The organism is Cohnella silvisoli (genome assembly GCF_021190915.1).
Taxonomy (GTDB): Bacteria; Bacillota; Bacilli; order Paenibacillales; family Paenibacillaceae; genus Cohnella; species Cohnella silvisoli.
This window is the reverse complement of sequence record NZ_JAIOAP010000007.1, coordinates 57,672-115,342: the sequence shown is the minus strand read 5'-3', so window position 1 is coordinate 115,342 and position 57,671 is coordinate 57,672. Positions and strand designations below refer to the sequence as shown.

At 50.8% G+C, this 57,671-nt stretch carries 58 protein-coding genes, 1 pseudogene and 1 other annotated feature (2 of these 60 cut by a window edge); of the genes and pseudogenes, 51 read left to right on the top strand and 8 right to left on the bottom strand.

What is annotated here, in order from left to right; translation table 11 throughout:
• The 4 genes in view from ureC to K7P76_RS14770 are tightly spaced (at most 35 nt apart) and all read left to right on the top strand, a layout consistent with a single transcriptional unit that may run on beyond the window.
• Positions 1-926 carry the 3' portion of an urease subunit alpha gene (ureC, locus tag K7P76_RS14785; RefSeq protein ID WP_304518405.1) on the top strand. 781 nt of this gene lie to the left of the window's left edge, so 926 of the gene's 1,707 nt are visible here — the last part of the coding sequence; its start codon lies off the left edge, out of view; the stop codon is at positions 924-926.
• A gap of 35 nt (positions 927-961) precedes the next feature.
• A complete protein-coding gene (locus tag K7P76_RS14780; RefSeq protein WP_232186076.1) occupies positions 962-1,693 on the top strand; it encodes an urease accessory protein UreF in 732 nt (243 codons plus the stop codon).
• A 31-nt stretch (positions 1,694-1,724) separates the two neighbouring features.
• Positions 1,725-2,402: an urease accessory protein UreG gene (gene ureG, locus K7P76_RS14775; RefSeq protein WP_232186075.1), complete on the top strand. Its 678-nt coding sequence runs from the start codon at positions 1,725-1,727 to the stop codon at positions 2,400-2,402.
• Positions 2,347-3,327 (top strand): urease accessory protein UreD, encoded by a 981-nt coding sequence (locus tag K7P76_RS14770; RefSeq protein ID WP_232186074.1) that lies wholly within the window; start codon positions 2,347-2,349, stop codon positions 3,325-3,327. Before ureG ends, K7P76_RS14770 begins: the two co-directional genes overlap by 56 nt.
• A gap of 29 nt (positions 3,328-3,356) precedes the next feature.
• On the opposite strand, the gene K7P76_RS14765 is transcribed toward K7P76_RS14770, so the two are convergent.
• Both K7P76_RS14765 and K7P76_RS14760 read right to left on the bottom strand, forming a co-directional pair.
• Positions 3,357-4,028: a 3'-5' exonuclease gene (locus K7P76_RS14765; RefSeq protein WP_373692402.1), complete on the bottom strand. Its 672-nt coding sequence runs from the start codon at positions 4,026-4,028 to the stop codon at positions 3,357-3,359.
• A gap of 421 nt (positions 4,029-4,449) precedes the next feature.
• A complete protein-coding gene (locus tag K7P76_RS14760; protein WP_232186072.1) occupies positions 4,450-5,403 on the bottom strand; it encodes a phytanoyl-CoA dioxygenase family protein in 954 nt (317 codons plus the stop codon).
• A gap of 118 nt (positions 5,404-5,521) precedes the next feature.
• Here K7P76_RS14760 and K7P76_RS14755 point away from each other — a divergent pair, with 118 nt between their 5' ends.
• The 9 genes from K7P76_RS14755 to K7P76_RS14715 all read left to right on the top strand — a co-directional run bounded on the left by K7P76_RS14755 (position 5,522) and on the right by K7P76_RS14715 (position 16,517).
• Entirely contained in the window at positions 5,522-6,391 is an 870-nt protein-coding gene (locus K7P76_RS14755) for a helix-turn-helix domain-containing protein (protein ID WP_232186071.1), read from the top strand.
• Between the two features lie 169 nt (positions 6,392-6,560).
• Entirely contained in the window at positions 6,561-7,670 is a 1,110-nt protein-coding gene (locus tag K7P76_RS14750; RefSeq protein ID WP_232186070.1) for a GntR family transcriptional regulator, read from the top strand.
• A 156-nt stretch (positions 7,671-7,826) separates the two neighbouring features.
• A complete protein-coding gene (locus tag K7P76_RS14745) occupies positions 7,827-8,591 on the top strand; it encodes an SDR family NAD(P)-dependent oxidoreductase (RefSeq protein WP_232186069.1) in 765 nt (254 codons plus the stop codon).
• A gap of 35 nt (positions 8,592-8,626) precedes the next feature.
• Positions 8,627-9,598, top strand: coding sequence for a C-terminal binding protein (locus K7P76_RS14740; protein WP_232186068.1), 972 nt, complete (start codon positions 8,627-8,629; stop codon positions 9,596-9,598).
• A 31-nt stretch (positions 9,599-9,629) separates the two neighbouring features.
• The gene (locus K7P76_RS14735; protein ID WP_232186067.1) at positions 9,630-10,631 is read left to right on the top strand and encodes a zinc-dependent alcohol dehydrogenase; all 1,002 of its coding nucleotides are present in this window, start codon (positions 9,630-9,632) and stop codon (positions 10,629-10,631) included.
• Between the two features lie 17 nt (positions 10,632-10,648).
• Positions 10,649-11,293: a cyclase family protein gene (locus K7P76_RS14730; RefSeq protein ID WP_232186066.1), complete on the top strand. Its 645-nt coding sequence runs from the start codon at positions 10,649-10,651 to the stop codon at positions 11,291-11,293.
• 226 nt (positions 11,294-11,519) lie between these two features.
• Complete coding sequence (locus K7P76_RS14725; RefSeq protein ID WP_232186065.1) at positions 11,520-12,704, top strand: trans-sulfuration enzyme family protein; 1,185 nt, start codon at positions 11,520-11,522, stop codon at positions 12,702-12,704.
• Positions 12,694-15,534: a glycosyl hydrolase gene (locus K7P76_RS14720; protein WP_232186064.1), complete on the top strand. Its 2,841-nt coding sequence runs from the start codon at positions 12,694-12,696 to the stop codon at positions 15,532-15,534. Before K7P76_RS14725 ends, K7P76_RS14720 begins: the two co-directional genes overlap by 11 nt.
• 251 nt (positions 15,535-15,785) lie before the next feature.
• Positions 15,786-16,517 carry a hypothetical protein gene (locus K7P76_RS14715; RefSeq protein ID WP_232186063.1) on the top strand — a complete coding sequence of 244 codons (732 nt, stop codon included), beginning with the start codon at positions 15,786-15,788 and terminating at the stop codon, positions 16,515-16,517.
• A gap of 171 nt (positions 16,518-16,688) precedes the next feature.
• Here K7P76_RS14715 and K7P76_RS14710 read toward each other — a convergent pair whose 3' ends face one another.
• Entirely contained in the window at positions 16,689-16,913 is a 225-nt protein-coding gene (locus K7P76_RS14710; protein ID WP_232186062.1) for a hypothetical protein, read from the bottom strand.
• Positions 16,914-17,031: 118 nt separating this feature from the next.
• Positions 17,032-17,733 carry an RNA polymerase sporulation sigma factor SigK gene (gene sigK, locus K7P76_RS14705; protein WP_232186061.1) on the bottom strand — a complete coding sequence of 234 codons (702 nt, stop codon included), beginning with the start codon at positions 17,731-17,733 and terminating at the stop codon, positions 17,032-17,034.
• Positions 17,734-17,917: 184 nt separating this feature from the next.
• On the opposite strand from sigK, the gene spoVAC reads away from it, so the two are divergent.
• The 24 genes and pseudogenes from spoVAC to K7P76_RS14585 all read left to right on the top strand — a co-directional run bounded on the left by spoVAC (position 17,918) and on the right by K7P76_RS14585 (position 40,195).
• Positions 17,918-18,430, top strand: a complete 513-nt coding sequence (spoVAC, locus tag K7P76_RS14700) for a stage V sporulation protein AC (RefSeq protein WP_232186060.1) — start codon at positions 17,918-17,920, stop codon at positions 18,428-18,430.
• Positions 18,417-19,454: a stage V sporulation protein AD gene (spoVAD, locus tag K7P76_RS14695; protein ID WP_232186250.1), complete on the top strand. Its 1,038-nt coding sequence runs from the start codon at positions 18,417-18,419 to the stop codon at positions 19,452-19,454. The genes spoVAC and spoVAD overlap by 14 nt, the downstream gene beginning before the upstream one ends.
• Positions 19,454-19,804, top strand: coding sequence for a stage V sporulation protein AE (spoVAE, locus tag K7P76_RS14690; RefSeq protein ID WP_232186249.1), 351 nt, complete (start codon positions 19,454-19,456; stop codon positions 19,802-19,804). The genes spoVAD and spoVAE overlap by 1 nt, the downstream gene beginning before the upstream one ends.
• A 163-nt stretch (positions 19,805-19,967) precedes the next feature.
• The gene (locus tag K7P76_RS14685) at positions 19,968-20,921 is read left to right on the top strand and encodes an AAA family ATPase (RefSeq protein WP_232186059.1); all 954 of its coding nucleotides are present in this window, start codon (positions 19,968-19,970) and stop codon (positions 20,919-20,921) included.
• A 2-nt stretch (positions 20,922-20,923) separates the two neighbouring features.
• Positions 20,924-22,165 (top strand): DUF58 domain-containing protein, encoded by a 1,242-nt coding sequence (locus K7P76_RS14680; protein ID WP_232186058.1) that lies wholly within the window; start codon positions 20,924-20,926, stop codon positions 22,163-22,165.
• Positions 22,162-24,390 carry a transglutaminase TgpA family protein gene (locus tag K7P76_RS14675; RefSeq protein ID WP_232186057.1) on the top strand — a complete coding sequence of 743 codons (2,229 nt, stop codon included), beginning with the start codon at positions 22,162-22,164 and terminating at the stop codon, positions 24,388-24,390. The genes K7P76_RS14680 and K7P76_RS14675 overlap by 4 nt, the downstream gene beginning before the upstream one ends.
• 188 nt (positions 24,391-24,578) lie before the next feature.
• Positions 24,579-25,103 carry a YqeG family HAD IIIA-type phosphatase gene (locus tag K7P76_RS14670; RefSeq protein WP_232186056.1) on the top strand — a complete coding sequence of 175 codons (525 nt, stop codon included), beginning with the start codon at positions 24,579-24,581 and terminating at the stop codon, positions 25,101-25,103.
• A 1-nt stretch (position 25,104) separates the two neighbouring features.
• Positions 25,105-26,226: a ribosome biogenesis GTPase YqeH gene (gene yqeH / locus K7P76_RS14665; protein WP_232186055.1), complete on the top strand. Its 1,122-nt coding sequence runs from the start codon at positions 25,105-25,107 to the stop codon at positions 26,224-26,226.
• Between the two features lie 34 nt (positions 26,227-26,260).
• Positions 26,261-27,103, top strand: coding sequence for a shikimate dehydrogenase (gene aroE, locus K7P76_RS14660; RefSeq protein WP_232186248.1), 843 nt, complete (start codon positions 26,261-26,263; stop codon positions 27,101-27,103).
• A gap of 47 nt (positions 27,104-27,150) precedes the next feature.
• On the top strand, positions 27,151-27,450 hold the full coding sequence (gene yhbY, locus K7P76_RS14655; RefSeq protein ID WP_232186054.1) for a ribosome assembly RNA-binding protein YhbY: 300 nt from the start codon (positions 27,151-27,153) through the stop codon (positions 27,448-27,450).
• 21 nt (positions 27,451-27,471) lie between these two features.
• The gene (locus K7P76_RS14650) at positions 27,472-28,059 is read left to right on the top strand and encodes a nicotinate-nucleotide adenylyltransferase (protein ID WP_232186053.1); all 588 of its coding nucleotides are present in this window, start codon (positions 27,472-27,474) and stop codon (positions 28,057-28,059) included.
• A complete protein-coding gene (gene yqeK, locus K7P76_RS14645; protein ID WP_232186052.1) occupies positions 28,049-28,642 on the top strand; it encodes a bis(5'-nucleosyl)-tetraphosphatase (symmetrical) YqeK in 594 nt (197 codons plus the stop codon). The genes K7P76_RS14650 and yqeK overlap by 11 nt, the downstream gene beginning before the upstream one ends.
• A 3-nt stretch (positions 28,643-28,645) precedes the next feature.
• Positions 28,646-28,990 carry a ribosome silencing factor gene (gene rsfS / locus K7P76_RS14640; protein WP_232186051.1) on the top strand — a complete coding sequence of 115 codons (345 nt, stop codon included), beginning with the start codon at positions 28,646-28,648 and terminating at the stop codon, positions 28,988-28,990.
• A complete protein-coding gene (locus K7P76_RS14635) occupies positions 28,987-29,931 on the top strand; it encodes a CvfB family protein (protein ID WP_232186050.1) in 945 nt (314 codons plus the stop codon). The genes rsfS and K7P76_RS14635 overlap by 4 nt, the downstream gene beginning before the upstream one ends.
• A 38-nt stretch (positions 29,932-29,969) precedes the next feature.
• Complete coding sequence (locus K7P76_RS14630; protein ID WP_232186049.1) at positions 29,970-30,773, top strand: class I SAM-dependent DNA methyltransferase; 804 nt, start codon at positions 29,970-29,972, stop codon at positions 30,771-30,773.
• Between the two features lie 400 nt (positions 30,774-31,173).
• Positions 31,174-31,323 (top strand): annotated as a pseudogene (locus K7P76_RS14625) (TetR/AcrR family transcriptional regulator); the annotation flags it as partial.
• 129 nt (positions 31,324-31,452) lie between these two features.
• Positions 31,453-32,436 (top strand): SDR family NAD(P)-dependent oxidoreductase, encoded by a 984-nt coding sequence (locus K7P76_RS14620; protein WP_232186048.1) that lies wholly within the window; start codon positions 31,453-31,455, stop codon positions 32,434-32,436.
• A gap of 32 nt (positions 32,437-32,468) precedes the next feature.
• On the top strand, positions 32,469-33,086 hold the full coding sequence (locus K7P76_RS14615) for an NAD(P)H-dependent oxidoreductase (protein WP_232186047.1): 618 nt from the start codon (positions 32,469-32,471) through the stop codon (positions 33,084-33,086).
• A 37-nt stretch (positions 33,087-33,123) separates the two neighbouring features.
• A complete protein-coding gene (locus K7P76_RS14610) occupies positions 33,124-34,593 on the top strand; it encodes an MFS transporter (RefSeq protein ID WP_232186046.1) in 1,470 nt (489 codons plus the stop codon).
• Between the two features lie 6 nt (positions 34,594-34,599).
• Positions 34,600-34,833, top strand: a complete 234-nt coding sequence (locus K7P76_RS14605) for a hypothetical protein (RefSeq protein WP_232186045.1) — start codon at positions 34,600-34,602, stop codon at positions 34,831-34,833.
• Positions 34,834-34,854: 21 nt separating this feature from the next.
• Positions 34,855-36,075, top strand: coding sequence for a multicopper oxidase family protein (locus K7P76_RS14600; RefSeq protein WP_309244770.1), 1,221 nt, complete (start codon positions 34,855-34,857; stop codon positions 36,073-36,075).
• 36 nt (positions 36,076-36,111) lie between these two features.
• Positions 36,112-37,014: a Rossmann-fold NAD(P)-binding domain-containing protein gene (locus K7P76_RS14595; protein WP_232186044.1), complete on the top strand. Its 903-nt coding sequence runs from the start codon at positions 36,112-36,114 to the stop codon at positions 37,012-37,014.
• Positions 37,015-37,124: 110 nt separating this feature from the next.
• Positions 37,125-37,368 (top strand) — a binding site (T-box leader).
• Positions 37,369-37,434: 66 nt separating this feature from the next.
• Positions 37,435-39,870, top strand: coding sequence for a leucine--tRNA ligase (gene leuS / locus K7P76_RS14590; RefSeq protein ID WP_232186043.1), 2,436 nt, complete (start codon positions 37,435-37,437; stop codon positions 39,868-39,870).
• 169 nt (positions 39,871-40,039) lie between these two features.
• Positions 40,040-40,195 carry a hypothetical protein gene (locus tag K7P76_RS14585; RefSeq protein ID WP_232186042.1) on the top strand — a complete coding sequence of 52 codons (156 nt, stop codon included), beginning with the start codon at positions 40,040-40,042 and terminating at the stop codon, positions 40,193-40,195.
• Positions 40,196-40,260: 65 nt separating this feature from the next.
• On the opposite strand, the gene comER is transcribed toward K7P76_RS14585, so the two are convergent.
• Positions 40,261-41,094: a late competence protein ComER gene (gene comER / locus K7P76_RS14580; RefSeq protein ID WP_232186041.1), complete on the bottom strand. Its 834-nt coding sequence runs from the start codon at positions 41,092-41,094 to the stop codon at positions 40,261-40,263.
• A gap of 105 nt (positions 41,095-41,199) precedes the next feature.
• Between comER and K7P76_RS14575 the strand changes: the two genes are divergently transcribed.
• From K7P76_RS14575 to K7P76_RS14560, 4 genes are all read left to right on the top strand, one after another.
• A complete protein-coding gene (locus tag K7P76_RS14575) occupies positions 41,200-41,856 on the top strand; it encodes a ComEA family DNA-binding protein (RefSeq protein WP_232186040.1) in 657 nt (218 codons plus the stop codon).
• Positions 41,857-41,946: 90 nt separating this feature from the next.
• Positions 41,947-43,239 carry a homocysteine synthase gene (locus K7P76_RS14570; RefSeq protein ID WP_232186039.1) on the top strand — a complete coding sequence of 431 codons (1,293 nt, stop codon included), beginning with the start codon at positions 41,947-41,949 and terminating at the stop codon, positions 43,237-43,239.
• 33 nt (positions 43,240-43,272) lie between these two features.
• Positions 43,273-43,791 (top strand): deoxycytidylate deaminase, encoded by a 519-nt coding sequence (locus K7P76_RS14565; RefSeq protein ID WP_232186038.1) that lies wholly within the window; start codon positions 43,273-43,275, stop codon positions 43,789-43,791.
• Positions 43,792-43,868: 77 nt separating this feature from the next.
• A complete protein-coding gene (locus K7P76_RS14560; protein ID WP_232186037.1) occupies positions 43,869-46,451 on the top strand; it encodes a DNA internalization-related competence protein ComEC/Rec2 in 2,583 nt (860 codons plus the stop codon).
• Between the two features lie 45 nt (positions 46,452-46,496).
• On the opposite strand, the gene K7P76_RS14555 is transcribed toward K7P76_RS14560, so the two are convergent.
• Both K7P76_RS14555 and K7P76_RS14550 read right to left on the bottom strand, forming a co-directional pair.
• Positions 46,497-47,228 (bottom strand): hypothetical protein, encoded by a 732-nt coding sequence (locus K7P76_RS14555; protein ID WP_232186036.1) that lies wholly within the window; start codon positions 47,226-47,228, stop codon positions 46,497-46,499.
• Positions 47,215-47,757, bottom strand: coding sequence for an RNA polymerase sigma factor (locus K7P76_RS14550; protein WP_232186035.1), 543 nt, complete (start codon positions 47,755-47,757; stop codon positions 47,215-47,217). The genes K7P76_RS14555 and K7P76_RS14550 overlap by 14 nt, the downstream gene beginning before the upstream one ends.
• A 196-nt stretch (positions 47,758-47,953) precedes the next feature.
• Between K7P76_RS14550 and K7P76_RS14545 the strand changes: the two genes are divergently transcribed.
• The 3 genes from K7P76_RS14545 to holA all read left to right on the top strand — a co-directional run bounded on the left by K7P76_RS14545 (position 47,954) and on the right by holA (position 50,772).
• On the top strand, positions 47,954-48,502 hold the full coding sequence (locus tag K7P76_RS14545) for an RNA polymerase sigma factor (RefSeq protein ID WP_232186034.1): 549 nt from the start codon (positions 47,954-47,956) through the stop codon (positions 48,500-48,502).
• Positions 48,499-49,527 (top strand): anti-sigma factor family protein, encoded by a 1,029-nt coding sequence (locus K7P76_RS14540; RefSeq protein ID WP_232186033.1) that lies wholly within the window; start codon positions 48,499-48,501, stop codon positions 49,525-49,527. The genes K7P76_RS14545 and K7P76_RS14540 overlap by 4 nt, the downstream gene beginning before the upstream one ends.
• 213 nt (positions 49,528-49,740) lie before the next feature.
• On the top strand, positions 49,741-50,772 hold the full coding sequence (gene holA, locus K7P76_RS14535; RefSeq protein WP_232186032.1) for a DNA polymerase III subunit delta: 1,032 nt from the start codon (positions 49,741-49,743) through the stop codon (positions 50,770-50,772).
• Between the two features lie 374 nt (positions 50,773-51,146).
• Here holA and rpsT read toward each other — a convergent pair whose 3' ends face one another.
• Positions 51,147-51,419 (bottom strand): 30S ribosomal protein S20, encoded by a 273-nt coding sequence (gene rpsT, locus K7P76_RS14530; protein ID WP_232186031.1) that lies wholly within the window; start codon positions 51,417-51,419, stop codon positions 51,147-51,149.
• Positions 51,420-51,547: 128 nt separating this feature from the next.
• Here rpsT and gpr point away from each other — a divergent pair, with 128 nt between their 5' ends.
• From gpr to lepA, 7 genes are all read left to right on the top strand, one after another.
• On the top strand, positions 51,548-52,552 hold the full coding sequence (gene gpr / locus K7P76_RS14525; RefSeq protein WP_232186030.1) for a GPR endopeptidase: 1,005 nt from the start codon (positions 51,548-51,550) through the stop codon (positions 52,550-52,552).
• Between the two features lie 177 nt (positions 52,553-52,729).
• Positions 52,730-53,992, top strand: a complete 1,263-nt coding sequence (spoIIP, locus tag K7P76_RS14520; protein WP_232186029.1) for a stage II sporulation protein P — start codon at positions 52,730-52,732, stop codon at positions 53,990-53,992.
• Between the two features lie 21 nt (positions 53,993-54,013).
• Positions 54,014-54,412: a hypothetical protein gene (locus tag K7P76_RS14515; protein ID WP_232186028.1), complete on the top strand. Its 399-nt coding sequence runs from the start codon at positions 54,014-54,016 to the stop codon at positions 54,410-54,412.
• Positions 54,413-54,745: 333 nt separating this feature from the next.
• A complete protein-coding gene (locus K7P76_RS14510; RefSeq protein WP_232186027.1) occupies positions 54,746-56,689 on the top strand; it encodes an endonuclease MutS2 in 1,944 nt (647 codons plus the stop codon).
• Between the two features lie 91 nt (positions 56,690-56,780).
• A complete protein-coding gene (locus tag K7P76_RS14505) occupies positions 56,781-57,032 on the top strand; it encodes a hypothetical protein (protein ID WP_232186026.1) in 252 nt (83 codons plus the stop codon).
• Positions 57,029-57,448, top strand: a complete 420-nt coding sequence (locus tag K7P76_RS14500; RefSeq protein ID WP_232186025.1) for a type II toxin-antitoxin system VapC family toxin — start codon at positions 57,029-57,031, stop codon at positions 57,446-57,448. The genes K7P76_RS14505 and K7P76_RS14500 overlap by 4 nt, the downstream gene beginning before the upstream one ends.
• Before the next feature lie 112 nt (positions 57,449-57,560).
• On the top strand, positions 57,561-57,671 hold the 5' portion of the coding sequence (lepA, locus tag K7P76_RS14495) for a translation elongation factor 4 (protein ID WP_232186024.1). The gene runs 1,707 nt beyond the window's last position; the window shows 111 of its 1,818 coding nt (coding positions 1-111); its start codon is at positions 57,561-57,563; its stop codon lies beyond the right edge, outside the window.

Genomic DNA, 57,671 nt, shown 5'->3' with positions numbered 1-57,671 from the left:
TGCGGGCGATAGGCGGTCGAACGATTCATACTTATCATACGGAAGGCGCCGGCGGCGGTCATGCGCCCGATATTATTAAAGCGGCCGGCGAACCGAATATTATCCCGTCTTCCACTAACCCGACTAGACCTTTTACGATAAATACGATTGAAGAGCACTTGGATATGCTTATGGTTTGCCATCACTTGGATAGCCGGATTCCGGAGGACGTCGCTTTCGCGGATTCCCGTATTCGTCCCGAGACGATCGCGGCGGAAGATATTTTGCATGACCTTGGCGCGTTCAGCATCATTAGCTCGGATTCCCAGGCGATGGGGCGTGTCGGGGAAGTCATTATGCGGACTTGGCAAATGGCGGATAAAATGAAAGCGCAAAGAGGCGCGCTTAACGGCGAGACGGATCAAGGGGACAATGATCGGATTAAACGTTACGTAGCGAAATACACGATTAATCCGGCTATCGCACATGGTATCTCGCATTTGGTGGGATCGCTGGAAGTTGGGAAATGGGCGGATGCGGTCGTGTGGAGCCCGGCTTTTTTCGGGGTTAAACCGGATATGATCCTCAAAGGGGGGAGCATCGCTTACGCGCAGATGGGCGATCCGAACGCTTCGATACCGACGCCTCAGCCTGTGTTCGGCAGACCGATGTTCGCTTCTTACGGCAAATCTCTGCTCCATAGTTCTATTACTTTTGTCTCCCAAGCGGCTTACGATCGGGGAATTGCCCAAAAGCTTGGCCTGCAGAAACGGATCGAACCCGTTATCAACTGCCGGAACATCGGCAAAAAGGACATGATTCATAATAACGCGACACCGACAATCGAAGTGGATCCGGACACCTATAAGGTAACCGTCGACGGCGAGCTCGCGATTTGCGAACCCGTCTCCGTCGTTCCGATGGCGCAGCGGTATTTCTTGTTCTAGATGGACGCCTGTAAACGAGAGGAGGCGGATCGGAAGTGGCGGAAGAGAGCGATGGAAGAGCGAATTCCGGCACATGGTTATCGTTGCAACTGCTGCTCGATTCGGCGCTGCCCATAGGCAGCTTCGCTCATTCTTTCGGACTGGAATCGCTTGTTCAAGACGGCAGAGTGAAAGACGGCGCGGATTTGCGAGCCTACATTGAAAGCATGCTCCGGCATAGCTGGGCAACAAGCGACTTAATGATTATCAAAGCGGTATACAAACGTTTGAATATCGATGGCGGTAGCATTGCCAACAATGGCCAATATGCTTACGACATCGAAAAGCTGGTTCATTATCAGAGATTAGCCCCCGAATCGCGTGACGGAATAGAAAAAATCGGACGAAGATTGTTAAAGCTGGCGCCGGAGCTGTTTCCATCCATGTCGTTTCGTTCGCTGCAGGAAGATGTTCGCGATGGCAAATGCTTCGGCAGCTATCCACTTGTGTACGGTATCATTTGCCAAGGTCTTCATATTCCTTTGGATCGGGCTGCGGAAGGTTATTTGTACGCGACGGTTGCTACTTGCGTCAATGCTGCCCTCAGGCTAATCTCCATAGGGCAGACGGAAGCCCAGCGATTGACGGCATCGTTATTCCCGGCAGTGGAGCAGAGCTGGGAGGCGGTTCGCGAAATGGATCCGGAGGATGCTTACAGCGCCATGCCGCTCGCGGAGCTGGCGATGATCCGTCATGAAACATTGTACTCCAGGTTGTTTATGTCTTGAGAATACATTCAAATATGCGGAGGGATTGCTTATGTGCCAAGGCAAAGAAGGACATCATCATCACCACGAATGGGAAACGCCCGAGGCGGTTAGCGGCAGGCCTATGCGAATTGGTATAGGGGGGCCGGTCGGCTCCGGGAAAACAAAGCTAGTCGAGCAGCTCGCATTTCAATTGAAGGACAAAATTAACTTAGCGGTCATCACCAACGATATTTATACGAAAGAAGATGCGCGTATTCTGTCCGATACCGGATGTTTGCCAGTGGATCGGATAATCGGCGTCGAGACGGGGGGATGCCCGCATACGGCCATTCGCGAGGATGCCTCGATGAATTTCGAAGCCGTCGAAGAGTTGGAGCAACGTTTTCCCGACCTGGATTTGATCTTGATCGAAAGCGGCGGAGATAACTTGGCGGCGGCCTTCAGTCCGGAGCTTGTCGACCGGTTCATTTACATTATCGACGTTGCCCAAGGGGAGAAAATCCCGCGCAAAGGCGGCCCGGGAATTATGAGGTCCGATTTGCTCATCATTAACAAAATAGATCTTGCTCCTTACGTAGGCGCCAGTTTGGAAGTGATGGAGCACGATTCGCGTCATATGCGCGGCGAGAGGCCGTTCGTATTCACTAACTTATTCGGCGGTCAAGGGCTGGATGTCGTCGCCGGTTGGGTTGAGCGGGAAACGGGCCGTCATGCGGCCGTCGTCTAGTTTGGCGGAAGCTTCAACGATTGAGCAATCCGTCGGACTTGGGGCCGGAGTTGCCGCCGTGACCGAGAGGCTGTCCGAATTGCGTGCCGTGATAGGTTTAGTTAACGGAAGGTCCGAGCTCGTGACAAGATACCATTCCTCCCCGCTCAAGATCGCTAAGACATTCCGTCTGGATAATCAAAGCTGGCGGCAATTGGCCGTCGTGCAAATGGACGGCTCGCCGGGGCTTCTGGAGGGAGATCGTTACGTTCTCGATTGGCATCTGCAGGAAGGAACCCGGCTCTATGCGACCAATCAGGCGTATACCCGCGTTCACCCATGCGATTCGGGCGATTCCCGGCTGCGCCAAAGGTTTCGTTTGGAGCCGGGAGCGGTACTGGAATGGATTCCCGAGCCTGTCATGCTGTTTCGCGACGCCAAGTTTGTCGCGGAGACGGAAGTCGACTTGGCCGAGGGAGCGATCTGTATGCTAAGCGATATATTTTGCCCGGGGAGAATGTCGCGGGGGGAAGCTTTCGCATTTCGTTCTTATGACGCGAAAGTTACGGTACGGTATAAGGGAGAACTCATGCATTATCAACGGCTAAAGTGGGAACCCGCGGCTTTGCCGCTCGACAATGCCGGATGCTTCGGAAGTTTTACACATATCGGGGCTTTTTCCATTTTTTCTGATCGCGTGAACGCGGAAGCCGCGATAAAAGTCCGCGAAATGCTGGAGAGCAAGATTGGCGAACCGGAAGGACTTAGTTGGGGGATCGCACGCACGGCAAAGCATGGACTTGTCGTTCAAGTCGCGGGCAATGCCGCGTGGAAGCTGCAACGGTTGTTGCTTGCGGCGTGGGATGTCGTGCGATTAATATTGCTGGATCAACCGCCTATTAGGCTGCTTAAGGAAGCTTGGATGTCTGGAATTAACGAGCAATAGACATAACGAAAGCAGCCTCGATATCGAGGCTACTTTTGTTGTTCGGGGAATAAATTGGCGAGTCTGGCGAAGGGGAGGTTCTCGTAATGGTCGGTCTTGTACACGATCTCGCTCTCGATCTTCGTTTCCTCGCTTAGCTTGTTGCGGCGGAATTGAAATTGGTCGAACAGCTTCACGAGTATTTGCGCCGTATTAAACGCATCGTCCAACGCCCTGTGGTGAGATCCCGAGAAAGGAATTTCCAACATTTCCAGAGCCGGCTTTAATCCCATCTGCTGATGTTTCTCTAGCTTATACACTTTGGATAACATCTTCTGCAAGTTATTATGATTAACGATCCAGTCCGTCGGTATGTGATGCTGACGGCATTCCTGCACGAGCTGGCGTTGATCGTCCGGCCCCCACGCGCACAGAAAATACTCTTCCGTACCCATCCATTCCGTGTAATCGCGAATGACTTGAGCCAGCGTGCCGGCCCCGTTGACATCCTCTTGCGTGATTCCGGTAAAAGAAGTCGTATCCGCGGTTAAATGCGGGACGATGACGGGTTTAACGAACGATTGGAACGTGCCGATAATTTGCGGAACATCCTCGACCAACCCGACTTTCGCTGCTCCGATTTCAATGATTTCGGCGATCTGGCCTTTTTTGCGCCTTACGGTCATTTCTAAGTCATATACGATAATGGTCAATTCAAGCACCTCAAGGACAATCCGCAGATATAATTCGTACCCTTGTTATTATAGTCTTCCGAGAGGCATTTGTCAGGGTGAAAAATAAACCGGCACATCAGGGGGACTCAGTTGGCGGTTTCGCAAGACGAATGGTACTGACGTTAAACCACCCGACGATTAGAATCAAGGCAGAAAATCGAGAAGTTTCATTAGATAGGGCGACAAAGCACACAAAAGAGTTCCTCAATAGACGAGGAACTCTTTTGTGTGCTTTGGCTGGACGCCATCTAATCGTGATCGATGATAGCTTTTGCGATTGGATAACTTATATTAGTCACAAAAAATTGGCTGATCTCGTCATTCAAAAAAATCCTGCCTGCGTAGACGAGATTATTTTTCATATTTCAAATTCCAAAGATATCCTAGTAAGCAGGATGGAAAAAATTTATCAACAAATTTTTTCTTTCTGCCAACGGATCGATTCGTCAAAGGCGGTAAACCGGAAATCGATCCCTTTCCAATAATACTTCAAATCCTCTTGCGTCCAGCCTTCGTAAAGTTCCTCCCACTCGTAAGGACCGTGAGGCTTTAACGACGCAGCTTCGATCACTTCGCTTGCAGGCTGATACCGATAGTCGCAGGAGAGGCGGATTTTACCGGGAATATGGTTAGGTATCGATTTATGCACGGTATGGCTGTGGAAGGCGAGTACGTCTCCGGCCTCGTAATCGGTTGTCTCCCACTCATAGTTAAGCCCGCACAATATGGTCTCCAAGCCGCCCGCGCCGGGAGCGCTCGTTACGCCCAGCAGACCGGATTTGTAGCTGCCCTTGAGGACGGCCAGGCCGCCGAGGTTGCGAGAAACGTCGCCGAGCGGAATCCAGCAGGTCCAAGTGTTGGCGGCGCCTTGAATATGCAGGAAATCCTGGTGAGAAGGCGTCACCGTGGCATTGCGGTGGGGCAGCATAATCCGGCCGATATGCCGGGGATGCGGGAAAGGGGTCTCGTTGAATAGAGCAGAGAACATCGCCTTGATCTCAGGGGAATGCGGCAAGGCATGAAACGATTCGAGCTTCTGGATGTCCCGGTACATGTCAAAGGTGACGCCAACGCCATTCCACTGCAGGTCTTCCGCGCTATAAAGGTTGACGGCTTCTTCATTAGCCATTCCTTCGATCAGTTCAGAGTGTGGGTCCATGACGCCGTAGCGTTCCAGGATGCTCAGAATTTCCTTTCTTACATTAAGCACACGTTCTCGGGGGATGAGCCCCCGAAAGAAGAGCAAACCGTCTTCCTCCGCTCTGGCTCGGAGTTTGTCCGGGTGGCTGAGCAACGCGGCCGAGTCGGTGAACGATCCGGTAACGGGTATCTTGTCATTGTCTTGTACGGGTATTAAACTCATGAGCATCCTCCTCACTGATATAGTATAATCATAGCATCTGCAACGAATGAAAGATTTGAACGAATAGGTTATGGATTGTCATTTATCGGAATAATAACGCGGAGAGGTTAACTTGACGATGGAACAGTTTCAATGGGAAACGAATCAATTGCAGCCGCTTGTTCATTATGCGAACCGGCTTGCATGCGGTCCAGGCGAGTCGTTCGGTCCGCGAATCATAGGAGATTACCAGTGGATTTTCGTCAGATCGGGAAAAGGAAAGGCTTGCATAGGCGGCGAGTTCTTCCGTGCTTATGCCGGCTGCCTGTTCGCATATGGACCCGGAGAGCCGCATTGGTTCGAAGCGAGCGAGGATGATCCTTTCGTCCTTTTCGGGCTGCATTTCGCATTTGCGGGAGATCTGGAGCAAGAGGGAAAAGAGATTCTCGACCACATCAAGAACGTGGAATGGGAGAAGATGGATACTTACGATCGAAACCGGGAGGGCTCGTTTCCTAGACGGTTAGAAACGGGAACGTGGCCGGTGCCTCTCTTCGAACAGATCATTGATGAATTCAGGGGTGGACGGCCGATGAACGAACTTCTCCTAAGGGGATTGTTGACCCAACTCATCGTTAAAGTGTTTCGCTGGGCAAGGGAAGAGCGCTTGTCCGGCTCCCCTCTCGACAAGCTAATCGCGAAAGTCAAAGAGAAGCTCGAAGAGCAAGCGGGGAAAAGTTACGATCCCATATGGTTGACGGAATGGATGTCATACAGCCACGATTACGTTTCGCGTTTGTTCAAGGGGCGGTTCGGCATGGCGCCGCATGCGTTTCATGACCAAGCAAGATTGGCCGTAGCCCAGCGTCTGCTGGAAGAGACGGAGCTCACTTCCACCTCGATCGCGGAGGCGATGCAATTCGGCAGCGTTCATTATTTTTGCAAATGGTTTAAATTGAGGACGGGAATTCAACCGCAGGAATATAGAAACAGAAAAAGATTCTTATAGAAAAAGCTTGTTTAGCTTTAAAACTTTTCCGGACGCGTCCAACTCGAGGGCATTGTCCTTTCTGGGGAAGATCCTCAGAACAACTATTGAATATCCGAAGGGCATATAATATACTCTTTATATCCATTGGCAGCTTTTGCGAGATGTTTGTAGGGAGAGATATGAATCCATGATTCGAAAGATACCGTTGTACAATCAAATTCAAAAATTTATATTAGACCAGATTCAATCCGGAATATGGAAGCCCCATGATCAGCTGCCGCCCGAACGAATGTTAGCGGATCAATTCAAAGTAAGCCGCATTACTGCGAAAAACGCGTTAGTCGGATTAGTTGCGGAAGGCTATTTATACCGTCATCGCGGGAGAGGGACATTCGTTACGGATAAAAAAATAGCGTTGTCCCCCCAAATCGCAGAAAGTCCGATGCTAATCCAATCTGCCAAAAAAATCGGCTTGATTATGCCATGGATGGAGTTTCGATATCAATCTCTGCTCATTTCAGGGATTGAATACGAGCTAAGCCGCAAAGGCTACCATCTGATCTTCAAACGAATCGACGATTCGGACAACTTAGAGGCTGCTACCATTAAGGAATTATTAAATATACCCGTAGATGGATTAATTATCGTAGCAAGCCGAGGGGAATATTTCCACGATGATATGCTCCGGCTCGTATTGGAAAAATTCCCGCTCGTTTTTGTCGAGAAGTATTTTCGGGATTATAAAGTGAACGGCGTACATTGCGATACGGAAAAAGTCGGCTATTTAATGGGACAATTTCTTGTCGGCCGGAGCAAGCGGCATATTGGATATATTAGTTATCCAGCACATTATACGGTCGGCGTTAAAGAAAGAATGTTCGGTTTCCAATCCGCCTTGATGGAAAATGGAGTTTCTCCGCTCCCGTTAAGTCTCAGTTTAACGGTGACTCCGGAAGTGCTGAAGGGATTAAATCAAATAGGCCCGCATCCCGTGCCCGCAGAGATTATTAACTTCATCAATGACCATCCTCAATTGGAAGCTATTGCCACGGTCGATGCCCACATTGCCCAATTCATAGGGAGGGCATGTTATGAGCTCGGGCGCCATGATATTACGATTATAAGTTGCGATGAGCCAAGCATTGCGCCTGATTGTATGATGCCGGCAGCTTATGTAGACCAATCTCCCGCAGAAATTGGCATTATCGCCGCCCAATTAATGACGAATACGATCGAACAGGATTCCGACACAACGCTGAAGCGCGTTGAGCCCCGGTTAGTTGAATTAAAAGGCTAGAATAAAATTATTTTGCGCACATTATGCCGATTCGTTTAAGCGAATCGGCATTTTTATTTGAATTGGATATATAAAAAGTTGATTGGACTTATAGACATATCTAATTTTACGAAATATACTTTAAGCATAAAAACAACTTAAGAATGGAGCTGGAACGTGAGGGGACTAAAAGGAAAAGTGGCTGTCGTTACGGGCGGCGCTCAAGGATTGGGTCACGCGGTTGCCCAACGTTTAAGCGAGGAAGGCTGCAACGTTTGGATTCTCGATCTTAAACAAGATGGAGAGAAAGCGGCAATCGCCATTCAAAGCGAAAGCGGAAATCCCGTTTACTTCGCGAGGATCGATATTAGCAACGAATCCCAAGTCGAGAAAGTATTCCTGAAAATCGGCGAGCTGTCGGGCCGCGTAGATATTCTGGTTAATAACGCCGCTCATTTTATTTTCAAAGGGATCGAAGCAACGCCTCAAGATTGGAAAAGCATTTTGGATGTAAACATCATAGGGACATCGCTCGTGACTCAACATTGTGTACCTCTTATGAAAAAGGCGGGTGCGGGAGCCATCATAAATTTGTCTTCTGTAAGCGGATTCATTGGACAATCGAGTTTTGCCACGTATAATGCGACCAAATTCGCCATTCGCGGTTTAACGAAATGTTGGGCTATCGATTTAAGCCCTTATCGGATTCGCGTGAACAGCGTTTGTCCAGGCTACATTAGAACCGAAGCTTTTGATAATAGCTGCATTCAACTCGGATTGGATATCGAGGAGGAAAATACGCGTATATCCAAGCTTCATATTCTAGGCCGGCAAGGACATCCCGAGGAAGTAGCGGGCACGGTAGCCTTTATGGCGTCGGACGACGCATCCTTCATTACGGGGGAGGATTTAATGGTCGATGGAGGTTATTTAGCGAAATAGGGATAACCCGATTTCGAAGAAGGCAGGGAGAGCGGATGGGGCAATTAACGGTAGCCGTTACCGATTATGGGTTTCCGAATCTTGATCCGGAAGAAGGAGTATTGCGACCGATAGGTTTTGAGTTCGTTACGGGGCAATGCAAATCTGCCGAAGAAGTGGCCGTGTTGTGCAAAGATGCGGATGCGATTTTAACGCAGTGGGCGCCCATTACGTCAGATGTCATTCATCGATTAACCCGCTGCAAAATTATTGTGCGTTACGGTATCGGCGTGGATAATGTCGATTTGGAAGCCGCACGGGCGTGCAATATCCCCGTGGTCAATGTCCCGGATTACGCCATACAAGAGGTGTCGGACCATACCTTATCGTTGATGTTAAGCATTGTTCGCAAAATTCCGCAGGTGGTCAATCAGGTTCGAGATGGACAATGGCAAATTGCTCCGTGTCGACCGATCATTGGACTAAGAGACCGGGTAATCGGGACGGCGGGTTTCGGAAACATTGCCCGAGCGGTCATCCATAGGGCTAAAGCTTTTGGTTTGAGGGCGATTGCATACGATCCATACGTCCCGGACGAACTGTTCGAAGAGCTCGGCGTGGAGAAGGTAGATTGGGATTCATTGCTTGGCATGTCCGATATTTTATCCTTGCATCTTCCGCTAACGGAAGGTACAAGACATATTATCAATCAAGATAGTTTGAAGAAAATGAAACCAACCGCTTATATCGTTAATACGTCTCGTGGAGGAATCATCCAGACGGATGCCCTAATTGACGCGCTGCATAACGGAGTAATCGCGGGAGCAGCTCTCGATGTATTGGAAACAGAACCCATCGCCAAGGACAGTCCTTTGCTCCGGATGGAACAATGCCTGATAACTAGTCATTGCGCTTGGTACTCCGAGGATTCTCTCCTGTTACTTCAGAGATATGCGGCACTGGAAATCAGGCGATTGTTTAGCGGCGAAAAGCCCTTGCACATCGTCAACAAAGTTATAGCAGGATGACGCCGGTCATCGTTAGGAGTTGTGAGTGTGTATGCAAGCGTTGATCTATTACGGACCGGAGAAGTTAACGATCGAAGAGATGGATGTTCCGGCCTGCGGACACAATGAAGTGCTGATTGAAGTTGAAAGCGTTGGGATCTGCGGCAGCGAGTTGGAAGGTTATCTAGGTCATAGCAGCATTCGCAAACCGCCTTTGGTTATGGGGCATGAATTTTGCGGGCGGGTCGCGGCGACAGGGGAGCTTGTGCGGGGACTTTCAACCGAAGATAAAGTCGTTGTTAACCCTTTGATTTCTTGCCGTGCTTGCGCGAGCTGTCTAGCTGGAAAAATCAATGTTTGCCGCAACCGCAACATTGTCGGAATTCATCGCCCGGGCGCGTTTGCGCAATTCGTTGCCGTACCTGCCAGCAACGTATACCGCATCCCAGAGGAAATGGATGCTTCGTTAGCTTCGCTTGCCGAACCTTTAGCCGTGTCTATACATGGGGTAAAACGAGGTCTTCGGCCTCTCGATGATCTGCTGATTTTCGGAGCGGGTCCGATTGGGCTGCTAAGTTTGATGGCCGCTCGGCACATGGGGGCTGGAAACATAACAGTCGTCGATCTTCAACCTGCAAGACTAGAGCACGCCCAAAGGCTAGGCGCCATAGTCATGACTCCGGACCAACTCGAAGAACGGCGGAATGAAGGTTTTCCGCAAGGTATTCCTACGATTATCGATTGCGTGGGAGTACAGGCAACGAGAGAGCAAGCGATGACGCTAATCAATCCGGACGGAACGATCGTTATGGTGGGATTGGGCCATGACAGGTCCGCTCTTCCGGTGAATCATTTAGTACGACAAGAGATTTCGCTTATCGGTTCTTATACGTATTCCCATGAAGACATCCAGCAAGCGATTGCACTATTGGAGCAAGGGAAAATAGACGTCCAAGGTTGGACGGAAATTCGCGATTTGACGGAGGGGCCGGCTGCATTTCAAGAGTTGGCCCAGGGTAAGAGCAGCTTCAGTAAAATCTTCTTGAAACCTTAGATGAAAGGGTGAAACGGATGACCGTAAGAATCGTCGATCTGTCCGTTGATATTTATCACGGAGCGCCAAATTTTGCATGGGACCCGAAATGCGCCGTCATTGTCCACAATACGACGGATACCATTGGCTACAATATGACGCAGATTTCCATGAGCACGCATCAAGGAACGCATTTGGACGCGCCTTTTCATTTCTTGGACGATGGCAAAACCGTAGATCAACTGGATTTGCATAAATGCGTGGGTAAAGCTATTCTCGTGGATTTAACTTACAAAAAACCAAAGGAAGCGATCGAAGTAGAAGACTTTGCGCCCTATGAAGACAAGATTACGGAAGGCTCGAAGGTGATTTACCGCACGGACTGGTTCAAACAACTTCCTGCAAGACATTACTTTACCGACTTTCCATACATGACGATTGAATTGGCGGAATGGTTGGCGGATCGCAAAGTGGGTTTAATCGGAATGGATGTACCCACCCCGAACCCAACGGATTATGATCCCGTCCATAAAATCTTGTTAGGAGCCGAGATCGTTATCGTTGAAGGATTGGCAAATCTAGGCGATATCGCATCCGATGATTTTTACTTTGCCGCAGCCCCGTTGAAAATAATAGGCAGGGATGGGGCTCCGATTAGAGCCTTTGCCATGGTAGGCATCTAAAAGACGGTTATTGAGAACGTTTACATGATAGAATTTAGGAAGGGCGGCGATGCCATGGCGTAGGAGGTTCAATTCGGGATACGCGGGTTGACGAAATGTTTGGCGATTGATTTAAGTCCATAACGGATGATAATTGGTCAGACAACATACAACAAACTGCATGCTATCGGACGAATTTTAGCGCAGGGACCGAAGGGAATCCCTTAAGACGATAGGAGAGAATTGAATGAATGGCGAAATGAATGGAAAACCGACACAGGGTATGCGCATGCAGACGATGCTTGCGCATTACGGCGAAGAAACATTCCATGGCGCGGTAGTGCCCCCTGTTTTTATGAATTCACTGTTCACCGCCCGATCTTACGATGAAATGAAAGGACCGGGGAACCCGTTCAGGTATTCCAGGATCAGCAATCCGACGACGGACGCGTTGGAGAAGAAGCTGGCTGCGCTCGATAACGGGGAAGCGGCCAAAGTGTTCGCATCCGGCATGGCCGCGATTTCAACCGCGTTGTTTCATTATTTAAGGCAGGGAGACCATGTCGTATGTAGTTATCCAATCTATGGCGGCACGTACGCGATTTTGTCGCAATGGATGGATCGATATGGGATCTCTTGCGATTTCGTCGACTTCCGAAATCCGGATAACATTCGCAAGGCGGTCAAGCCAAACACTAAGCTGCTGCTCACGGAAGGTTATTCCACGATGTTCATGGACGTATTCGATATACGAGCTGTTATTGCCGTAGCCAGGGAGTTTGGGCTGAAATCGATCATCGATAACACCTGCGCGACGCCGTCAACGTTGAAGCCGCTCGATTGGGGATTCGATACGGTCATGCATTCGTTATCCAAGTATTTATCAGGTCATAGCGACGTGATCGGAGGAGCGATCATTTCGGACAGCGAGACGATCTGTAAGCTGACCGAAATCGAGGTGTCGTTAATCGGCGCATCGCTTGCTCCTTTCGAATCTTGGCTCGTGAACCGGGGGCTCCGAACGTTCGGCATACGCATGAAGCAGCATGGGCAATCGGCATTGCAGGTTGCGCAGCTATTGGCCAATCATCCCAAAGTAACGAGAGTCAATTTCCCTTTTCTGCCGGATCATGAACAGCATGCCCTTGCCGTCTCACAAATGTCCGCACCGACCGGATTGCTCAGCTTCGAATTGCATGGAGGAGAGCTGTCGGTTCAGCGGTTTGTCGATGCGTTGCGTATTTTCAAAATCGGCGTCAGTTGGGGCGGCTTCGAAAGCTTGGTTTACGCGACGGCGATCGGGTGGCAGCACGAACAAGTTCGCGGGACGGAATACGAGGCCAGAGTCGAGGGACTAGTCAGGCTGTCCGTCGGGTTGGAGGATACGGAGGATTTGCTCGAGGACTTGGAGCATGCGTTGAATGAAGCATAAAATTCCGAATGAAGGATGCGTGCGGGAAATGGGAGCAAATCATATGTCGCCATATATCGAAAGAATGCACAACCCTCCGAACGAAGCGAAAGGTTTCACGCGTTGGTGGTGGTACGGCGCGGCGGTTACGAAAGAGGAAGTTCGCCGCGAGTTGGCCTATATGAAAGAAGCGGGTTTAGGCGGCGTTGAGCTGCAAATTACGTATCCGTTGCAAGCGGATTCGGAGGAGCAAGGCATCCGTAATCGTTTCTATTATTCGCCTGAATTTTTTGAGATGCTGGATTACACGCTGCTTACGGCAGAGGAAATGGGACTTTTCGTCGACTTGACGCTCTGCTCTGGCTGGCCTTTCGGGGGACCGTTCGTTCCGTACGATATGGCACCCGAGATTCTCATTCCGTATCAAATCGATGTCATGGGACCTAGTGAATATAGTCAAGATTTTACGACGATACTGCCGGGGACGCCGTGCAAAATCGTGATGGGTCAATTCGAGAATGGCGTTCTGCTTGCAGATACGCTCAAGGATATTACGCATCTGCTGGAAGAAACATCGCTGCATGGCTGGCCATGGGGCCATGGACTTAATCGGGTAAGTATCCCGGAAGGCCACTGGAAAATATATGTGTTTATTACGAATCTATATAAGCAGCAGGTCGGGATCCCGGCGCCAGGCATGGAAGGGTACGCCATCGACCATTGCCGGAAGGACGTTTCCGACTTTTATTTCGCCAATTTTGGCGATCCCTTAGTCGAGCGGATTGGCGAAGGGCGCATTCGTTCGTTTTTCTGCGATTCGATCGAGCTTGGCGGCAACAACTGGACTTCGATTTTGCCGGAACAATTCCTGCTGCGCAGAGGTTATGATTTAACGCCGTATATGCCGGCTTTGTGGGGGGATATCGGCGAGCTGACGGCGGATATTCGCTATGACTATTACAAAACGTTCTCGGAATTAACGGTGGAAAACTTCTTCCGCAACTTTACCGATTGGTGCCACTCAAGAGGGGCGAAGTCCAGAATCCAGGCGCATGGTACTTGGGGCGATATTTTGCAGGCTTATGCGGCCGCGGACTTCCCGGAAGGGGAAACGTTCGGCCCGAATGACAAATATGAAGTGAATACCGTCCATCGTAGATTAGCTTCATCCGCAGGTCATGTGTACGGACGCAACGTTATTACGAACGAAACGTTCACCTGGCTGCGCGTGCCGCGGTTTATCGAGACGCTGGAGATGATGAAAGCGGCGGTCGACGCCGTATTTCTCGACGGCATGAACCAAATCGTGAACCATGGCTATTCGTATTCGCCGGAATCGGCAGGTAAGCCGGGATGGGCGTTCTATGCGTCTTCGTTTATCTCCCATAACAATACGTGGTGGGAATATTATGCGCTGCTCTCTTCCTACATTCATACCGTTTCGGCTTTTCTGCAAGTCGGCGATAGCTATTCGGAAGTCGCGATTTACTTGCCGCAGGCCGATGTTTGGTCGTCTATGCCGATGGCAGAACTGCACATGGCGATGAAGCTGGAAGAGCATATCGGCAAAAGTTTGGTGAACCGCGTGCATAAATCGGGTTACGGTTTTGATTTCCTCAATGATGAAGCCATTACTTCGTTGTCCCGCATGACGGGGGAAGGATTGGAGATCGGCGCGAACCGGTACAAGGTGATGATTTTGCCGCATGTCAACCGCCTGCCGCTGGAAACGGCGTTAAAGCTGCTTGACTATGTGCAAGCCGGAGGTATCCTCATTGCCGTTACGGATCGGCCTCGCCATGTGCCGGGTTATCTCGGGAGAGAGGCGAATAATCGAAGCCTGGGGTTAATCATGGATGACTTGTTCGCGGGGGAAACCGGCAGTTGGAAAAACGTCGGCGACGGGAAGACGATCACTGTCGGGGACGAGGTCGAATTGGTTACTCGTTTGCGGGAAGCAGAGGCGCCGGATGTGCAGATCGAATCGCTCGAATCGAAAGCTGAAGATTCGGCCGCGCAGTCGATCGGGTATGTGCATCGGATTCAGGAAGACGTACACATCTACTTCCTGTCGAACGTAAGCAACCAAGCGCACAATGCACGCATCCGGTTCAAATACGGAACGAAGGCCGCGGCCGTTCTGGATCCGATGACACGCGAGACGATTCGCCGCATCCGGCTAGCGAACGACAGTGCGAGCATGGAACTGGCGTTCGAGCCGTATCAGTCGGTCATCGTCGTATTTGACGAAGCGCTTGAAGAAGATGCAGGCGTGCTGGATACCGGCGCGTTACCGGTCCTTGGGCAAGCTACTCGACATATCGATATTACGGAAAGCTGGAAACTGCGAATTCCTGAGGTGAAATTCGAGCAGCACCTGACGTCCTTGCAGACGTGGGAACAGTTCGAGGAAACGAAATATTACTGCGGCAGCGCATACTATGAGAAGAACGTAGACATTCCCGCGCTTCAGCCCGGGGAACGAATTTGGCTGAACCTCGAAGGCGTCCATGAAGTGGCGGAAGTGTTCGTCAATGGCCGCAGCGCGGGTGCGCTGTGGAAAGCACCGAGGCGTCTGGATCTAACCGATTGGCTGAACGAAGGGGATAATGCGCTAAGCATTAAAGTCGTGAACGTGTGGATCAATCATTTTCTCTCTCCGGAATTGCAGAAGCCGCAGCCGGAAGGGCCGTTAACGGAGCAGTGGCCGTATTTTACGGAAAAAATCAAACAAATTCGCGACAGACGGCTGCATACCCAGAAGGAAAGAGAGCAGGTTAAGGCGCCGCTGCCTGCCGGTCTATCCGGGAAAGCGATGCTTAGTATTCATAATTTGCTTCGGTTAATATAAAAAAAGAAGAACCCTCGAAACAGAAACAATCGGGGGTTCTTTGTGTTATTTTGTCGTTTCTAACCATTAGGCATAGGTTTAAGAGGGGGGCTAATGACATTAGCGGAATGAAATAGGGAATATCCCGTTATTTCATATAAATGAACATGGATGACGTTCTTCGCGTGTTAAAAGCAAAATTATGTTATAATTTAAGAAGATTATCGTTAACGATGGAATTATTATAAATGAACTGTAAAGAGTTGATTCGATTGGATATTTTGCTTCGAAAAAAGCGTAAAGCAGCCGAATTGGTTTCACTAATGAAAGAGCAGAGGGCTGTATGGAAAACCGATTCCGATATATACCACCTAAACAAAAGAAAGATTAGGGGACATTTCCCATCTGATTTTAGCCTGGAAGATATGAACATGCTGGTTCTAGAAGTTTGTACTTCACCTAGTAATGAGACGTATGTTTATTTCAAGGAAGATTTCGAGCAGGATTACTACGTTTTTGGCGACGGCGTTTATTGGATTGTCATTATTGGCGAGAATGGAATTATTGAGACTGTATTTCCCCCTAATTCTTATAGAGGATATCTGGATTCAATGAATGGATACCAATATCTCGGAACAATAAGGAGGTGCTGTACCTTGGTTAAGCAATCCGATATTTTAATTTACGGAATGGATGTGAAGGACCTCGATACGAGTGCCTTTGAGATGATGGAAATGCTTCATATAAGAAGCAAAATTCATCAATATTTTCATGAGTTATCGGATGATGAGAAGAACGAAGTCACGCGCTACGACCTGATCCTCATTTCAAACGCTCAACAGTTTTATGACAAAATGAAATCGATTTATGATTTTCAAAATCAAAACAGAGTCGATGAAGAGTGGTGGTGGCATCTCCATAAAATCGTGCAGGCTTTTCAAGAAAGAAGATTTACGATCAGTTTCGCGAAGGTCGGCGGTGACTTGTTGGTAAATACGGTTTGAAACAGTCTGAAAAAGCCTCATTTGCGAGGCTTTTTTCAGTTATTTTAGATAATGATGTTTTGTTAGTTATGCATAAATGGCAGATGTTGATAATGTCGAAAAAGTCGATTCTCCACTGTAGAGATCGACTTTTTTCCATTTTTGCTTTTAAGGTATTAAGATTTTATACTTCTATACTAATGTTTCTTGCTCAATGGATCGGAGAGCCAATTTTTCAAGCAATCGCTCATGTCTTTCCTGACTTTCTTGAATAACTGTAACTCGCCCAACTATATTGTGAAGATCCAATGATAAAGCGTCTATTTTAGCATCTGATTCATCGATACGATTGATTACTGCTGAAGTTATTAATTTGAGTTCTTTTAATTGTTCAAGGATTAAGTCCAATTTATCCAATGTAAACCCACCATTCTACGAGGAAGGAATATAATGTTCCCATTATATCAAAAGAAATAATAGATGGATAGGAACAAGAAATCCCCATATCGAATGAAGATTTCTTGTTCACTACGAATCAACGCTTCGCCTTGTAAAACTCATGGTAAAGCTTCATCAACGCCCGCTTCTCAATTCTAGACACGTAAGAACGGGAAATCCCCAGTTCCCGCGCGATTTCGCGCTGCGTCCGCTCGTCCCCGCCGCCATCAAGGCCGAACCTCCCCCGAATAACCTCTTGCTCACGATCATCCAGAATATCAAGATTACGGTATATTTTGCTTTTCTCGATTTTTAGCTGCACTTGTTCGACGACTTCGTCGGGCTCCGTGCCGAGTATATCCTGCAAAGTGATTTCGTTCCCCTCTTTGTCCGTTCCGATGGGGTCGTGAAGTGACACGTCCTTACGTGTTTTTTTCAAGGAACGCAAATGCATAAGTATCTCATTCTCAATACAACGAGCGGCGAAAGTGGCGAGCTTCGTTCCCTTGTTCGGCTGAAAGCTTTCGATAGCTTTAATGAGCCCGATCGTCCCAATGGAGATGAGATCCTCCAGGTCCTCTCCGGTATTATCGAACTTCTTGACGATATGGGCCACTAAACGCAGGTTATGCTCAATGAGCAGGTTGCGGGAAACGGGGTTACCCTCCGCCAGCCGCTGCAAATGCAACGCTTCTTCATCATCGGTTAAAGGTTGCGGGAATGCGTTGTTTTTCACGTAAGAGACCAGCAAAGATAATTGTTTCAGGAACAGGGCTATCGATGTGATAAAACCGGGCACGGGAAGGCCACCTCCGTATGTGAGTTCGACTTGCGGGAAAGAAGCATTACCATTGTATGTGGATAGTCGCCCATCCGTGCCTGTTCCAAATCTTTAAAAACTAAAATTGTCGAATGGCAATGACCATCAATGGGAAATAATGAACGCAACAGTTTGAAAATGTTATTTTCCAGGAGGTGTTGCTATGGCTGTGAAAAATGCCGGGCGCGGAACGCAGGCATACAAGCCGGTATCCATGTCATCGAAAGAGTACCAGGCATTCGCGAAGGCACGGGAACCATCCCGGTCCATATTAACGAATTGCCTTAAGGCGTTCCTGGTAGGAGGATTTATTTGCTTCATTGGCCAGGGAGTACAACAGTTTTTCATGAAGGCTTTCCATATGACTTCAAAGGATGCGGGGAATCCGACCGTTGCGGTCATGATTTTATTGTCGGTCATCTTGACCAGCTTGGGCGTCTACGACAAAATCGCTCAGTGGGCAGGCGCGGGAAGCGCAGTTCCGGTTACCGGATTCGCCAACTCCATGTGCTCAGCGGCTATTGAACATCGCAGCGAAGGATTGGTGCTTGGCGTCGGTTCGAACATGTTCAAGCTGGCGGGATCCGTTATCGTATTCGGTGTAGTGGCGGCTTTCATTGTCGGCATTATCTACTGGGTGTTCGGGATTGGGGCATGGCATGATACTACAGGGTAAACGCACATGGGTTTTCCCGAAGCCGCCTGTTATTATAGCCACCGGAACGGTCGTCGGTCCGGATGAAGGTCAAGGTCCGCTCGCTTCCGATTTCGATTTGGTTCATCCCGATCTTGAGATGGGGCAGCCGACTTGGGAAAAGTCGGAAAGATTGCTGCTGGAGCAAGCAACGGATATTGCGCTCCAGCACGCGAACATCACCAAAGATCAGCTGCATTTTTTCGTGGGCGGAGATTTGATGAATCAGATTATTAGCAACTCATTTGCCGCCCGGACTTTAGGGGCTCCTTACCTTGGGGTTTTCGGCGCATGTTCAACGTCAATGGAATCACTCGCTGTCGCTTCCCTCATCGTGGGTTCCGGGGCTGGCGAATACGTGATGGCGGGAACTTGCAGCCATAATTCCACGGCAGAGAAACAATTCCGGTACCCGACGGAATACGGATCGCAGAAGCCTCCAACCGCACAATACACGGTAACGGGAGCCGGTGCTGCGGTTGTGGGCCGCGAAGGGAAAGGGCCGATCATCACCGCCGCGACAATTGGCAAGATCATGGATCTGGGAATTAAAGATCCGTTTAATATGGGGGCGGCAATGGCCCCGGCGGCGGTCGATTCCATTCAAGGCCATCTTCAGGATACGGGAAGAGAACCCGGTTATTACGACATGATCGTTACAGGGGACTTGGCCAGCGTCGGACATCCTATCGCCAGCGAAATGCTGCAAAGAAACGGCGTGCCGATGGGACAAACGAAATTTCAAGACTGCGCTCTGATGATTTACGACGTAGAAAACCAGAAGGTACAAGCCGGAGGCAGCGGATGCGCCTGTTCGGCAGTCGTGACCTACGGCCACCTGCTCAAACGAATCCAAAGCGGAGAGCTTCGCAGAGTACTCATCGTCGCAACAGGATCACTGCATAGCCCGCTTTCCTATCAACAAGGCGAAAGCATTCCTTGCGTGGCGCATGCCGTAGCCATTGAAGCGCAGAACACTGACAATCAAGGAGGTGCTGCCAAATGATGCCTTATTTATGGGCATTCTTGGTCGGCGGCGGAATTTGCGTAATAGGCCAATTGTTATTCGATGTGGTGAAGTTGACTCCCGCACATACGATGGCATCGCTGGTCGTTGCGGGCGCGGTGTTGGATGCGATTGGCTGGTACGATCCGCTGATCGATTTCGCCGGTGCGGGGGCAACGGTACCCATTACCAGTTTCGGCAATGCGTTGGTGCATGGCGCAATAACGGAGCTGAAGAAGGATGGGTGGATCGGCGTTATTACGGGCATATTCACGGTGACAAGCGCAGGGGTATCGGCGGCGATCGTCTTTTCATTTTTAGCCTCGCTAGCCGCACGTCCGAAAGGCTGAACGGATGGCCTGAAGTGGCAACAGCCAGACCTGATTCCGGGTTTGGCTGTTTCTCTATTGTTTTTTGGAAGAAACTAAAATTTACGACGGCATCCAAATTCCGGTATAATAAGGTGGGGAATATAAAAATAACATCAAAGTAGATTCCATAGGAGGAACGGGAATGGATCATCATGCCGCGATGCAACTATTAGATCAGATCAGACGCAATATGGAATCTTGTATTTATGGTAAAAAAGATGAAATTGCTTTAATGCTCACCGCAATGCTCGCGGGAGGACATGTTCTAATCGAAGACGTACCCGGCACCGGCAAAACGCAGATGGTAAAGGCGTTAGCCCTATCCGTTGGCGGCGTATTCCATCGTATACAATGCAACCCCGATTTATTGCCTACCGATATAACCGGTGTTTCCATTTATCATCCAAAGCTGGAAGAGTTCGTATTCAGACCCGGTCCGGTTATGGCTAATTTATTGCTTGCCGATGAAATTAACCGCGCTACGACGAAGACGCAATCCGCTTTGTTGGAAGCGATGGAAGAAAGAAGAGTATCCGTAGACGGCGAAACGCACGTACTGCCTCATCCTTTCATGTTATTCGCTACCCAAAACCCTATAGAATTCGAAGGCACGTACAGCCTGCCGGAAGCGCAATTGGATCGTTTCTTGATGAAAATCAAGCTGGGTTATCCGGACGAGGCTTCCGAGAAACGTCTCGTTGTTGAGCCAGGCGCAAGCCGGGCGGCCGAATCGTTGTCCGCGGTTGCGACCGTAGATAACGTTGCCCAAATGCAGCGTCTGGCGGAAAGCATCCACTTGGAATCAACGGTGGCCGATTATTTAATCGCTTTAATTCGCGGAACCCGCCAGCATTCAAGCGTATTGCTTGGCGCAAGCCCGCGTGCGGGCGTCGCGCTCTCCTCCGCGGCTAAAGCTTATGCTTTCTTGAACCACCGCTCCTTCGTATTGCCGGACGACGTGAAAGCGATGGCTCCGTTAGTACTGGGTCATAGGCTGCACTTGCGCTCCGAAGCCCGGATGCAGGGCATTACGACCGTGCAGGTTCTCCAAGATGTTCTCCGTCTATTGCCTGTTCCCGTCGGGATGGAGCGATAATCATGTCGCGGCTCTACTTTCCACGTGCATGGTGGCTAAGCTTAATTTTATATTTGTTCGCTTTTTGCTACTTGTTATTCCAAGGCGGCAAAACCTCGCTCATGCTTTTCGTTATCCTTAACGCGCTCGGCATCTATTTGATGCTTGGACGCTGGAGCGGCATTGGCGGCGTTCAGGGCATTAGATTGACGGATATGGGAGAAGGCAGCTCAGCGCTCCTGACCGCGGGGATGAGGCTTCGGGTTAAGCTGCGCATGCAAATTCCCGGTTTATGGCCGCTTCCTTATATTATCGTAAGGGAAAAGCTAGTTCGGTCTACCGGCGGAGAATCGCAATTGTACGAAATGTCCTTCGTGCCGGATTACAAGCGCAGAGGCGAGGTTCAATTCGAGACGGCCCCACTTAGAAGGGGCAGGTATCAATTTCAAAGGACGGACTGCTCGACGAGAGATATCTTCGGATTGTTCGAGCATCGCGGATCGTTTGCCGAGCCGCTTCATATTCAGGTTTTACCCCGGACGGTGGCGCTTAAAGACTGGCGGTTGTTCCGTCGCTCGCAAAGGGGTGTTTTTCAACACACCTTCACCTCCCTCTGGGCACGGGAAACGACTCAGATCGACGGAGTCAGGGAATATATTCACGGGGACCGGTTATCGCGGATCCATTGGAATGCCACGGCCAAGACCGGTCAGTGGAAATCCAAAGAATTCGAAAGAGAAGCGCTCCCGCGCGTCGTGTTCGTACTGGATCGGAACGCGGCTTCCTACGCAGTCGCGGATCAGTTTGAGCTTGCCGTCTCTGTAGCCGCATCTTTGCTTGAATTGACGATAGCCAAAGGGATGCCGGTCGGATTTGTTTCCTCGGGTCAAACCTCTTATTGGTTCGGCGAAGGGAGAACGCCCGTCTCTCGCGATGAAGTTCTTCAGCATTTGGTGGATGTTGAAGCGGATGGCAAAGATACCTTGGGAGATTTGCTATGCCAGGTGGCGGAACGTTATGAGCCTGGCATCCATATCGTGATCATCGGCTCTTCTACGGATGAACAAACCGTAGTGGTTATGAATGCCCTCGAAAGCAAAAGAATGGTTCCAAGCGTAATACACATTGCGGACAAGCATTCTCAGGCTGACGAAGCTGCTAAACTCCGCCAGTGGCGGCTATTATGCCAGGCGAAGCAATGGGAATTTTGCTCGGTGTCCCAGTTGGATAAGCTGCCCCAAGTATTGGGGGTGGTGTCCGCATGATGAAACTGCGAATGCCCCGCGAATTTTGGCGGCGGCTTGTGCTTGAACGCTTTCATAGACTTCTTGCGCTCATTATCGTGCTTCAACTGATCCAATGTTTTACCGATTATTGGTGGGAAGAAACCTATTCCATTGTATATGGTGCGTTGGCTGTAACGGCAGTTACCGAATTGTTGTTCACTAGAAAGTTCTGGCTTCGTTTTTTAATAGAATTTCTCGCTGCGATAGCTTTGATTTTGTGGAAGATTCCGATCGTGTGGGGAGAGTGGCCGGAGAGCTGGCGCGTATGGCAAGACGTGAGACGGTTTATTTCCTTTCACGCTGAGCAGATGCATCCCTTTATCGAAATGACCGTTGGCGTTGTGCTGGCCGTTCATATATTGGCCTGGTTGGGCGCAAGGCGCGCGGGTGCGATATTCGTAGTCGTACTGTCGATTATCGTAATGGCGTCAGTCGATTCTTTCTTTCCATTGGAGTTATGGCACAATATCGCATGGATCGTAGCTGCGGGGCTTATCTGGCTGGTCATCCTCCATTTAAGGCAGCTGCAGGCAAGGCATCCGGATAGCTGGGAAGCTTTAGCGGAAAGACCGCTGGACATCGCTTTCCCCGCTGTCATTATTATTGCTCTTGTTCTGCTGGCTGGTATTTTCATGCCTCGAGCTCCTGTGTTGCTTGAAGATCCCTACACGATATGGACAGAAGCGCAAGGGCGCGAAGTACCCGCATTTGCCGGAGAGGGCGGCGTGGAGAAGAACAACCCGGTGGTTAAGCCGTCCGGCTCTTCGCTTTCGGGTTACAGCAGGGACGATCGGAAAATCGGCGGCGGATTTCAATTCGACTATTCTCCCGTTATGACGATTACAACTTCTCAGCGAAGTTACTGGCGAGGAGAGACGAAATCGATCTACACGGGCAAAGGTTGGGGAGACCGCAAAAATCCGCAATTGATTGGTTCTGCATACGGAAATAAAGCGGATCTAACGCTTCTACCCGAACGTGCGGCTGGAGTTAAGACGATTGAAGTCGTTCAAACCGTTACGGTGCTGCGCAAAGATAAAATCCCCGTACTGTTTGCTGCCGGCCCGGTCGCTTCGGTGTCCGAGCTCAAAAGCGATAATAACCCCGGTTTGAAGTGGAATCCCGAAGAATGGGAACTGCGGTGGAGCAAACCGTCTCGGGTAGAGTCGTACACAGTCGTCTCTAAAGTTGCGGTACTGGACGAAGATGCGTTGCGCAAAACCGTTACCCCAGCGGATAACAGCAACATAGATCTTGCTCCCTACTTACAGCTTCCGGATTCTTTGCCTCAGCGCGTTCGCGATTTGGCCAAGGAACAAACAAGCGGATTGACTAACGATTACGACCGCGCGAAGAAGCTGGAAAAATTTCTTAAAAATTCGTTTCCCTATACGAACAAACCGGATCTTACCCGTCAAACAAACCGGGCAACCGGAGATGTCGTAGATGCGTTCTTATTCGAAATTAAGGAAGGCTATTGCGATTATTTCTCTACGTCGTTCGTCGTTATGGCGCGTTCAATCGGTTTGCCGACCCGATGGGTCAAAGGCTACGCAACCGGTGTCGATCCGTCGACGCAGGAACGCGAACGCTTCGGCGGGGTTCCTGACATTCCGAATCCTTCGGGCGCCGGTACCTACACCGTTCGCAATGCGGACGCTCATTCGTGGGCGGAAGTTTATTTCGAAGGGTACGGGTGGGTTCCTTTCGAGCCGACCTCCGGATTTTCCGTTCCGCAGCCGTTGCCGGAAGGAGAAGTGCTGCAACCGGATACGGATCCAGCTGCAGCAACTGCTCCGGTAGAGGAAGGTACGGGAGAAAAGAACAAAAATTGGCTCGTCCCTACTGGGGCTGTCGTCGTTGTTCTAATCATTGTTTCCTTGGTTTTCGTCGGGTACAGAAGCAGGCGCGCTCAACAGTTATGGAGTCGGATTCGCAATCGAGGCAATACGCCCAACCAAAGGGTCGTCCGCGAGATGGAGAGGCTGCTTTCATTTCTTAACCGCCAAGGCTTGCGCAGGGAATCGCACGAGACCATCAGAGAAACGTTTTCGCGCTTCGGCAACAAGTTTTCTTCTTTGCGAACCGACTTTGAAGGTGCTTTGACGACATTCGAACAAGCGCGTTACGGTCACGATAACGGGAACAGTCAGCTTCTGCAGCAATTTAACGAAGCGGCGACCAAAATCCGCAAAGCTTTATAACAGACAGAGTAATAAGAGTTCTTTTTATTTGACTGTCGCACAATAATCGGGAAAGCGCGGGTCTACCGGGCTTTCCCTTTTTTTGCAGCCGCTGTCCTAAGGACAGCGAAGCCGTTTTACTTGGCCGGGTGGGGTGTGTTATATTTTGAGGAAGTATAGCCGTTAACAGACAGGAGTTTTCATTAAAGATGTTCAAGCGTTTGCTTCCCGATCAGATCGTTAATACCGTATTTGATATTGATTTGGATGAATTGAAAACCCGAGGAGTCCGGGGCATCATTACGGATCTCGACAACACCCTGGTTAGCGCCAGAACTCCGCTTGCTACGCCGGAATTGGCTGGTTGGTTGAATTTGGTCAAGGAGCAGGGTTTTCGTGTCGTTATCCTTTCCAATAACAATAAGTCCAGGGTGGCCAAATTCGCCGAGCCGCTCGGAATTTCATTCATACCTGCAGCGCGCAAGCCGGCGGGAGCCGCTTTCCGCAGGGCATTAAAGCTGATGGAACTGTCGCCTGAACAAGCGGTCGTAGTTGGGGATCAGATGCTGACCGACGTATTAGGCGGACGCCGAGCAGGGTTACATACAATCCTAGTGACACCGATCGCTCCCCGCGAGGAAGGATGGGCCACGCAAATCAATCGTCGGATTGAGAAAATCGCTTTGGCCCGTCTTCGTAAAAAAGGGCTTTGGCCGGATAAGGGAGGACGCTAACATGACGCAAGAACAACTTCAAGCTTCCCGTTGCGCAGGTTGCGGAATTCCGCTGCATAGCGAAGATCCGAAGAAGCCGGGTTTCGTGCCCGCCTCATCTTTGGATAAAGAAGAAGCCATTTGCCAGCGCTGTTTCCGGATTAAGCATTATAGTGAAGCTTCATCCGTTACCGTAGATCAAGATGAATTTTTGAAATTGCTTGGCGGGATAGCCTCTACGAACAGTCTTGTTGTCCATATCGTGGATTTGTTCGATTTTCAGGGCAGCTTAATATCGGGTCTGCAGCGTTTCGTCGGGAATAACCCGGTGCTGTTAGTCGTGAATAAGATCGATCTGCTCCCGCCCGTAACGAACTGGAATCGTCTGCGCAACTGGGTGCAGAAGCAGGCAAGCGAGGAAGGACTAAAAGTAGTAGACGTCGTTCTATGCAGCGCGCGCCGCAATATCGGCTTTGACCGTGTCGTTGAGGCTGTCAATTCGTTGCGTCAGAATAAGGACGTCTATGTGGTTGGCGCGACCAATGTAGGTAAAAGCACGCTAATCAACCGATTAATTTCCGACTACAGCGACTTGAAACGAGAGCTCACCGTATCCCGATATCCCGGGACGACGCTCGATGCGGTGCATATTCCTCTCGACGACGGGAAAAGCATCATCGATACGCCCGGCATCGTCTATTCTTGGAGGATGTCGGAAATCATTCCCCGCAAAGATTTGGCTGCCCTGCTTCCAGACAAACCGCTTAAGCCTCTCACTTACCAGTTAAACGAAAAGCAAACTTTGTTCTTCGGAGGGTTAGCGAGATTTGATTTCGTGGAGGGGGAACGTCAATCGTTCACCGCTTATTTATCAAGCGGATTGCCGGTACATCGGACGAAGCTGGAGCGGGCTGACGAGCTCTATGAACAGCATCGCGGGGTCATGTTAAGCCCTCCGAGCTTGGAAGACCTTGAGAGCATGCCGGCCTGGACCCGGCATCGCCTTAGAATACCGGCGAATTCGAAGCAGGACATTTTCATCTCGGGCATCGGATGGATTCAGACGAACGGGAAGACGGGCGCAACGGTCGACGTGCATGCTCCGCGCGGGATTAAAGTGATGCTGCGGGAAAGTATCCTGTGAGGGTCAACCACCTTGGGAGAGGAGCCAGCGCTTGATGGACAGCAATACCGTAATTTACGGGGTTATTGGCGACCCCATACGCCACTCCAAATCCCCGATCATGTTGAATCGTGCGTTTCGGGAAAAGGGAATAAACGGAGCCTATGCCGCTTTTCATGTGACTCCGGGTCAATTGGAGCAGGCTATCTCAGGCGTTCGCGGTTTGGGATTCAGGGGGTTAAACGTAACTATCCCGCACAAAATCGAAGTGATGGCGTTTCTCGACGAAATTAGCGAAGGCGCACGTGCCGCAGGCGCAGTGAATACAATCGTTAACGACAATGGCCGTCTCATCGGATATAATACGGACGGCATCGGATACGTACGTTCCTTGAAGGAAGAAGCCGAGCCGAGCTTGGCGGGCAAAACCATTATCGTATTAGGTGCCGGAGGCGCGGCGAGAGGCATATTATGGGCTCTGGCGCAGGAAAATCCGGCAGCGATTCTGCTTGCGAACCGCACGGAATCCAAAGCCGCCGAGCTCGCGTCGTCGCTTTCTCCGGATTACCGCATCTCATCTTTATCTTGGAGCGACCTTCGCGAGGCTTGCTCATCCGCGGACGTAGTCATCAACACGACGTCCGTCGGAATGTCACCGAACATCGACGCAATTCCGATAGATGCCACGTGGCTTAAACGCGGAGCGGTAGCCAGCGATTTGATCTACAACCCGCTCAAGACCGCCTTCCTAGCGCAGGCAGAGCAGCACGGCTGCCGTATCCATGGCGGATTGGGCATGTTCATCTACCAAGGCGCGTACGCCTTCGAATATTGGACCGGGCAGTCGGCCCCTGTCGATGCGATGCGTGAAGTGGTTCTGGCTTCTTTCGGGAAGTAGGCACGGTTTGATGATTTGGATTTTCACAATAGAAAGCAGGAAATAACATGTTGACAGGAAAACAAAAACGCCACCTAAGGTCGCTAGCGCATCACCTCACTCCGATATTTCAAGTCGGCAAAGGCGGCACCAACGACCATCTCATTCGCCATATCGAGGAAGCCATCGAAGTGCGCGAGCTTATCAAAGTATCCGTATTGACCAACTGCTCCGACGATCCTCGCGAAATCGGCGCGGAATTGGCGGAGAAATCCGGCTCGGAACTCGCTCAAGTCATCGGCAAAACGATCGTTCTCTACAAGGAATCAAAGGATCACAAACAGATTGTGCTTCCTCGTCGCTCATAATGGATGGAATGGCGGGATCCTATGCGTAGAATCGGTTTGCTTGGAGGAACGTTCGATCCGGTCCATATCGGTCATCTGCTGGCCGCGCAAGCCGCGCAGGAGGCTGCCAAACTCGATGAAGTCTGGTTCGTTCCGACCTTGATTCCTCCTCACAAGCCGCAGCCTGGAGCGGATAGCGGCGCCAGACGACGAATGCTTGAAGCGGCGATTGCCGGAAACCCTGCTTTTCGGGTGGAAGACATCGAATTGCGGCGCGAGGGCATCTCTTATACGATCGACACCGTGATCACCTTGCAGGAAAGCTTTCCCGAGGTGATGTTTTATTGGATCGTCGGTTCGGATATGGTGAAGGACTTGCCGAATTGGCGGAAAATCGACGAGCTTGCGGAACGGCTTGCTTTTGTAGGCTTGGAGCGACCGGATCAGCCCGGCGACGACTCCTTGCTGCCTTCCTTCATTAGACGCCGTTTGCTTAGAGCCGCAATGCCGCCTATGGGTATTTCTTCCTCCGAAATCAGACGAAGGCTCAAGGAAGGCCGTTCGGTTAGATACATGATTCCGGATGCGGTTCTTGAAATTATTCGGAAGGATGGCTTATATGAATCTTGAGTCGTTACGCGAAGCTACCCGCAAGCAAATGCCGGATAAGAGATGGAAGCATACGCTTGGGGTCGTCGAGACAGCTATTAAGTTAGCTAAACGCTTTGACGGTGATCCCGTGAAGTCGGAACTTGCGGCGCTGCTGCACGATTACTCCAAAGCTTGGGCAATCGATCGGATGGAAGCTATTATTCGCGAGCAGCGGCTATCGATGGACCTTTTGGTTTACGACAAGGAATTATGGCATGCGCATGTAGGCGCTTGGGCAGTGCAGGACGAACACGGAATAACGGACGAAGAAGTGCTGGATGCAATTCGGTATCATACTTCCGGACGGGAAAACATGACCAAGCTGGACAAAATCGTTTGTTTAGCGGATTATATAGAGCCAGGCAGAGATTACCCCGGCGTGAGTAAGATTCGCGAACTCGCTAAACATAGTGTGGAGGAAGCGTTGATCGCGGCTTTCGATTCGACGATCGAAGTGCTGATCGAAAGAGGGAAACGTATTTTTCCATTAACGGTACTTGCACGCAACGATTTGATAGGGCAATTAAAACAATCCAACAACAAAATAGCAAATGGAGGCTGAGACATGGCAGGAAACTCAGAACAATTATTGAAGGCGGTACTCGATGCGGCCGAAGAAAAAAAAGCAAATGACGTCGTAGCCTTGAACTTGCAAGGCATATCGCTGATTGCGGATTATTTCGTCATTTGTCACGGGAATTCGGACACTCAGGTGCTGTCGATCGCGACTGAAATCCGCAAGCGCGCAGAGATAAGCGGCAAAAGGGTTCGTTTGGAAGGCATGGATACGGCACGTTGGGTGCTTGTAGATATGGGTGACGTCGTCGCGCACGTATTCCATCGCGATGAGCGGGAGTATTATCATTTGGAGCGTCTGTGGTCCGATGCGAAGGCAGTTGAAACCGTATGAACCTAACGGCCGGAACCTTGCAACAACTGTGGGTTCGCAGGGAGGTTTCTCCTCATGGCTGGTTTCTCGGTTATGGAGCGGATGAAGGGCCGGAAGTTCTGTTACCGTACGGAGAAGCAGCCGGAGACAGACCGCAAGTCGGTACGGAAATCGAAGCGTTTCTCTTTCACGACGACAAGGAGCGATTAACGGCTACCTTGCGTAAACCATTGCTCGTGTTAGGTGACATGGCTAAGCTTAAGGTCGCGGATTTCCATCCCCACTTCGGATTTTTCCTTGAGATGGGAATCGGACGTCAATTGCTGTTGCCGTTAAAACAATTTCCTGTCGAGCGCAGGAACGTATGGCCGCAAACGGGCGATGAGCTGTTCGTCGTCATGAAACACGACAAAGAAGGGCGTATGCTCGCCCGTCTTGCCAAGATCGACGATTTCGCACCGCATATATTCCGGGCCCCGACTTCCTGGCTCAACGAATGGAAGGAAGGCTGGGTAACGGACGTCTATCGCGATGGCGTATTTACGTTGGTTGAGGGAGGAGTGCTCGGATTCGGCGCCCTTGGCTACATACATGAAGGTTCTATGGTTCACCCGCTGCGCATCGGGCAGAAGTTCAACGCCCGCGTGACGCAAGTAAGGGAGGACGGCCGTGTCTCGCTCAGCATCCGTGCCGCCAAGGAAACCGGCCGATTGGAAGATGCCGACCGTATTCTTGCCTTCATTAAGGAGCGTCCCGGCGGGGCAATGCCCTACTCCGATCAGACAAGCGCGGAAGATATACAGCGTCGGTTCCAACTGAGCAAATCCGCGTTTAAGAGAGCTCTTGGCAAGCTGATGAAGGAAGGGCTTGTCACGCAAAAGGGCAATTGGACGCATCTGAAAGCGGAGCAGCCGGAGTCGGACAATGAGCCCGGATCTCGATCCGAAGACCCGACTCATTAATTTCAAAGTCAAACCTAACACAGACTGGGGAGACAACCATGCGTACTTACCGACAATTCGCCGCCGTCTATGACCGTTTGATGGAAGAAATGCCGTATTCCGAATGGATGAGCTTCGCCCGTCGATGCTGGGATAAATATGGCATACCGAAAACTGTTGTGGATCTGGGCTGCGGCACGGGCAATATGGCGATACCGCTTGCAAGGTCGGGCTTTAGCGTATTCGGAATCGACCTGTCTTCCGAAATGTTATCGGTTGCCCGCAGCAAATGGGATGAACCATCATCTCGAGGCGGGTACCGGGAAGAGCCGGGGACGATTCGTTGGCTTCAACAGGATATGCGGGATTGGGATCTTCCGGAGCCTGTGGACGCCGTTATTAGCTTCTGCGATTGCCTGAACTATTTAACCGAGCCGCAGGACGTAACGGCTACGATTCGTCAAACCTATAAAGGCTTAGCGCCGGGCGGATTATTCTTGTTTGACGTACATTCTCCTAAACAATTGGTACGTTATGCGGACGAGCAGCCATTCGTTTACGACGAGAAGGACGTTGCCTATTTATGGACCTGCGATTATGACCCGCAGCGAATGGAAATCGAGCACTCGCTTACGTTCTTCATCCAAGAAGAAGCTGTTTTGAAGAGCGGCTTCGGCGGCGGTCCGTTATATAGTCGATTCGAAGAGTCCCATGTGCAAAGAGCTTACGATCCCGATTGGATCGCCAGGCAATTAACGGAGACGGGATTCGAGCTTCTGCATTATGTCGCTGATTTCACATGGGACAAGCCGAATGCGGAATCGGAGCGTTTGTTTTACGTGGCACGTAAACCTGAAAAGTAGAAATTATCGTTTAGAGGCGTCCCTTCGCTGGGGCGCCTTTTTTGAACGCCAGAAAGTATAAAATTCGAGGGTGGCATCGCCACCTGGGCAGTTTTTTGGCCTTCGCGAAGATGCTACACTGCGATTCAAGGTGATGAGGGCAGTTTTTTGGCCTTGGTGAAGTCTCGACGTTGCAGATCAAGGTGATGAGGGCAGTTTTTTAGCCTTGGCGAAGTCTCGACGCTGCGGTTCAAGATGATGAGGGCAGTTTTTTGGCCTTGGCGAAGTCTCGACGCTGCGGTTCAAGAAGGTGAGGGCAGTTTTTTGGCCTTCGCACCAAATTACAGTGGCGGAAGGGTCGATGACGGCGTATAAGGAGGGCACATTCCTTCCCGAAAACGGTAATGCCGGTTATCTCAATGGATTTGGAGAAGTTCGCCGTATTGTTCTGGTCGCCTTCCGCGCAGTCGGCATTCCGAATGCCGAGGAACGGACGATGTTGTTTCTGGCCCGCGGGGTACTTTGCAACATTTCGACAGCGCTGGATATGCCAGAGTTGAAGGGAAGATAAGGAATGAGACAAGTTTTTAAAATTTGTAATGGATCAATCACTAATTGTGATTGACTAATCAATTACAGCGTGATATATTGTATTCAAGTTAGTGATTGATCAATTACATTTCAATATGAGGTGATTGTTATGGAAAAAGCGATTGTAGTAGGAGCAACGGGCGGTACGGGTGCTTCGGTTGTGGAGGAGTTAGTCAAGCGAGGGATACGGACGGTAGCCTTCGGGCGTTCTCGCCAGAAGCTGGAGAAACTTAAGACTAATCTTGGTCATCCGGAACATTTGGCAATTGCCGTAGGTGATGCCTTCAGTCCGAATGACATCGTTCTCGCTGCAGAAGGCGCGGACGTCCTGTTCCATTGCGCGAACGTGCCGTATCACGAGATGGTGAACAAGCTGATTCCTCTTGGCGAATCGGTGATGGAGGCTGCCGACAGGCTGAGCTTAAAGGTAGTCGCAATCGACGGCATCTACCCCTATGGAAGAAGACAGATGTCTCGGGCGACCGAGGATCATCCGAAGCAGCCGCATACGAGGAAGGGCAAAGTCAGGCTCGCTTACGAGAAAATGCTGTTCGAAGATAGGTGGAGCCGGGCTAAGGTCATGATCGTCCGCTTGCCGGATTATTACGGCCCTACCGCGAACGAAGCTTCTTATCTGGGCTCTACGCTCGAAGCGATCGCGGCCGGCAAGATGGCTTTTTACATCGGCAATATGCATGTCCCTCGGGAGTTCGTCTACTTGCCGGACGCTGCGTTCATGATTGCGGAACTCGCAAGCAGGGACGAAGCTTATGGTCAGAACTGGCATATTCCGGGCGCAGGTTTGATCTCGGGCAGAGAGATCGTCCGAATCGCCCGGCAGGCATGCGGAAGCGCCAAATCGGTCATTCCGCTCGGAAGAGTCGGGCTGTCATTGCTCGGTATGGCCGTTCCGGTAATGAAAGAGGTAGTGGAGATGCTCTATTTAACCGAAGAGCCGCTTGTTTTGAGCGGTGACAAATACGAGCGGTTAATCGGACCGGCACGGGCGACGGCCTTCGAAGAGGGAATCACGGTTACGGTTCGCGAGTTGCAAAGAAGAAACGGCTCTTTAATAAAGGTTTCAAGTAATTGATTGACCAATCACAAATTTGGAGGGGTCAGTGAATGAACCATCTAATCGTCTTTACACATCCAAGAAAAACCAGCTTCAATCGCGCGATTCTGGACGCGGTGACAGAAATTTGCCGGCAAGAAGGGGATGCGGTTGTTGTTCGGGATTTATACGACATCGGATTCCAACCCGTACTTGGCTCGAGCGAAATGCTTGGCGGAGTGGGGGAGGATGTCAGCCTGGAGCAGGCTTACGTATCGTGGGCGGATCATGTGACGTTCATCTATCCATTATGGTGGACGGGTTTGCCTGCCATGCTGAAAGGGTATATCGACCGCGTATTTTCGTACGGATTCGCCTACAAGTATGACAATGGGGTTCAAATCGGGTTGTTGAAGGGCAAGAAGGCGACACTCATCCATACGCAGAACAAATCCCAAGAAGAATATGAAGCAAGCGGTATGGGGAATGCGCTGCGTCTTACGATTGATGAAGGGATATTCGCGTATTGCGGCTTCGAAGTGACTTCTCATCTCGTATTCGACTCTATCCTGGCATCGACCTCCGAAGATAGAAAGGCTTGGCTTGCTCAGCTTTCGGAACTGATGCGCATTGATCCGGCAAAGAATGAGAAGGCGGGCTTGAACAATAGTCTCTATTTGAATTTGTAATTTATCAATCAATAATAACTATAAGGAGAGATATATCATGAGTTTCAAAGCTCAACAGTTGTCGGCATCATCGAACGTTATACCCTATCGTTGGTGGGCGCTCATCGCGCTAGCGCTTGCCCAATTCCTCGTCGTGCTGGACGCGTCCATCGTCAACATCGCGCTTCCGTCCCTAGGCGAAGAACTTCACCTGGATACGAATACGCTTAGCTGGGTGATCACGGCTTACGTATTGCCGTTCGGAGGGCTGCTGCTTCTGGGCGGGAGACTGTCCGACCGGTACGGACATCGTCGGTTGTTCATCGCCGGTGTCGCCGGATTCGCAATCGCTTCTGCGGCGGCGGGATTCGCGAGCTCGGGAGCGTGGCTTTTGACCGCAAGAGCGGTGCAGGGCGCCTCGGCAGCGCTTCTCGCCCCGGCGGCTCTCGCTCTCCTCACTAGACTGTTCACGAATCCGCAGGACAGGGCAAAGGCTCTTGGCATTTGGGGTGCGGTCGCCGGAGTAGGCAGCGCCGCGGGCGTGCTGCTGGGAGGGGTGTTGACTTCTGCATTCGGATGGTCATCGGTGTTCTTCGTAAATGTTCCCATAGGTCTATTGGTGATCGTGGCGACTCCGATTCTTATCGCCAAAGATAAGCCTGGCGAACGCGCAAGTCTGGATCTACCGGGAGCCGCTACGGTTACGGCCGGCATCGTTATGCTAGTGGCCGCTCTCTCCGAAACCGAACGAGTCGGCTGGACATCTCCGCTTACGTTGACGCTAGCTGGCGTATCCATTGTGCTGCTCTCCGCGTTCGTCATTATCGAGCGACGAGTCACGAATCCTCTCATGCCGCTGCGTGTATTTCGCAACAAGTCGGTATTAGGAGGCAATCTGGCAATGTTCCTCATCGGAGGAGCGACGACGGGACTGTTCTTCGCGCTTTCTGTCTATATGCAGCAGGTGCTTCACTATGATGCCATGAAGGCGGGGCTAACTCAGCTTCCGTTGGCGGGAGCGCTTGTCGCGATAGCGGGGGCCGTACCAGCGCTTGTCAAGAGTATTGGGACGCGACGGACGCTTGCCGCTTCATTGCTCCTGTTCGCCGCAGGAATGATCTGGTTATCTTTGGCGCCGAGCGATGCAACGTTTGCCGTTCATCTTCTTGGACCTAGTATCGCGATCGGAATCGGGCTGGGAGGAGCCTTCGTCGCCGGGACGGAATTGACGGTCCACGGGGTGGACGACAGCGAAGCGGGGATGGCCAGCGGTCTGGTTAATACGAGCCAGCAAATCGGAGGAGCAATCGGTCTTGCCGTATTGGCGACCTTATCGTCAACCAGAGCAAGAGATTTATTGGGTAAAGGAATGCCTGAGCCGCAAGCGCTGACGGGTGGCTTCGCATGGGTGTTCCTAGGGGCGGCCGCCTTCGCCGTCATAGGGGCGATTATCGTCCTCACGGTTGTACGGTCTTCAAAATCACGAATCGTGATCAATGAATCAATATCAAAACAGGAAAGAGGCTGATCGTTCATGGCGAAGAAAAGAGGCTTTAAACGTCTGATCTACTTAGGCGCCCCGCTGCTGCTTTTGCTCCTGATCGGCGTGACGATTAGCGTTTATTTCTGGCAAATGCGGCTTCAGAAACCGACGGAGATCAATATGGCCCACCATCAGCATAGCTCGGACGCCGTCTCGGAAGCGGGAATGCATGATCATTCCTCGACAAGCGTTTCCTGCGAGACGATCGTAGCCAAAGAGACTTAGGGGCCGACCCGCAAGTTCGATCTGACGGCCGCACGGACGGTTCTGCAACTGGACAATGGAAAAACAGTCGATGCGTGGACCTTCAACGGCTCTTCTCCGGGTCCGGAGCTTCGTGTTACGGAAGGCGACCTTGTCGTCGTTACGCTCCACAACAAAGACATCGAGGACGGCGTTACGGTGCATTGGCACGGGATCAACGTTCCTTGCTCGCAGGATGGCATTGCGGGGGTGACGCAGGATGCCGTACAACCCGGGGAACAGTTTACGTACACATTTGTCGCATCGGCTCCAGGCACTTATTGGTACCATTCCCATCAGATGAGCTCGATTCAAGCGAAGAAGGGGCTTCTAGGCTCCATTATCGTTGAACCTCGGGAACCATCCGCTCCGCTCTCCTCTGCGACGGATGTATCCGCGCTCTATCAGCGGATGGATTCCACCGTGCTGTTGAACGGCAGCGCTAAGGGACTGAACGTGCCGGGTAAAGCAGGCGAACAAGTGAGGCTGAGGTTAACTAACGGAGACAACGAAACGATGAACTTTTCGGTCGACGGGGCTCCTTTCCAAGTTATCGCGATGGACGGCCACGATCTGCATGAACCAGGCCTCTTGGACGGCGATATGATTCCGGTAGGAGCCGGCCAACGCTTTGATCTTCTTATCCGGCTTCCCGAATCGAGCAAGGTCGTCGTAAGGAGCGAATCGGCCAAGAGCCTGCCGATTATGCTTGGCAGCGGCAACGAACCGGAGCGGACTGAAGGCGGAAAGATGTTCTCGTTCATCGATTACGGCACCCCGCTGAAGGACGATCCGCTCCGCATGCTCAAGCCTGACCGAAACATCGAGCTGAGGCTTGGTCAATCCCTTTTCGTCAAAACGATCAATGGCCGTTCGTTCCACGAGATCCCTCCCATAACCGCGAAGGAAGGAGAGCGTTTGCTCATTTCCATCGCTAATGATGGAGGCGGCGATCATCCGTTCCACCTTCACGGCCATACGTTCCGCGTGCTCAGCAAAAACGGCATTCCATTAAAGGGCAGTCCCGTCTTTCTAGACACTCTTCTGACGAAGAAGGACGAAATCTACGAGGTGTACCTAGTGGCCGACAATCCGGGCTTATGGATGGCGCACTGCCACAATCTTGGGCACGCCTCGATGGGGATGAGCATGATGCTGAACTATGAGGGAATCACGACTCCGTATCGGGTGGGAACCAAGTCGGGTAACCTTCCCGATCTATGAAAGCGATAATTAAAAATTAACCTAGGAGTGATCACGGTGAAAAAAGCAATGGTTGTAAGAGCGGGCAAAGGTGTTGGAAGTGCGCTTATCAAGAATTTAATCGGGGCAGGCGTCGATGTCGTAGCCTACTCCGGGTCGCGACGCAAGTTATCGGCATTGGAGGCAGCCTTCGCGCATTCCCTTCATTTGCATACGGTGCTAGGGGACGTCCGGGATCAAGGCGATCTGCTTGCTGCCGCATCAGAGGGGGTCGACGTTATCTTTTGCGGCATCTATCTGACCTATGATGAGAATCCGGATAAGGTTAGGCAGATGCTCGAAGCCGTCGAGAAAGTCTCGGCGAAGACTGACGCCAAAGTCGTTATTATTGAAGGGATCTTTCGTCCCGCCGGCGAAAATGAGCAGGCGTTGCATCCAGATGCGCGGTACATGCGCCTTATAAGTCCTGAATTGTACGGGGCAAACGTTTCAAATACGATCATTCATTATTCGCTCAAAAAAATCGCGCAAGGGAAAACGGTCAAGTTGATGGCGAACCCGGCAATCAGAAGAAATTATGTATATGTGGCCGATGCAGTCCACGACGCAGTGGCGCTTGCCTCTCAGGATTCCTCCTTCGGAAATACATGGCGTCTGCGCGGAGGACCGGCCATTACAGCGGAGGAGTTCATCGGAATCGCCGGTTCGGTCGTTCACGCCATTCCTCGCATCGAAAAAATTAGCGGTTGGAAGTGGAGAATGCTTCAATGGTATGAGCCGAGAGCGAAGGAGATTCTGGACCGCTACGATCGAGGCGGCGGCAGCCAGGAATTCGGACTTGAGTACGCCGAAAGCAGTGCGGCGACCTCCTACGAAGCGGGCATTGCCGCAACTATAGCGGGCATGTTGGAGAAGGAACGTCAGAAGAAGACACGTATGAGGCTGTCCCAAAAGTCATAGCAAAGCTTACAACAAGGCATTTGAGCTTACTGGACGGGAATGCCTAATGCCCTGAACCATGTGCCGTCTTGCTTGACATCATTTGCGAATATTGGCTATAATCATTGCATACTTTGGCTGTGATATGGAGCAGTAACCGTTATGCGTTACCCAGAGAGCCGGCGGATGGTGCAAGCCGGTTAACGTAGACGATGAACTCGCCATGGAGCCTCCGAGCTGAGCGACTTGCCGGTAAATGGCGATTCGACAGGCTTGGCGTTCACCTCTCGTTACGAGGCACAAGTGGGCGGACATCCAAGCAGGATAGCCGTCAACTAGGGTGGTACCACGGGAAATAATCCTCTCGTCCCTAGCGACAACGCTAGGGGCGGGAGTTTTTTGTTTTACGATGAGATTTAATCATAAGGAGAGTTTAACGACATGTCGCAGGAAAACGGGCAAGGCTATCAACCGCTTAAGATCGAACCGAAGTGGCAGCAATATTGGGATAAGCACGAGACATTTCGCACGACCGAGGAAGCGGGCAAACCTAAGTTTTACGCGCTGGATATGTTTCCCTACCCGTCCGGGGCAGGATTGCACGTGGGTCACCCGGAAGGCTATACGGCAACGGATATCGTAAGCCGCTACAAGCGTATGAAAGGCTATAACGTCCTGCACCCGATGGGCTGGGACGCATTCGGATTGCCGGCCGAGCAGTATGCGCTTCAAACGGGGCGTCATCCACGGGAGATCACGGTAGAGAATATCGATAATTTTCGTCGCCAGATTAAATCACTCGGCTTCTCTTATGATTGGGATCGGGAAATCAGCACGACGGATCCGGATTATTACAAGTGGACGCAGTGGATTTTCATCCAATTGTATAAGAAAGGTCTTGCTTACGTCGCCGAAGTTCCGGTTAACTGGTGTCCGGCGCTCGGAACGGTATTGGCGAACGAGGAAGTTATCGACGGCTTGAGCGAGCGCGGAGGACATCCGGTCATTCGCAAGCCGATGCGCCAATGGATGCTTAAGATTACGGAATATGCGGAAAGATTGCTTGAGGATTTAGAAGAGCTGGATTGGTCGGAGAGCATTAAGGATATGCAGCGCAATTGGATCGGCAAGTCCACTGGCGCTGAGGTTGAGTTTCTTATTGAGGGGCATGCGGCGGCACTGACGGTGTTCACGACACGTCCGGATACTTTGTTCGGAGCGACTTATTGCGTTCTGGCACCGGAGCATGAGTTGGTTGGTGCAATCGCTTCGGCAGAACAAAAGGCGGCAGTTGAAGCTTATGTCGATCAGGCAGCTCGTAAGAGCGATCTGGAGCGTACCGATCTGGCGAAGGATAAAAGCGGCGTGTTCACGGGAGCTTACGCGGTTAATCCGGTGAATGGAAGCAAAGTGCCGATCTGGATCGCCGATTACGTACTTGGCGGATACGGTACGGGGGCTATTATGGCCGTTCCGGGGCATGACGAGCGGGACTGGGAGTTTGCTAAAAAGTTTGAGTTGCCGATTATAGAAGTTGTTTCAGGCGGAGATGTCGAGGCGGCTGCATATACGGGCGATGGAAAGCTCGTTAATTCCGGTTTCCTGAACGGTTTGGAGACGGCAGAGGCGATTGCCGCCATGATCTCCCGTTTGGAGAACGAAGGCAAAGGAAAAGGCAAAGTCACTTACCGTTTACGCGATTGGCTGTTCAGCCGTCAACGTTATTGGGGCGAGCCGATCCCGGTACTGCACTATGAGGATGGCACGATGGACACGGTTCCTGAAGAAGAACTCCCGTTGTTGCTGCCTAACGTCGATGCCATCCAACCTTCGGGAACGGGCGAATCCCCGCTGGCCAACGTGACGGACTGGGTTAACGTAATCGACCCTCGCAATGGTCGCCCTGCGCGTCGCGAGACGAATACGATGCCGCAATGGGCAGGCAGTTGTTGGTATTATTTGCGCTTTATCGATCCGCATAACGCGGATGAGATTTGCTCTCCGGAGAAGCAGCGCGATTGGCTGCCGGTCGATCTGTACATTGGCGGCGCGGAGCATGCGGTTCTTCACTTGCTATATGCGCGTTTCTGGCACAAGGTGCTCTACGATATCGGTGTCGTGAATACGAAAGAGCCGTTTCACAAGCTTGTTAACCAAGGCATGATTTTGGGCATGAACAACGAGAAAATGTCCAAATCCCGCGGAAACGTCATTAACCCGGATGATATCGTCAACGAGTTCGGTGCCGATACGCTTCGCGTATACGAGATGTTCATGGGGCCTTTGGAGGCGACAAAGCCATGGAATACGAACGGAGTGGAAGGCGTCTACCGTTTCCTCTCCCGCGTATGGCGTTTGTTCGTCGATGATAACGGCAATCTGAACGGCAAAATCCAAGACGTTGCGGGCGATGAAGCTTTCCGTCGGACTTGGCATAAGAGCCTGAAGAAGGTCGGCGAGGATTACGAGGCTTTGCGGTTTAATACCGCGATCAGCCAGATGATGATCTTCGTCAACGAGGCGTACAAGACGGAAACGTTGCCTAAGCAAGCGTTGGTACATTTCGTGCAGATGCTTTCTCCGATTGCGCCGCATATTGCCGAAGAGCTTTGGGAGAAGCTTGGATTTGAAGGCTCGGTCTCGTATGTCGCTTGGCCGCAATACGATGTATCGCTCACGATTGATTCTGAGGTCGAGATCGTCGTACAAGTAAGCGGCAAGATTGCCGACCGTCTGAACATTCCCGCCGATCTCGATGAAGCGGGCATGGAAGCGCTGGCGCTCGAATCCGAGAAGGTGAAGGAACTAATCGCAGGCAAAACGATCCGCAAGATCATCGCGGTCAAGGGTAAGCTCGTCAATATTGTTGCGAACTGACATATCCATTTCCGACTCGCTCGATTATCGCTTTTCCAATATGCATGCGAATTGCGCGTGAAGCACACGCCGTTTATCCCTATTTTCGGGGATAGATGGCGTTTTGTTTTTAAACAGTGGTTGCGCGGTAAATTGGTTTTTACATTACATTTTCCGGGAAGGTATTGGAATGTTCGAAGTGGAGTACGAGAGGAGCCAAGTGTATATCGATGTATACTATGAGCCGCTCGCGATCGCTTTCGAATGCGAAGGTTTTGTCGTCCATGCGGAGAAAATTACTATTTGGTTGCTGGGAGTAGCTGGGGAGTGTCGCAGTTCGACTTAGTCAAACTAACGGTCTACAAGCACATGCGAAAAAGCGATACAAAGCGGAGAACCGCTTTGCATCGCCTAAGTTCGTTCTCTGGGGAACAAGGAGGAATCTACCCTGTCTAAGTCTTCCGCAAACTTCTCGTGGGTTGTATAGAGCACTTGCAGGAAAGCGCCGCGGGTTGTTTTACGCAAAACTTCCAAAGCGGCTGCCGTTATACCGCCTGGTACCGATACTTTGGCTTGCAGTTCGCTCGGTGAACATGGTAGTTCTAGCATAAGCCGTGCGGTTCCCAGCATCATTTCACATGCTAGCGCAGTTGCCGTCTCGCGTTCCATGCCTGTGGACATCGTTGCGGCTTCGATAAATTGCTCCAGCATATAGGCTAGGAATGCAGGGCCGCAGCTAGATAGGTCGGAGGCCACACGCACCTCTTCCTCTAATATTTCTATAGGCCTGCTTATACAGGAGAACAATTCCCACAATGCGGCTTGGTCATCTTTCGTCAATCGCGCTCCCCACATGAATAAAGATGCGCCGCTTCCTACGGCGTTCACGACGCTAGGGATGATTTTGGCGACTTTGCACGGAAGCATTTCCTCCAGAGATGAGATTTTAACGGGGCTAGTAATGGAAATAACGATTTGCCCGGGAGTCAGCGCATGCGATATTTCATCGAGCACCCTGCGGAAATCGAGCGGCTTAATGCACAAAAACAAATAATCCGCACCGATCGCCGCTTGTTTGTTTGATGCGGCAATCTGCAGTCCGGGATATTGTTCAGCCAACTCTGCCAATTTGGAAGGCGTTCTGGAGCTAACCATGATGTTGTCCGGCTGCATTGCGCCAGTGCGTATGAACGCTCCTATCAACATGCTCCCCATGCTGCCAGCACCAATGAAGCCGATCTTCATCTTCTGTCCCTCCCAAGGAAACCCATCTATTTTCCATTGTATGAGCAAGGGTTTGGCCGACATGACGTTTTATTTTGCGCAGGAATTGAGTTAGGAGGGTTAATAATGGCAAAGGGAAGTTTACTAAAAACAAACAAAATAATCGTGACAGGAATGATGCTCACGGGGGGATTGCTTCTTGCTTACGCGTTATTTCATAGTTCGAAGGATGCATCGATTCCAGGTTGGGTGTCGGTAAACGAACCTCTGAAAGCAACAATTGAAAATTTGCAAAACACGCAAGAGTCCAATTCATCGCAAACACCGCGAGCATCAGCAAACTCTTTATCGGACCTACAAGGAGGCGAACTAAAGGGGGACAAGGTTGAAGGAGATGCGGTGAAAGGGAACGCGTACGAAGCAAAAGGAAGTGAAGTTCAAGGTGAAGCTGCAAAGGGAGGCACGGTTGAAGGAAAAGAGGCAACAGGAGAGGGGGCAAATGGTAAAAATGTCGATTCTCACGAAGAGGGATCGGCTGGCAATACACCCACCAAACCGGACATTGAATCCGATCATTCCACGTTACTTGATCTGAATCAAGCAACGCAATCCGATCTGGACAATCTGCCTGGCATTGGTCCTTCCAAAGCGAAAGCCATCATCGCATACCGGGAGAAGCTTAATGGATTTCGAAACGTGGAGCAGTTGCTTGAGGTGAAAGGAATCGGGCCCAAAGTACTGGAGCGAATATCCTCAAAAATACGTATTTCCGCCACGAAATGAAGATGATAAACGGCTTGGCTTTATCATTGGTTGCAAATATGAGAAAATGATAGAGAATTCATTTATTTACCTATTGGGAGGTTACTTGGAATGAGTAAAGAGCCATCGTATTCACTGGAAACACTAGCTGTTCATGCTGGACAACAGATTGATCCCACTACAATGTCGCGTGCGGTACCGATCTATCAGACGACTTCTTACGGATTTCGCGATACTGAACATGCCGCCAACTTGTTCGCGCTTAAAGAGTTCGGCAATATTTATACGCGTATCATGAATCCGACTTCCGACGTTTTCGAACAACGTGTAGCTGCCTTAGAAGGCGGTGCCGCTGCTCTTGCAGTTGCATCCGGCCAAGCGGCTATTACGTACTCCATTCTTAACATTGCCGGTACCGGGGATGAAATCGTCTCTGCGGCAAGCTTGTACGGCGGTACGTATAACCTGTTCTCGACGACTTTGCCTAAGCTTGGAGTAACGGTTAAGTTCGTCGATCCATCCAATCCGGAAAACTTCCGCGGAGCTATTACGCCGAAAACGAAGGCCATCTTCGCGGAAACGATCGGTAATCCGAGAGGAGATATCCTCGATATCGCCGCAGTTGCCGCCATCGCGCATGAAAACGGAATCCCGCTTATCATCGACAGCACTTTTGCGACTCCGTTGTTATGCCGTCCATTGGATCATGGCGCAGACATTGTCCTTCACTCGGCAACAAAATTTATCGGCGGCCACGGCACATCAATCGGCGGAATCGTTGTAGATGGCGGCAAGTTCGACTGGAAAGCAAGCGGCAAATTCCCCGGCTTGACCGAACCGGATCCAAGCTATCATGGCGTCGTATACACGGATGCCGTTGGACCGGTTGCTTATATTATCAAAATGCGTGTACAATTGCTTCGTGATATGGGGGCAGCGTTAGCTCCGTTTAATTCCTTCATGTTCTTGCAAGGGTTGGAAACCCTTCACCTGCGCATGGAGCGCCATAGCAGCAACGCAATAGCCGTGGCGAAGTTCCTGGAATCCCACCCTGCAGTGGAATGGGTCAACTATGCGGGCTTGGAAAGCCATCCTTCCTACAAGCTTGGACAGCGTTACTTGCCTAATGGCCAAGGCGCGATCTTGACTTTCGGTATTAAGGGCGGAGTCGAAGCCGGCAAAAAAGTTATAAACGCCGTAAAACTGTTCTCCCATCTGGCGAACGTAGGAGATTCGAAGTCGCTGATCATTCATCCGGCGAGCACGACTCACCAGCAGCTTAGCGAGTCGGAGCAAATCGCCGCGGGCGTTCAACCGGGTATGATTCGTCTTTCGGTGGGAACCGAAGGCATCAAGGATATTATTAATGACTTGGATCAAGCATTGGCAGCTAGCCAGAAGTAAAGGGCAAAGCAAGCCGAAGCGGAGGTTGTGGTTATGACGTCCCTGCGCAAAGACTGGGATACGTATTTTATGGATATCGCCTTTATGGTTTCGACCCGCTCCCGCTGCCCCCGACGTCATGTGGGCACGGTGCTCGTACAAGGGAAGAAGCTGCTCGGAACAGCATATAACGGCGCTCCGATGGGAGTGCAGGATTGTTCCGAGGCTGGTTGCATGATCGTTGAGGAGTACGAGCCAGCCCCAACGGGCTCCGCCACTAACGAAATGATCAAAAAGCAGCGCTGCATACGTACGATACATGCGGAGCAGAATTTGCTTTTGTTCACGGATCGTGTCGATCGGGAAGGTTCGGTTGTTTATGTAACGGATCAGCCATGCTGGACTTGCGCGAACATGCTGGCGAATAGCGGTATCGCGGAAATCGTTTATTACCGGCCCTATCCGAAGGATCATGGCAAAGTAGCCGCGTTGATGAGTCAAAGAGGCTTGCTCTTCCGGCAATTAACGAATTACGTTCCTCCCGCGGACACTGAAGTGCAGGACGGATCATAGCTAGAAGAGGAAGAACCTCTTCACCGGATTATATCGGTGGAGAGGTTCTTTCTTTGTTGTAAGAAAGGAGGCTGATCATGAACGGAAGGCCGCTTGTCGCAATCACGTGCTGTTGGATAATCGGAGTATCTATTTTGTCATTGTGTCAGGGATTAGACGCAGTGTTAGCGTTAGGTGCGCTGCTGCTTTTGCTTACCGGATTGGGTCTATACGGGCAAATAAACCTGAAATTATTAATCATGTGCTGTCTAGCGCTTATGCTGGCAAGCGGAGAGCGATATTGGGTCGAACATCGCAATACATCGGATCTCGCTATAACGGAAGCGACAGAAGGGGCGGAAGCCGTATTATCCGGGACAATTGCTTCTATTATTGAAGTAGATGGGGATTTGGTTACGTTTCGATTAAAGGCAAAGACTATTCGGCTCGCCTCACCGGCATCGGAACAGAAGATGAGCGACACCGTCATGATCAGAATCAAGCTGAGTAAACAATCGGAGCAAACATTGGCTTCCAAATGGAAAAGAGAAGATGCAATTACGGTTAAAGGGATTATGGAACTTCCGGGAGATGCAGGCAACTTCGGCGCTTTCGATTATCGGAACTACTTAAAGAAGCAGGGAATCCATTGGCAGCTTACCGCGAAAGGAACCCATTCCGTTAACTATTCGAAGGGTGAAACCCCGTTAATTGGAAAACCGCTTAGAGCTCTGGATGATTTGCGGAATGCGATAGGGGGCTTGATGGACCGACTATTCCCCCATGGAGATGCCGGTTATATGAAAGGATTGGTAGTCGGCATACGCTCTGATCTCAATCCAGAGCAATTCGATGATTTCGCTAGGCTCGGATTAACCCATGTGCTCGCTATTTCCGGACTTCACGTGGGAGTGGTCGTTTTTTTATTGCTGCAAACGGGGGCTTGGCTGAGGTTGACCCGGGAACGCACATTGGATCTAACGATTGCGATGATGCCGCTTTATATGATGATCACGGGCGCTTCTCCATCGGCCGTTCGTGCGTGTTTGATGGCCATGCTCGCACTATGGTTAGCCCGCCGTCATGCCTTGAAGGACGGGCTACATCTGTTGCTCTCGGCAGCGCTGCTTATGCTAATATGGAATCCGTCCCTTGTCGAGGATGTCAGCTTCCAGCTATCCTTTATCGTAACGGCGGGATTAATCCTGTTTGTCCCGACCGTGACGGAGTCGCTGCCCATTCCTTGGAAGTGGTTAAGAGCACCCTTGGCGGTTACCTTGACGGCTCAGGTCGTTTCTTTTCCGCTCACCATCTATTATTTTCATGCCGCACACTTGTTATCGCTGCCCGCTAACTTCTTCCTCGTGCCGTTCATTAGCTTTATCGTCATGCCCCTCGGAATGGCGTCTATTGTTTTAGGCGCTTTGTGGTTTCCGATGGGGATCATTCCTGCGAAGCTAGCTACGATGGGCAATCAGCTAACCTTCCATTTAGTCGAATGGTTGAACGGCTTCAGCAGGCTAAGAACGGTTTGGCCTCAACCCTCTTTGTTATGGGTTGTTACCGCTTATTTTCTCATGGGCATAGGGGTTGTCTTGTTAAAAAGAAGGCTAGCGGTCAAACAGGAGCGGGAGTGGTGGTCACAACAAGCAGCGGATGAAGGGATTTTGACAAATCCGGAGGATGACCGGACAGCGCCGTTAGCGTTCGAGTATCGTCAACCGAGTCGCAATCAACTCAAATCGACCATTTATAAAGTTGGAATCGCTGCGCTTTATTTAGTCTGGATCGTATGGGGCTATCAACCAGCATGGCTTGATCATAGTGCGACAATCTCATTTATTAATGTCGGTCAAGGAGACAGTATTCTGATCCGCACCGGGGAAGGCAAACACATACTGATTGACACCGGCGGGACAGTCAGCTTCCATAAACCGGGCGAGGAATGGCGCGCGCGGAGCGACCCTTATGAGGTTGGACGCAAATTGCTCGTTCCCCTGCTGCTTAAGCGCGGAATAAGAGAGCTTGATGCGCTGGTGCTTACGCACTTGGATGCCGATCATATCGGAGGAGCCCAGGCGGTTATCGAAAATATTCCTATTCGTTCTATGCTATTTAACGGAACGATGAAGGACTCGCCTGCACCCGCGAAACTATTTCAATTGGCGTTGGACCATAACATTCCCTGTTATTCCGTCCATACGGATATGGAATGGAAAGTAGACGCGACCACCAGTCTTCATGCGCTTTATCCAAGGGCAGAACTAACCGACTCAGGGAATACGATAAAAATATGGAAAGAGCAAAATGAACGAAGCATTGTGTTGCTAATATCCGTTTATGGACGAAGCTTCCTATTGCCTGGTGACCTGGAGGCCGAGGGTGAACGGGAAGTCGTCGCAGCCGAGGACAAGACTGGGAATAAGCATCAACGGATCGATGTGTTAAAGGCAGGGCATCACGGCAGCAAAACTTCTACTACCCAAGAGTGGTTGAACTATTGGCAGCCGGTTGAAACTGTCATTTCCGTCGGACGAAACAATAGCTACGGGCATCCCCATCCAACCGTCCTAGCGCGGCTTAATGCTTCGGGCAGCCAAATATTTCGAACGGATCGGGATGGAGAAATTCAATATCGAATCCATCCGGACGGAACAATGAAAAGAAGAATGGTGCGCTAGGGGTGAAAAAACAACCGCCGATTTAGAAAATCGACGGTTGTGGGATTAATTCTCAGGAACGTAACGGATATTGGCAATGACGGCGAGGAGCTGAGGACGTACCTGCTTCGTATCGGTGGTATTGTAACGGATAGCGATATAGGTTCGATGATCCGCATCGGCTTCTAACAGGAAATAGTCGTAGCGGATGGTTTGGTTATCTCCCCAAAATTCCGTGCCGACATACTCCTCATAAGCGCTGAGATCTTTTTCTAAACGCAAGGAAGGCAACGTCGATTCATCGGCTCCCCTTAGTTGGATAATTCCTTTGCCGTCCGTGGTCTTGTATTCATAACCGTCCTCGAATTTGACAGTCTTGACCGAGGCTGGCAAGTACAGGCCAAAGCTCTCGAGGGGATCCTTGAACCAAGTTGCGTCTACAGCGGAGCCGTTTACTTGCAACTGAATGGTTGATGTCCCCTCATAAACGCTGCGGCTGAATAGCTTATCCTTCCCGCTTTCGGTTGGCGCGGGCGTCTGGGTTTCAAGGTTAGAAGACGATGGGGGTGATGCGGTTAAAGGCGTATAATCATTTATCCATCTAGGAACGACAACCAGCAATATTGCGGCACAAATGACGATGGCGGCTGCGGTAACCGTCCATACGGCACGATTCCTTCTAACAGGCTGTTTTTCTTGAATGCGACGACTCACTTCCAACTTCATCTCCTCCGTAAATAATGGCTTATCGAAAGCGTCCTTGGCTTTGCCGTACCAATCCGGTTTAGGATCGTTCATTGTTCCACCCCTTTAACCGATTTTCTACTTCCTTACGGGCGCGGTGAAGCCTTGACTTAACTGTGCCCTCCGGCAAATTAAGCAGTTGAGCCGTTTCTTGTACGGATAAGTCATGTTCTAAATCCAAGACGAGCACCTCGCGCAACTTGCCCGACAGTTGTAGGATGATGCTCCAAACTTCGGCCGCGGATTGTTTGTTCAGGTAAGCCGCTTCCGCAGACTCGCTCGATTGTTTTAATTTGACATTGCCAAACAGCATAATTCTCCTGAAGTAACTAGAAGACAAATAGTTTAATGAAATATTTCTCGTGATGGCGAGCAACCAGGTTTTAACGGAAGACTGACCTCTGAAAGTATGGATACTATAATGTGCTTTAATAAAAACCTCCTGAGCGATATCTTTGGCTTGTTCTCTGTCCTTGGTTAGAATATAAGCATATTTCCACACGTCGTCCCCATATTGATCCATTAAGATTGCAAGCTCCGAGACGACTACGGAATCGACATGCTTGAGATATTCGGTACCCATGAGTTCACCTCCAACCTATTAGACAGCGCGAAATACGGTTCGGTTCCGTATATCCAACATAAAACATTATGAGTTTTAGAACATTTTTGCTAGACTAAAGTGAGAAAGAAAAAATTTGCCGTAAATTCCCTCGGGGGGATTGCAACCTTTATTCGGACACTGACGTCTGAGAGGGTGCAGGGGAGGAGGATCTTCTGTGGTGGAGCCGGCTCTGATCAAAGCCGCACAAGCGGGCGACCGGGAAGCTCTCGTTGCGCTACTCCGCGAAATTGAGCATCAAGTATATCGCACTGCTTATTATTTGTTAAATAACGAGCAAGATGCTTTGGACGCTTCTCAGGATGCGCTCATCCGTATTTATACGAAAATCGATTCCTACGAGGAAAAAGCTCAGTTTCGCACTTGGGTGCAGCGGATCGTAACGAACATATGCATTGATAAATTTCGGCGCAAAAAACCCTCTGTTTCCATCGACGAGCATGATATGGTTTTTCAAGCAGGGGATAATGTAGAAACCGAGGTTCTTTCCGCATACGCTGCGGAGGAAATACGCGAAGCGATCGGCAAGCTGCCGGAGCATCATCGTACCGTAGTCGTGCTCCGTTATTTGCAGGATTTCTCGTACAATGAAATCGCCGATTCGTTGAATTTACCGCTAAATACCGTTAAATCGTACTTATTTCGAGCCCGGCAACAATTACAAACTCTTCTTCATGACTATCAGAAAGGTGGTGTCCGGGGATGATTTGCCAAGAGGTGATGGAACTCATGCAGCGTTACATTGACGGCGATTTGGATCAACAAGAAACGTCGCTCATGATGGATCATGCTGGTCAATGCCCGGATTGCGCCGCCATGTTAGTTAGACTGCAAAAATTATCCAGCGAACTGGAACAGCTGCCGCGGGTAGTACCTAAATTCAGCCTTGTAGATGCCATACTTCCCGAATTGGAACGCCTTCATGCGGCTGATTCGGCAGGCGGATCACGCGGCAGCGAGGAACAATCCGATGCGATGCATGGAAGCTCGCGCTCGAATCGCCCGTCTCGTTATCTATACCGCAAAATATCGGGCGTAGTAGCAGCGGGTGTTATCGTTGGATTGCTGCTCTTCGGCAATCCAAGCCAATGGTCGCTTACCGGAGGAAGCAGCAACAAAGATGCTTCTGCCCTGGACACGCAATCTGCTCCCGCTGCTTCGGAGCAACGCGCAATGAAATTTAACGCGATGATGGATTCAAACGCAGAGACGCCTGAATCATCGCAAGCTCCGGTGCCGAGCTCCAAGCTAAGCGATCAAATTTCGGAGCAAACTACGGATAATTCTGCGGACAAATCAATGAAATTTACGGGACCGATATCAAGGTCATCAGCTGACTCTCAGAATGAAGCTGTCGTACCTAAAGTTGATAATAAACAACAGGTTACGGCTACGAGCGGCGGCCAAGAAAGTGGTAAATCATCAGCGGAAAACCCTGAAGCAATAAGTCCCAGCGAACCTCCGATGTCTCTCAACGCGATTCCGGCTGCGGTATCCTTATCGACGGACGGCAAGTGGAGAGCAATCGCAGTGGAAGGTGCGGGAACCTATCAGGTGTACAACACCGCCGACGAAAGCGAATTATTTCATTCCGAAGTTCGGGAAGGCAAAATAAGTTTCCTGAACTGGAACGAAGAGAACACGATTTTATACTTTACGCTAACGGATGCCGATGGCCATCAAACGCAATGGCAATTCGATACGGTTAATGTAAAAGAAACGACGCGTTAACTTCATCGTCACCTTTTGCGGCAATGTGCGTATAGTGTATAGATGGAGTTGGCGTTCGTCCTTCGGACGGCGTCGCGGTCGTTCGCGCACGGCACCATGGGCCGGCCGGCGAACGTTGATATAGATGTCCGAGGACAAAGGGATCGCGCCTGCCTAACGGTGTGATCTCTTTGTTGTTTGTTAAACGTTGGAGTTGGAGGGAACGAAATCATAATGGATGCCAAACAAGCTTTTCGTTCAATAAAGCAAGGGAGTACTGCTCCGATATATGTATGTTACGGTACGGAATCCTACATCATGAACGAGTTTATCGAACGGCTGCTGGAGAAGCTCGTCGAGCCGGAGCATCGGGAAATGGCAGTCGTTCGTTTTGAGACGGGCGAAACCCCGCTCGACAGCATCATTGAAGAGGCCGAAACTCTTCCATTCCTTGTACCGAGCAAAATCGTGCTCGTAAGGGATAGCGTCTTGTTCGCTTCGGGCAAAGAATCAAGCCGCGTGGAACATCGGCCGGAGAGGCTGCTGGCGTACATGGGACAACCGTCCGAGACGACCGTGCTTGTCTTTATCGTGCCGCATGAGAAGCTCGATGAACGCAAGAAACTGGTCAAAACCGCAAAATCGAACGATTCCGTCATCTCATTCACGCCTTTGCAATCCGAGGAGCTTTTACAGTGGCTGCTCAAGCGCGTCAGCAATCAAGGCCGCTCGATGGCGAACCAAGCAGCGGAAGAACTCCTCCGACGCGTTGGCACGGACATGCATGCGTTGGCGGCAGAGACGGATAAGTTATGCTTGCATGCCGGAATTGGCGGTACGGTGACGACCGAATCGGTTAATGCCCTGGTGCCTATCGCGACGGAGCAGAACGTATTCCGGTTGACGGAGGAATTGGCGGCTCTACGCACGGCAGAAGCGATTACGCTTTATTACGATTTGTTGAAGCAACGCGAAGAGCCGATCAAACTTATGGCTCTGCTCGTCCGTCAATTCCGCAATATGCTCTACGTTAAGGAGCTTGGCAGCCAGGGTTACTCGCCCCAGCAGATGGCATCTCAACTCGGCTTACACCCATATGCCGTGAAAATCACCGGCGAGCAAGCACGCAAATTCAGCCAAGAGCGCCTGGCTTCCATGCTCTCCGAGTTAGCCGATCTAGACTACAGCATGAAAACCGGCCGTATCGAAAAGGCTCTTGGCCTTGAACTGTTCTTGCTAAAAACAGGCTCAGCCGGCGCAAGCTAACCATGCCCTTACATAGAAAGCCCCGAGGCCATCGGGGCTTACCAACACGAATCCCAACTTTGTTGGGTTTCATTATTTATGCAGCTAACGATTGCACAGAATGTGCAGAGGAAAGTAAGTCCCACGGAAAGTTTACGGCCGCCTTTGTAATCCTGTTGCATCCGCATAATCAATTCAAGGCAACTGGATTACAACAAGCGGTGGAGTGGGACTTACTTTTCGGCGCACATGGTTTGTGCAATAAAGTTGTCTGCATCGCTAATGAAATCCAACAAAAAAAGCCATCCTAGGCAGGTAACCCTGCACCAAGGATGGCTTTTTCATGGCAACCGTATCGTCGGGATGCGGTTGCCGCATATACGTCAGGCGCAAGCTTACGCTTGGGCGGACAATGCGTTGATTTTTTTGGCCAGACGGGACTTTTTGCGAGCAGCTGCATTTTTGTGAATGAGCCCTTTGGTTGCCGCTTTGTCCAACTTTTTCTGAGCCGCTCCGTAAGCTGCTTTAGCAGCGTTTACGTCCGTTCCTACGACCGCTACATCAGCTTGTCTAACAGCTGTACGTAGAGCGGATTTAGCCGAAGCATTGCGTTGACGGCGAGCTTCGTTCGTTTTGGTACGTTTAATGGCGGATTTGATGTTTGGCATTCTTTTCACCTCCAGCAAAAACAGAAGTATTTCTCCACACAACTTGTAACATTCTATCATGCAAGGGGTCAAAAAGCAAGCAGATTTCCCACCTCAATCCGCAAGCGAAAGGGGCTTTAGATCACCCGATGAACATCGATTTGTCCATGTATGACGTACGAACGGATCTGGCGCTTGAAGCCAAGGAAATCGCAACCCAAGCTCAGTCCGCGGGAGAAATACCCGGCGTATGGTCGGAGACCGATAAAGCAGACGGAATTATTTTGACCCGGATGCACATCCAAACCGATGAAGCCGCGCAGAAGATCGGCAAGATGGTCGGCCATTACGTCACGTTGGAAGTACCGGAATTGCGCCAAGGGGATACGACGCTGCAGGATAAAGTAGCCACTTCTTTCGCAAGGGAGTTCGAGGCGTTCCTCAAGAGGATCGGCATTACCGAGAAGAGCAGCGTTCTTGTCGTTGGACTAGGCAACTGGAACGTAACCCCCGATGCTCTCGGGCCTGTAGTCGTAGAAAATATAATGGTTACGCGCCAATTCTTCGAGCTGATGCCCGATCAGGTTAATCCCGGATATCGGCCGGTCAGCGCGGTCGCGCCCGGCGTGCTTGGGACGACAGGTATCGAATCGAGCGATATCGTGCAGGGCATCGTTCAGAATTCAAAGCCTGATCTCGTTATAGCCGTGGATGCGCTCGCGGCCAAGTCGCTCGACCGGGTGAATACGACGATACAGATCGCGGATACGGGCATTCATCCCGGGTCTGGAATCGGGAATAAACGCAAAGGGCTAACGCAAGAAATACTGGGTGTCCCTTGCATCGGAATCGGCGTCCCGACCGTCGTGTACGCATCGACAATCGTTAACAACACGATGGACATGGTTTTCGAGCACATGAAGAAACATACTCCCGATACCGAGCCGCTGTTCGGGGTGTTCGGCAAAATGGAGGAAACGGAACGGCTGCAACTCGTAAGAGAGGTACTTAATCCGGTTGGTCACGACCTTCTCGTGACACCGAAGGAAATCGACAAGTTCATGGAGGATATCGCGAACGTTATCGCAAGCGGGCTGAACGCGGCGTTGCATGAAGCCGTGGACACCGACAACGTAGCTGCTTATACCCACTGACATACCGTTGCTCATACGATAAGACCCGGCTGGAATGAGCCGGGTTTTTCCTATGCTTTTTTCCTAAATCTATCAAACTCTGAATTGGTTGTTCTATCATTTTTCATCCTCTCATATGATTCAATACAAACAAGAGAAGGGGTGCCCGCATGCTAGGAACTCCGGGGAGGATGAGTGATGAAACGTATAGCCCGATCGCCGAATTGGCCGCTTCTAAAGGCAAGATGGAGGCGAATTCTGATTACCGGCCGCGCCTACTTCGTACTGAGCGTATGCTCTATGGTTTTATTCGTTTTGCTAGGTCTGGGAGGAATGGCGCAGAAGTCGTTGATCGCTTCTCCCGTTCAGTCGATGAAAGGCTTCGCCGCTTCCGTGTCCGGCCAGTTTTTCAAATCGCTGCTAGGCATGGAGCTGCCGCATATGGATTCCGGGGAAGGATCCCCGTTTCATGCCAGCCGCATGGCTGCTTTCCTGCTTCGGTTTATGACCGACATGAATGCCGACGATCCGAAGAGCCTGCTCGCGCTTGAAATGCCGGGAATGGACAGAGACCATTCCGTGCTTCTGCGTCCGGGATCGGGAGGACCGGAAGCGCCAGAGGATCGCAGTCCTCTCGATGAAGGAGATCGGCAGCCGGACAATGGACAACCTGACATAAACGGCTCGCCGGATCCCAAAGCGACCTTGCAACCGGAAGAAAGCCCTTCTTCCATTGAACAAACGCCATCGTCCGAGCCCTCTCAGGAAGAGGATAATCCGCCGAAGTTTACGGGCAAACAAACGACGGAAGGCCGCAAGGTTGTGTTTATCTACCATTCCCATAATCGGGAGTCCTGGTACCCCGAGCTGAAATCGGACAAAAAGGATCCCAATTCGGATTCGGTTAATGTGACACTCGTCGGAAAGAGGCTGGCTAAACAGCTGGAATCGCTGGGAATAGGCAGCACGCACTCCTCGAAGGACTATCCCACTACCGTTCAGGGCTATAATTGGAATTATTCCTACAAATATTCATTGCAAACCGTTCGCCAAGCTTTGGCCAGCAATAAACAGCTTAAATTTTTCTTCGACATTCATCGCGATTCCCAGCGTCGCAAAAAAACGACCGCTACCATCAAGCAGAAAGACTACGCGCAAGTTTACCTTATCATCGGGCACCGTAACCCCAATTGGCGGGAAAACGAGCAATTCGCGAATCAGATTCACGAACGTCTTGAGAAGGATTACCCCGGTTTATCCCGAGGCGTATGGGGAAAGACAGCTGCCAATGGCAACGGCGAATATAACCAATCGATTGCTCCAGACAGCGTTCTTATCGAAATCGGCGGCGTGGACAATACGCTGCAGGAATGTTATCGCACTGCTGACATCCTAGCTAAGGTTATTGCGGAGTTGTACTGGGAAAACGAGAATGCGGTTAAAGTTAACGCGGAAAAATAAATGTATGCAGGAGGTACGGGTATGCGAAGGGATTCTTTCAAACTGCTTATTCTGGCAGGAATCGTGGCGTTCGCCGTTTTGTACGGGATGGACCTATCTTCCAAGGGAATCGCGAATGTGAATGGCCCCTTGTCAACGGAAAGTCCAAGCTCAGAAACGCAAACCTCGGCGGATGGAGAATGGACGCTGCCGAATACCGATAAGACGCAGCAAAGTAATAAAAACGAAGCCTCTTCCGTAGCCCGTCAACCTGTTGACGATACGCCCTTCTACAACTGGGATGAGGAACAATTGATTCCCCGCAACGACCGCAAACCGATCGTCGATCGCGTTTCGGGCACAACCGCTAAAGTGCTGCATGAACTATCGCGTAATGGGATACGCATGGTGGTATCGCTTTTTGACAAAGTGACTGGATGACTTTGCGGACGAGCGAGTGTCGCTTGACTCGGTGCGGTCCGATCTTTTATGATAAAAGCAATTCGACTTGTTAGGAGAAATTTTAATGTTGGTATCGGGTTCTACACAGATCTAATTCCATAACGTCGCGTAAGCGAGACAGATCGTACGGGATCGGCATGCCTATTAGGCAGGTTTGTTTCGTCGTTCCTCGCGCGCGGCATGGATAGGCCAGTGGAGAACCGGATGAGACATTATCTTGCGTACGTTATTCGTACAGGAGACGTCTGCCGTGCCCATTTGGGCACGGCTTTTTTGCGTATTTCAAACCCTAACTTGGAGGAATAACAACTCATGAGAGAACACGCCTTGTCAAAATTGGATTATAACCGAGTAATTGAAACGGTTAGCGGATATACGGTTACGTATTTGGGATTGCGTCATGCGGGTGAGCTTCGTCCATCTAGCGACGCGGCTGTCATCATGCGGAAACTGCAAGAAACGGAGGAAACGCGCGGGTTGCTCGCCAAAGGCGCTCATCCGCCGCTGCCTTCCATGGAAGGCATGGAAACTTTGCTGCAGCTGCTGGGAACCGGCTACGTGCTGACGGAGACGGATTTCGGCTTCCTCGCCCAATTCATCCGAAGCTGCGCCCAGCTTCGTCAATATATGGCTAGCAAGCGGGGGGAGGCACCCGATGTTTCGGCTTACGCGGCATCGATGCACGACCTGAAGCCCCTTCTGGAAGCAATCGAGCAGTGCGTCGACCGCGGTCGGATCGTCGATGCGGCGAGCGCCGAACTGCATAAAACCCGCAAAAAAATCCGCGTAGCAGAAGAACGCCTTCAAAAGAAACTCGACGGTCTGCTGTCGCGCCTTTCGGACATTTTGCAAGAGCGTCTCGTCAGCCAGCGGAACGGCCGGTACGTGCTGCCGGTGAAGAAAGAATACCGCCGACGGTTGGCCGGAACGGTACTCGACGAATCGTCGAGCGGCCAAACGGTATTCGTCGAGCCGGCTGAAGTGGCTCCGCTCCAGTATGAGCTTAGTGCCTTGCGCACGGAGGAAGCGCGAGAGGAAACTCAGGTTCTGGCGCAGCTTACGGGTCTTGCGGAATCGTATGCCTACGAATTGTCCGTTAACGCGGACACGGTCGGGTTCTACGATTTCCTGCTGGCGAAAGCGAAATGGGCACTCGCCATCGGGGGCGCATCCGTACGACTGAACGAGCAAGGAAAGATTCGACTAAAAGAAGCTCGCCATCCATTCTTGTCGGTCCCGCCCGTTCCGCTTAACGTCGAAGTCGGGAGCGAATTCCGCGCGCTGCTCATTACGGGACCGAACACCGGCGGCAAAACCGTCGCTTTGAAAACGATCGGCCTGCTCACGCTGATGGCACAGTCCGGGCTGCTCGTTCCGGCCGCAGAGGGCTCTGAGCTCGCCGTGTTCCGCTCGGTGGAGGTTGACATCGGCGACGACCAGAGTCTGGACGCTTCGCTCAGCACCTTTTCCTCTCACCTCCGCAACGTAATCGATATATTGGCCCATGCGGGGTCATCCACGCTCGTGCTGCTCGATGAACTGGCAACGGGGACGGACCCGGGAGAAGGAGTCGGGCTTTCCATCGCCGTGCTGGAGGAGCTTTACCGCAGAGGCTGCGTGATGATGGCCACGACCCATTTCAACGAGATTAAAGAATATGCCCGCGTCACTCTCGGCTTCCGGAACGCAAGGATGGCTTTCGACGAGGAAACGTTAAGTCCGTTGTATCGGCTTGATATGGGCGAGGCTGGCAATAGTTATGCGTTTGTCATCGCTAGGAAGTTGGGCATTTCGGAAGCGATCGTAAAGCGTGCCGGAACGATTGCGGAAAGCTTGAAGGCGGGCAGGGGCACCGCGGCGATTCCCGCGCTTGCAAACGGAGGAGATCATCCCGATCGAGCAGGAAACTCAAAACGTGCGTCCGATACGCATAAAAAGAAACCTGCCGACACTGAGCAGCAACTGCACATTAACTGGGAGATAGGCGATGTCGTCTTTATCCCGCATTTGCGCAAATCCGGCGTGGTCTACCGCTTAGCGGATGAACGGGGCAACATGGTCGTTCAGGTGCAGAAAGAGAAGCTGACGATCAACCATAGGCGCATCCGCAAATATATCGATAAGAAACATCTTTATCCCGGCGAAGATTACGATATGGATATCGTTTTCGAATCGGTCGAGAATCGCAAGAAACGCCATGAGATGGGGAAGCGGCACGTGGAGGGATTGACGATCGAAAAGCCGCAAGAGGAATGAATAGGTTGATTCAAATTGTGAATCTAAAATTGATTCATTAAATGATTCAATGTACAATGTATATAAAATCCGACCGAAAAGGGTGATTCCAATGCTGAACAAGAAACAGTTGACAGTTCGCTTACCGCAATCGACCGTCAATTATTTGAATTCGAGAGCCGAAAGCGAGAATAAGTCGCTGAACGATATTTTGGTGGATGTAACCGAGGAATATATGAAGTGGCATGAAGGGGAGAAAGTGCTGCAAGATATAGCGGTTATTCGTGAAAAAGTGAAGGGTGAAACGGGCGTGCATCCGGACTCGACCGAAGATATCAGAAAGCTTAGGGAAGACGAACGGTGAAGAGGGTTTGTCTGGACGCCAATATATGGGTCAAGGTTTTGACGGAAGAGCCGGATTCTCCGCAAGCTCAAGACCTCGTCATCCGGTTCATAAGAGAACGGACGGAATTGATTGCACCCGCCATCATGAAGATGGAAGTCGGCAGCATCCTGCGCAAGAAATGGAGCCGGAAACTTCTGGACGAACACAGCATGAACGAGTTGTGGCTTAAATTTCTTGCCCTGCCAATTGTTTATGTCGATCATAAGCAGCTTTATGATCTCGCTTGGGGTATTGCGGAGGCGAACCGACTAGTTCACCTCTACAATGCCATTTACTTGGCGTTAAGCGAGGGAATCGAATTTTGGACGGCGGATGAACGGCTCGCGAATTCCGTAACACAGACGAAGGCACAGGTAAGGCTTTTGGGCAATTAAGCTTTGACCGCCTCAAGCTGTGGCAGTCATCATTGATGGCTTGAGTATACGCTGTTATAATGAAGTGATCGTCATTCTGACGCATGGAACCGGCTGGAGGGTATTTATTGTAATGGCAGAACTCACTTTTAAACAAAGCCACATTCGCAATTTCTGTATTATTGCGCATATCGACCACGGCAAATCGACGTTGGCCGATCGCATTTTGGAATATACGGGCACG

Bases quoted from the DNA above. Each gene is read 5' to 3' on its own strand.
- ureG (WP_232186075.1), top strand. From the start codon at position 1,725: ATGTGCCAAGGCAAAGAAGGACATCATCATCACCACGAATGGGAAACG.
- K7P76_RS14770 (WP_232186074.1), top strand. From the start codon at position 2,347: ATGTCGTCGCCGGTTGGGTTGAGCGGGAAACGGGCCGTCATGCGGCCG.
- K7P76_RS14760 (WP_232186072.1), bottom strand. From the start codon at position 5,403: ATGAGTTTAATACCCGTACAAGACAATGACAAGATACCCGTTACCGGA.
- K7P76_RS14755 (WP_232186071.1), top strand. From the start codon at position 5,522: ATGGAACAGTTTCAATGGGAAACGAATCAATTGCAGCCGCTTGTTCAT.
- K7P76_RS14750 (WP_232186070.1), top strand. From the start codon at position 6,561: ATGATTCGAAAGATACCGTTGTACAATCAAATTCAAAAATTTATATTA.
- K7P76_RS14740 (WP_232186068.1), top strand. From the start codon at position 8,627: ATGGGGCAATTAACGGTAGCCGTTACCGATTATGGGTTTCCGAATCTT.
- K7P76_RS14735 (WP_232186067.1), top strand. From the start codon at position 9,630: ATGCAAGCGTTGATCTATTACGGACCGGAGAAGTTAACGATCGAAGAG.
- K7P76_RS14730 (WP_232186066.1), top strand. From the start codon at position 10,649: ATGACCGTAAGAATCGTCGATCTGTCCGTTGATATTTATCACGGAGCG.
- K7P76_RS14725 (WP_232186065.1), top strand. From the start codon at position 11,520: ATGAATGGCGAAATGAATGGAAAACCGACACAGGGTATGCGCATGCAG.
- K7P76_RS14720 (WP_232186064.1), top strand. From the start codon at position 12,694: ATGAAGCATAAAATTCCGAATGAAGGATGCGTGCGGGAAATGGGAGCA.
- spoVAC (WP_232186060.1), top strand. From the start codon at position 17,918: ATGGCTGTGAAAAATGCCGGGCGCGGAACGCAGGCATACAAGCCGGTA.
- spoVAE (WP_232186249.1), top strand. From the start codon at position 19,454: ATGCCTTATTTATGGGCATTCTTGGTCGGCGGCGGAATTTGCGTAATA.
- K7P76_RS14685 (WP_232186059.1), top strand. From the start codon at position 19,968: ATGGATCATCATGCCGCGATGCAACTATTAGATCAGATCAGACGCAAT.
- K7P76_RS14680 (WP_232186058.1), top strand. From the start codon at position 20,924: ATGTCGCGGCTCTACTTTCCACGTGCATGGTGGCTAAGCTTAATTTTA.
- K7P76_RS14675 (WP_232186057.1), top strand. From the start codon at position 22,162: ATGATGAAACTGCGAATGCCCCGCGAATTTTGGCGGCGGCTTGTGCTT.
- K7P76_RS14670 (WP_232186056.1), top strand. From the start codon at position 24,579: ATGTTCAAGCGTTTGCTTCCCGATCAGATCGTTAATACCGTATTTGAT.
- yqeH (WP_232186055.1), top strand. From the start codon at position 25,105: ATGACGCAAGAACAACTTCAAGCTTCCCGTTGCGCAGGTTGCGGAATT.
- aroE (WP_232186248.1), top strand. From the start codon at position 26,261: ATGGACAGCAATACCGTAATTTACGGGGTTATTGGCGACCCCATACGC.
- yhbY (WP_232186054.1), top strand. From the start codon at position 27,151: ATGTTGACAGGAAAACAAAAACGCCACCTAAGGTCGCTAGCGCATCAC.
- K7P76_RS14650 (WP_232186053.1), top strand. From the start codon at position 27,472: ATGCGTAGAATCGGTTTGCTTGGAGGAACGTTCGATCCGGTCCATATC.
- yqeK (WP_232186052.1), top strand. From the start codon at position 28,049: ATGAATCTTGAGTCGTTACGCGAAGCTACCCGCAAGCAAATGCCGGAT.
- rsfS (WP_232186051.1), top strand. From the start codon at position 28,646: ATGGCAGGAAACTCAGAACAATTATTGAAGGCGGTACTCGATGCGGCC.
- K7P76_RS14635 (WP_232186050.1), top strand. From the start codon at position 28,987: ATGAACCTAACGGCCGGAACCTTGCAACAACTGTGGGTTCGCAGGGAG.
- K7P76_RS14630 (WP_232186049.1), top strand. From the start codon at position 29,970: ATGCGTACTTACCGACAATTCGCCGCCGTCTATGACCGTTTGATGGAA.
- K7P76_RS14620 (WP_232186048.1), top strand. From the start codon at position 31,453: ATGGAAAAAGCGATTGTAGTAGGAGCAACGGGCGGTACGGGTGCTTCG.
- K7P76_RS14615 (WP_232186047.1), top strand. From the start codon at position 32,469: ATGAACCATCTAATCGTCTTTACACATCCAAGAAAAACCAGCTTCAAT.
- K7P76_RS14610 (WP_232186046.1), top strand. From the start codon at position 33,124: ATGAGTTTCAAAGCTCAACAGTTGTCGGCATCATCGAACGTTATACCC.
- K7P76_RS14605 (WP_232186045.1), top strand. From the start codon at position 34,600: ATGGCGAAGAAAAGAGGCTTTAAACGTCTGATCTACTTAGGCGCCCCG.
- leuS (WP_232186043.1), top strand. From the start codon at position 37,435: ATGTCGCAGGAAAACGGGCAAGGCTATCAACCGCTTAAGATCGAACCG.
- K7P76_RS14585 (WP_232186042.1), top strand. From the start codon at position 40,040: ATGTTCGAAGTGGAGTACGAGAGGAGCCAAGTGTATATCGATGTATAC.
- comER (WP_232186041.1), bottom strand. From the start codon at position 41,094: ATGAAGATCGGCTTCATTGGTGCTGGCAGCATGGGGAGCATGTTGATA.
- K7P76_RS14575 (WP_232186040.1), top strand. From the start codon at position 41,200: ATGGCAAAGGGAAGTTTACTAAAAACAAACAAAATAATCGTGACAGGA.
- K7P76_RS14570 (WP_232186039.1), top strand. From the start codon at position 41,947: ATGAGTAAAGAGCCATCGTATTCACTGGAAACACTAGCTGTTCATGCT.
- K7P76_RS14565 (WP_232186038.1), top strand. From the start codon at position 43,273: ATGACGTCCCTGCGCAAAGACTGGGATACGTATTTTATGGATATCGCC.
- K7P76_RS14560 (WP_232186037.1), top strand. From the start codon at position 43,869: ATGAACGGAAGGCCGCTTGTCGCAATCACGTGCTGTTGGATAATCGGA.
- K7P76_RS14555 (WP_232186036.1), bottom strand. From the start codon at position 47,228: ATGAACGATCCTAAACCGGATTGGTACGGCAAAGCCAAGGACGCTTTC.
- K7P76_RS14550 (WP_232186035.1), bottom strand. From the start codon at position 47,757: ATGGGTACCGAATATCTCAAGCATGTCGATTCCGTAGTCGTCTCGGAG.
- K7P76_RS14540 (WP_232186033.1), top strand. From the start codon at position 48,499: ATGATTTGCCAAGAGGTGATGGAACTCATGCAGCGTTACATTGACGGC.
- holA (WP_232186032.1), top strand. From the start codon at position 49,741: ATGGATGCCAAACAAGCTTTTCGTTCAATAAAGCAAGGGAGTACTGCT.
- rpsT (WP_232186031.1), bottom strand. From the start codon at position 51,419: ATGCCAAACATCAAATCCGCCATTAAACGTACCAAAACGAACGAAGCT.
- gpr (WP_232186030.1), top strand. From the start codon at position 51,548: ATGAACATCGATTTGTCCATGTATGACGTACGAACGGATCTGGCGCTT.
- spoIIP (WP_232186029.1), top strand. From the start codon at position 52,730: ATGAAACGTATAGCCCGATCGCCGAATTGGCCGCTTCTAAAGGCAAGA.
- K7P76_RS14515 (WP_232186028.1), top strand. From the start codon at position 54,014: ATGCGAAGGGATTCTTTCAAACTGCTTATTCTGGCAGGAATCGTGGCG.
- K7P76_RS14510 (WP_232186027.1), top strand. From the start codon at position 54,746: ATGAGAGAACACGCCTTGTCAAAATTGGATTATAACCGAGTAATTGAA.
- K7P76_RS14505 (WP_232186026.1), top strand. From the start codon at position 56,781: ATGCTGAACAAGAAACAGTTGACAGTTCGCTTACCGCAATCGACCGTC.